The organism is Marinifilum breve (genome assembly GCF_003202155.1).
In the GTDB taxonomy this organism is placed as follows: Bacteria; Bacteroidota; Bacteroidia; order Bacteroidales; family Marinifilaceae; genus Marinifilum; species Marinifilum breve.
The window spans coordinates 518,795-576,465 of sequence record NZ_QFLI01000003.1 but is presented as its reverse complement, the minus strand read 5'-3'; the positions used below and the strand labels follow the sequence as shown (position 1 = coordinate 576,465).

50 protein-coding genes (2 of these 50 running past the window's edge) are annotated in these 57,671 nt (G+C 35.9%); 27 read left to right on the top strand and 23 right to left on the bottom strand.

Annotation, left to right across the window (positions count from 1 at the left end):
- On the bottom strand, positions 1-1,307 hold the 5' portion of the coding sequence (locus tag DF185_RS09965; protein WP_110360589.1) for a S9 family peptidase. Its footprint begins 1,273 nt before the window's first position; only the first 1,307 of its 2,580 coding nucleotides appear in the window; the start codon lies at positions 1,305-1,307; its stop codon lies off the left edge, out of view.
- A gap of 467 nt (positions 1,308-1,774) precedes the next feature.
- Between DF185_RS09965 and DF185_RS09960 the strand changes: the two genes are divergently transcribed.
- Positions 1,775-3,217 carry an MATE family efflux transporter gene (locus tag DF185_RS09960; protein ID WP_110360588.1) on the top strand — a complete coding sequence of 481 codons (1,443 nt, stop codon included), beginning with the start codon at positions 1,775-1,777 and terminating at the stop codon, positions 3,215-3,217.
- Positions 3,218-3,344: 127 nt separating this feature from the next.
- On the opposite strand, the gene DF185_RS09955 is transcribed toward DF185_RS09960, so the two are convergent.
- Positions 3,345-3,806, bottom strand: coding sequence for a pyridoxamine 5'-phosphate oxidase family protein (locus DF185_RS09955; RefSeq protein ID WP_110360587.1), 462 nt, complete (start codon positions 3,804-3,806; stop codon positions 3,345-3,347).
- A gap of 49 nt (positions 3,807-3,855) precedes the next feature.
- The gene (locus DF185_RS09950) at positions 3,856-5,826 is read right to left on the bottom strand and encodes an ATP-binding protein (protein ID WP_110360586.1); all 1,971 of its coding nucleotides are present in this window, start codon (positions 5,824-5,826) and stop codon (positions 3,856-3,858) included.
- A 379-nt stretch (positions 5,827-6,205) separates the two neighbouring features.
- Between DF185_RS09950 and DF185_RS09945 the strand changes: the two genes are divergently transcribed.
- On the top strand, positions 6,206-8,527 hold the full coding sequence (locus DF185_RS09945; protein WP_110360585.1) for a PAS domain S-box protein: 2,322 nt from the start codon (positions 6,206-6,208) through the stop codon (positions 8,525-8,527).
- Between the two features lie 59 nt (positions 8,528-8,586).
- Here DF185_RS09945 and rlmD read toward each other — a convergent pair whose 3' ends face one another.
- The gene (rlmD, locus tag DF185_RS09940) at positions 8,587-9,996 is read right to left on the bottom strand and encodes a 23S rRNA (uracil(1939)-C(5))-methyltransferase RlmD (protein WP_110360584.1); all 1,410 of its coding nucleotides are present in this window, start codon (positions 9,994-9,996) and stop codon (positions 8,587-8,589) included.
- A 196-nt stretch (positions 9,997-10,192) separates the two neighbouring features.
- Here rlmD and DF185_RS09935 point away from each other — a divergent pair, with 196 nt between their 5' ends.
- On the top strand, positions 10,193-11,311 hold the full coding sequence (locus DF185_RS09935; RefSeq protein ID WP_110360583.1) for a glycoside hydrolase family protein: 1,119 nt from the start codon (positions 10,193-10,195) through the stop codon (positions 11,309-11,311).
- A 396-nt stretch (positions 11,312-11,707) separates the two neighbouring features.
- On the opposite strand, the gene DF185_RS09930 is transcribed toward DF185_RS09935, so the two are convergent.
- Positions 11,708-12,154: an STAS/SEC14 domain-containing protein gene (locus DF185_RS09930; RefSeq protein WP_110360582.1), complete on the bottom strand. Its 447-nt coding sequence runs from the start codon at positions 12,152-12,154 to the stop codon at positions 11,708-11,710.
- A gap of 179 nt (positions 12,155-12,333) precedes the next feature.
- Between DF185_RS09930 and DF185_RS09925 the strand changes: the two genes are divergently transcribed.
- The 5 genes from DF185_RS09925 to DF185_RS09905 all read left to right on the top strand — a co-directional run bounded on the left by DF185_RS09925 (position 12,334) and on the right by DF185_RS09905 (position 18,517).
- Positions 12,334-13,083, top strand: a complete 750-nt coding sequence (locus DF185_RS09925; protein ID WP_110360581.1) for an AAA family ATPase — start codon at positions 12,334-12,336, stop codon at positions 13,081-13,083.
- 87 nt (positions 13,084-13,170) lie between these two features.
- Positions 13,171-15,111 (top strand): ABC-F family ATP-binding cassette domain-containing protein, encoded by a 1,941-nt coding sequence (locus DF185_RS09920; RefSeq protein WP_110360580.1) that lies wholly within the window; start codon positions 13,171-13,173, stop codon positions 15,109-15,111.
- Between the two features lie 182 nt (positions 15,112-15,293).
- On the top strand, positions 15,294-16,538 hold the full coding sequence (locus tag DF185_RS09915; RefSeq protein WP_110360579.1) for a DUF418 domain-containing protein: 1,245 nt from the start codon (positions 15,294-15,296) through the stop codon (positions 16,536-16,538).
- 4 nt (positions 16,539-16,542) lie between these two features.
- On the top strand, positions 16,543-17,283 hold the full coding sequence (gene rlmB, locus DF185_RS09910; protein WP_110360578.1) for a 23S rRNA (guanosine(2251)-2'-O)-methyltransferase RlmB: 741 nt from the start codon (positions 16,543-16,545) through the stop codon (positions 17,281-17,283).
- Between the two features lie 373 nt (positions 17,284-17,656).
- Positions 17,657-18,517, top strand: coding sequence for a tetratricopeptide repeat protein (locus DF185_RS09905; protein ID WP_110360577.1), 861 nt, complete (start codon positions 17,657-17,659; stop codon positions 18,515-18,517).
- 45 nt (positions 18,518-18,562) lie between these two features.
- On the opposite strand, the gene DF185_RS09900 is transcribed toward DF185_RS09905, so the two are convergent.
- From DF185_RS09900 to DF185_RS09875, 5 genes are all read right to left on the bottom strand, one after another.
- Positions 18,563-19,936: a 4Fe-4S dicluster domain-containing protein gene (locus DF185_RS09900; RefSeq protein WP_110360576.1), complete on the bottom strand. Its 1,374-nt coding sequence runs from the start codon at positions 19,934-19,936 to the stop codon at positions 18,563-18,565.
- A gap of 375 nt (positions 19,937-20,311) precedes the next feature.
- The gene (locus tag DF185_RS09895) at positions 20,312-21,397 is read right to left on the bottom strand and encodes a 3-oxoacyl-ACP synthase III family protein (protein ID WP_110360575.1); all 1,086 of its coding nucleotides are present in this window, start codon (positions 21,395-21,397) and stop codon (positions 20,312-20,314) included.
- Positions 21,398-21,652: 255 nt separating this feature from the next.
- Entirely contained in the window at positions 21,653-22,207 is a 555-nt protein-coding gene (locus DF185_RS09885) for a chalcone isomerase family protein (protein WP_110360573.1), read from the bottom strand.
- A 13-nt stretch (positions 22,208-22,220) separates the two neighbouring features.
- A complete protein-coding gene (locus DF185_RS09880; RefSeq protein WP_110360572.1) occupies positions 22,221-22,514 on the bottom strand; it encodes a PQ-loop repeat-containing protein in 294 nt (97 codons plus the stop codon).
- Positions 22,515-22,520: 6 nt separating this feature from the next.
- Positions 22,521-23,759 (bottom strand): mechanosensitive ion channel family protein, encoded by a 1,239-nt coding sequence (locus tag DF185_RS09875; RefSeq protein ID WP_110360571.1) that lies wholly within the window; start codon positions 23,757-23,759, stop codon positions 22,521-22,523.
- Between the two features lie 160 nt (positions 23,760-23,919).
- Between DF185_RS09875 and DF185_RS09870 the strand changes: the two genes are divergently transcribed.
- Complete coding sequence (locus tag DF185_RS09870; RefSeq protein WP_207784613.1) at positions 23,920-25,203, top strand: M64 family metallopeptidase; 1,284 nt, start codon at positions 23,920-23,922, stop codon at positions 25,201-25,203.
- Positions 25,204-25,276: 73 nt separating this feature from the next.
- Here DF185_RS09870 and DF185_RS09865 read toward each other — a convergent pair whose 3' ends face one another.
- Positions 25,277-25,612 carry a DUF6249 domain-containing protein gene (locus DF185_RS09865; RefSeq protein ID WP_110360570.1) on the bottom strand — a complete coding sequence of 112 codons (336 nt, stop codon included), beginning with the start codon at positions 25,610-25,612 and terminating at the stop codon, positions 25,277-25,279.
- A gap of 364 nt (positions 25,613-25,976) precedes the next feature.
- Here DF185_RS09865 and DF185_RS09860 point away from each other — a divergent pair, with 364 nt between their 5' ends.
- Together DF185_RS09860 and DF185_RS09855 are read left to right on the top strand one after the other, a co-directional pair.
- Complete coding sequence (locus DF185_RS09860) at positions 25,977-26,552, top strand: RNA polymerase sigma factor (RefSeq protein ID WP_110360569.1); 576 nt, start codon at positions 25,977-25,979, stop codon at positions 26,550-26,552.
- Between the two features lie 20 nt (positions 26,553-26,572).
- Positions 26,573-26,998 (top strand): hypothetical protein, encoded by a 426-nt coding sequence (locus DF185_RS09855; protein ID WP_110360568.1) that lies wholly within the window; start codon positions 26,573-26,575, stop codon positions 26,996-26,998.
- A 149-nt stretch (positions 26,999-27,147) separates the two neighbouring features.
- Here the strand turns inward: DF185_RS09855 and DF185_RS09850 are convergent, their stop codons facing one another.
- From DF185_RS09850 to DF185_RS09825, 6 genes are all read right to left on the bottom strand, one after another.
- Positions 27,148-27,519, bottom strand: a complete 372-nt coding sequence (locus tag DF185_RS09850; RefSeq protein ID WP_110360567.1) for a DUF3127 domain-containing protein — start codon at positions 27,517-27,519, stop codon at positions 27,148-27,150.
- Positions 27,520-27,543: 24 nt separating this feature from the next.
- A complete protein-coding gene (locus tag DF185_RS09845) occupies positions 27,544-27,978 on the bottom strand; it encodes a peptidylprolyl isomerase (RefSeq protein ID WP_110360566.1) in 435 nt (144 codons plus the stop codon).
- A 276-nt stretch (positions 27,979-28,254) separates the two neighbouring features.
- On the bottom strand, positions 28,255-28,959 hold the full coding sequence (gene bamJ / locus DF185_RS09840) for a BamJ family beta-barrel-assembly machinery protein (protein ID WP_110360565.1): 705 nt from the start codon (positions 28,957-28,959) through the stop codon (positions 28,255-28,257).
- Between the two features lie 24 nt (positions 28,960-28,983).
- Positions 28,984-29,586: a BamJ family beta-barrel-assembly machinery protein gene (gene bamJ, locus DF185_RS09835; protein WP_110360564.1), complete on the bottom strand. Its 603-nt coding sequence runs from the start codon at positions 29,584-29,586 to the stop codon at positions 28,984-28,986.
- A gap of 116 nt (positions 29,587-29,702) precedes the next feature.
- Positions 29,703-30,407: a tRNA (5-methylaminomethyl-2-thiouridine)(34)-methyltransferase MnmC2 gene (mnmC2, locus tag DF185_RS09830; protein ID WP_110360563.1), complete on the bottom strand. Its 705-nt coding sequence runs from the start codon at positions 30,405-30,407 to the stop codon at positions 29,703-29,705.
- Complete coding sequence (locus DF185_RS09825; protein ID WP_110360562.1) at positions 30,382-31,899, bottom strand: MATE family efflux transporter; 1,518 nt, start codon at positions 31,897-31,899, stop codon at positions 30,382-30,384. The genes mnmC2 and DF185_RS09825 overlap by 26 nt, the downstream gene beginning before the upstream one ends.
- A 97-nt stretch (positions 31,900-31,996) precedes the next feature.
- Between DF185_RS09825 and dinB the strand changes: the two genes are divergently transcribed.
- The 4 genes from dinB (at position 31,997) to DF185_RS09805 (ending at position 36,190) form a co-directional block, all read left to right on the top strand.
- Positions 31,997-33,061: a DNA polymerase IV gene (dinB, locus tag DF185_RS09820; RefSeq protein WP_110360561.1), complete on the top strand. Its 1,065-nt coding sequence runs from the start codon at positions 31,997-31,999 to the stop codon at positions 33,059-33,061.
- A 369-nt stretch (positions 33,062-33,430) separates the two neighbouring features.
- Positions 33,431-34,213 (top strand): 5'-nucleotidase C-terminal domain-containing protein, encoded by a 783-nt coding sequence (locus DF185_RS09815; protein WP_110360560.1) that lies wholly within the window; start codon positions 33,431-33,433, stop codon positions 34,211-34,213.
- A complete protein-coding gene (locus tag DF185_RS09810; RefSeq protein ID WP_110360559.1) occupies positions 34,188-35,135 on the top strand; it encodes a bifunctional metallophosphatase/5'-nucleotidase in 948 nt (315 codons plus the stop codon). Before DF185_RS09815 ends, DF185_RS09810 begins: the two co-directional genes overlap by 26 nt.
- Positions 35,136-35,311: 176 nt before the next feature.
- Positions 35,312-36,190 carry a cation diffusion facilitator family transporter gene (locus DF185_RS09805; protein ID WP_110360558.1) on the top strand — a complete coding sequence of 293 codons (879 nt, stop codon included), beginning with the start codon at positions 35,312-35,314 and terminating at the stop codon, positions 36,188-36,190.
- A 182-nt stretch (positions 36,191-36,372) separates the two neighbouring features.
- Here the strand turns inward: DF185_RS09805 and DF185_RS09800 are convergent, their stop codons facing one another.
- Both DF185_RS09800 and DF185_RS09790 read right to left on the bottom strand, forming a co-directional pair.
- Positions 36,373-36,771, bottom strand: coding sequence for an endonuclease domain-containing protein (locus DF185_RS09800; protein WP_110360557.1), 399 nt, complete (start codon positions 36,769-36,771; stop codon positions 36,373-36,375).
- Between the two features lie 294 nt (positions 36,772-37,065).
- Positions 37,066-37,818: a DUF6261 family protein gene (locus DF185_RS09790; protein ID WP_110360555.1), complete on the bottom strand. Its 753-nt coding sequence runs from the start codon at positions 37,816-37,818 to the stop codon at positions 37,066-37,068.
- A gap of 991 nt (positions 37,819-38,809) precedes the next feature.
- Here DF185_RS09790 and DF185_RS09785 point away from each other — a divergent pair.
- Genes DF185_RS09785 through DF185_RS09775 form a run of 3 tightly spaced genes read left to right on the top strand, consistent with a single transcriptional unit; the run spans position 38,810 to position 40,678 of the window.
- Entirely contained in the window at positions 38,810-39,613 is an 804-nt protein-coding gene (locus tag DF185_RS09785; RefSeq protein ID WP_110360554.1) for a hypothetical protein, read from the top strand.
- A 2-nt stretch (positions 39,614-39,615) separates the two neighbouring features.
- Positions 39,616-40,047 carry a hypothetical protein gene (locus DF185_RS09780; protein ID WP_110360553.1) on the top strand — a complete coding sequence of 144 codons (432 nt, stop codon included), beginning with the start codon at positions 39,616-39,618 and terminating at the stop codon, positions 40,045-40,047.
- 4 nt (positions 40,048-40,051) lie between these two features.
- A complete protein-coding gene (locus DF185_RS09775; protein WP_110360552.1) occupies positions 40,052-40,678 on the top strand; it encodes a TIR domain-containing protein in 627 nt (208 codons plus the stop codon).
- A 509-nt stretch (positions 40,679-41,187) separates the two neighbouring features.
- On the opposite strand, the gene DF185_RS09770 is transcribed toward DF185_RS09775, so the two are convergent.
- Positions 41,188-42,144, bottom strand: coding sequence for a DMT family transporter (locus DF185_RS09770; protein ID WP_110360551.1), 957 nt, complete (start codon positions 42,142-42,144; stop codon positions 41,188-41,190).
- A 222-nt stretch (positions 42,145-42,366) separates the two neighbouring features.
- Positions 42,367-43,062, bottom strand: a complete 696-nt coding sequence (locus DF185_RS09765) for an XRE family transcriptional regulator (protein ID WP_110360550.1) — start codon at positions 43,060-43,062, stop codon at positions 42,367-42,369.
- Between the two features lie 515 nt (positions 43,063-43,577).
- Between DF185_RS09765 and DF185_RS09755 the strand changes: the two genes are divergently transcribed.
- A complete protein-coding gene (locus tag DF185_RS09755; RefSeq protein WP_110360614.1) occupies positions 43,578-44,969 on the top strand; it encodes an aldehyde dehydrogenase family protein in 1,392 nt (463 codons plus the stop codon).
- 393 nt (positions 44,970-45,362) lie between these two features.
- Positions 45,363-46,382, top strand: coding sequence for a LacI family DNA-binding transcriptional regulator (locus DF185_RS09750; protein ID WP_110360548.1), 1,020 nt, complete (start codon positions 45,363-45,365; stop codon positions 46,380-46,382).
- Between the two features lie 67 nt (positions 46,383-46,449).
- Here the strand turns inward: DF185_RS09750 and rlmN are convergent, their stop codons facing one another.
- The gene (rlmN, locus tag DF185_RS09745) at positions 46,450-47,493 is read right to left on the bottom strand and encodes a dual-specificity RNA methyltransferase RlmN (protein WP_110360547.1); all 1,044 of its coding nucleotides are present in this window, start codon (positions 47,491-47,493) and stop codon (positions 46,450-46,452) included.
- An 18-nt stretch (positions 47,494-47,511) separates the two neighbouring features.
- Positions 47,512-48,183, bottom strand: a complete 672-nt coding sequence (locus tag DF185_RS09740) for a ferredoxin--NADP reductase (protein ID WP_110360546.1) — start codon at positions 48,181-48,183, stop codon at positions 47,512-47,514.
- A gap of 162 nt (positions 48,184-48,345) precedes the next feature.
- Between DF185_RS09740 and DF185_RS09735 the strand changes: the two genes are divergently transcribed.
- From DF185_RS09735 to DF185_RS09705, 7 genes are all read left to right on the top strand, one after another.
- Positions 48,346-49,326 (top strand): DUF4097 family beta strand repeat-containing protein, encoded by a 981-nt coding sequence (locus tag DF185_RS09735; protein WP_110360545.1) that lies wholly within the window; start codon positions 48,346-48,348, stop codon positions 49,324-49,326.
- A gap of 435 nt (positions 49,327-49,761) precedes the next feature.
- The gene (locus DF185_RS09730) at positions 49,762-50,988 is read left to right on the top strand and encodes an ROK family protein (protein WP_110360544.1); all 1,227 of its coding nucleotides are present in this window, start codon (positions 49,762-49,764) and stop codon (positions 50,986-50,988) included.
- 223 nt (positions 50,989-51,211) lie between these two features.
- Positions 51,212-52,111, top strand: a complete 900-nt coding sequence (locus DF185_RS09725; protein WP_110360543.1) for a nucleotidyltransferase family protein — start codon at positions 51,212-51,214, stop codon at positions 52,109-52,111.
- Between the two features lie 103 nt (positions 52,112-52,214).
- Positions 52,215-53,438: a glucose/galactose MFS transporter gene (gene gluP, locus DF185_RS09720; protein ID WP_207784612.1), complete on the top strand. Its 1,224-nt coding sequence runs from the start codon at positions 52,215-52,217 to the stop codon at positions 53,436-53,438.
- A 46-nt stretch (positions 53,439-53,484) separates the two neighbouring features.
- On the top strand, positions 53,485-54,588 hold the full coding sequence (locus DF185_RS09715; RefSeq protein WP_110360542.1) for a phosphotransferase enzyme family protein: 1,104 nt from the start codon (positions 53,485-53,487) through the stop codon (positions 54,586-54,588).
- A gap of 90 nt (positions 54,589-54,678) precedes the next feature.
- Positions 54,679-57,006, top strand: a complete 2,328-nt coding sequence (locus DF185_RS09710; RefSeq protein WP_110360541.1) for a 6-phosphogluconolactonase — start codon at positions 54,679-54,681, stop codon at positions 57,004-57,006.
- Positions 57,007-57,328: 322 nt separating this feature from the next.
- On the top strand, positions 57,329-57,671 hold the beginning of the coding sequence (locus DF185_RS09705; RefSeq protein WP_110360540.1) for an ROK family protein. 614 nt of this gene lie beyond the right edge of the window; the window shows 343 of its 957 coding nt (coding positions 1-343); it begins with the start codon at positions 57,329-57,331; the stop codon falls past the right edge of the window.

Genomic DNA, 57,671 nt, shown 5'->3' with positions numbered 1-57,671 from the left:
TCAGGAGAGTATTGAGCTTGTCCTGATACCAATTTATCTTCCCAAATGCTTTCCACTTTAAAAGTTTCAACATTCATTTGGTAAAGATTCTGTTTGAAATAAGGGTAGCCACTGTAATCAGGGCGAGATGTTGTGAAAAGGATACTTTTTCCATCTGCACTAATATCAGCCAAATCAGTACTTAAAGTTCCATAAGTAAGGCGCTGTTTTACTCCACTTGCAACATCTAATTTGTATAGGAATGATCTGTATCTGTACCATGGCAAACGATCTTCCATTCCCTGGAATTTCTTCATTTTCCAATCTTCAGAATTGCTTTTACCTACACTGTAGATGATAAATTTTCCATTTGGAGACCAAGTGTATGATGAAAAATCAGCAATGTTTTCAGCAATTTGTTTCTCGGTATTTTTTTCAAAATCGAATACAAAAACTGATGTTTTGCCATTATAGCTTTTTGTATACGAAATTTGATTTCCAGTAGGCAACCAAGTGATGTTTGATAGTTGCGTTCCTCTGAACGTGTAAAGAATTTTGCCAGTTTCAATTTCTTGGATTTCTTTCCAGCTCTCACTCTTATCTGATGGAGGTAAGGTTCTGCTATAAGAAATCAAAGCATATTTTCCGTCGAATGATAAAGCAGTATTTTTTACTTTTGTACCATCTAATACTTTGTTGATATCCATAAATTGTTTTGGAGAAAGACTCAATTCAAAAGCATTTGCATCATTTTTGGATTTTAAAGCAAGTTGAAACTGATTGTTTTTAGAACCACTTAGCACTTTCACAACAATTTTGTGGTGTCCTTGTTCTAGTTTTAGACTTTTGCTCGATTCCTTGGCTTTATCTGCTTCGTGTTTGTATTGCGATAATTGCTTTTTGCCATCCACATAAACCTCAATCATAGGGAAGCTTTTTAATGATAGCTCAAATTCACCCCATTGGTCGGTGTTTAGATATGAAACCAGATAGTACAATTTGTTTTCCTTATTCGGAAGAGAAAGAAAACCTTTAGAGTTGACATTTTTCTTTTTCCAGGTCAATTGCTCATTGTTCCAGTTTAGTTTGTCTGATTCTTTAGGAGCAATTTTGCAAAGGTCCATTTGGTTTTCCTGCAAAAGATTTTTCAGTTTGAAAGTACTTCCGCCAAAATCTTCTGTTGTGTTGAATGCTGGAAGATGGAGTTCGATGGCATCAGTAATTAGCCAATTTTTAATTGTCTGTTGCTTGTTATCCTCGCCAGAGGTGGCAAAACAAAGGTTTACACTTAGTATTACAGCCAAGGCTGATACAACGATCTTGTTCATTTTTTATTAAGATTTATTTGGTTTGTTGCTAGACCTCAATACTACGGAAATTTCGGAGCATAAAAAAGAACATTTGTTAGCTTCAATTCAAATTTTTAGCTGGTATTCAGTTTGTAACAAGAAAATATTTTGTTGGGAATTAAATAAATTGATTTATATTTGTGATACTCACGCAAAAAACGGAGGAAAGCTATGAATAAAATTGTCACAAATACACCTTGTAATTATCTGAGCTAAACAGCTTAAGCTTTCCTTATTCTATAGACATTATTAATCAGAAGTAACGGAGGCGTAGGCCGCCCGATACAATTTTTATATACCTAAAATTTTAATGGAGGAAAAATTATGAACACACCTATGAATTATTGTGCCCCATTTGCGGAGCTCGTGAAAGTTGAAGCAAATAATTGTTTCAAGACAGAAGGAAAAATAAAGAGTTTAATTCATCATCAAAAGCGAAAACGAAAATGCACTATAATAGCAATTTAAAAGAGAAATTTTTACGAGTAAAGGCAATTGACCGAGGAAGGCAATTGTTTAATATGATTAAGGAATCCTTATCAGGAGAAGAAAAAGATTATACCAATGGAAGAATTGGGAAAGCCTTATTTATGCTGGCAATACCAATGGTATTGGAAATGATTTTTGAATCGGTTTTTGCTATAGCGGATATTTTATTTGTATCCCAACTCGGCGATGATGCAGTTGCAACTGTAGGGATTACTGAATCGATAACAACCATTGTATATGCCATAGGGTTTGGTTTATCGATGGCGACAACAGCTTTGGTAGCCCGAAGAGTTGGAGAAAAAAAGTTCGAGAAAGCTGCAAAAGTCTCAAGTCAGGCCATTCTAACAGGAGCGATAGCCTCATTTTTTATCGCAGTAGTTGGAATTTTCTTTTCGAAAGACTTGCTGCGACTAATGGGCGCAAATGCTACCATTGTGAATGAGATGTCGGGGTATGCAAGCATTATTTTGGGCAGTAACATGATTATCATGTTGCTGTTTATTAACAATGCGATATTTCGATCAGCTGGAGATGCTGCACTATCTATGCGAGTGTTGATTATTGCCAACTGTTTAAACATTATTCTGGATCCATTATTGATTTTTGGTCTAGGTCCAATTCCTGCTATGGGCGTTGAAGGTGCTGCAATTGCAACTAGTATTGGTAGAGGTTTGGCTGTGGTTTATCAGTTTGTTTTGTTGTTTAAAGGAAGTGGTAAGATACACATCAAGATAGAGCATTTCACCTTGAAATGGAAAACCATAAAGAAACTGATTAAATTGTCGTTAGGAGGAATAGGGCAGAACATTATTGCAACATCAAGCTGGATTGGTTTGATGAGGATTATGGCTGAGTTTGGTAGTGCTGCCATTGCAGGTTATACCATTGCAATCCGTATTTTGATATTCATTTTATTACCATCCTGGGGTTTGAGCAATGCCGCAGCTACTTTGGTTGGTCAAAACTTAGGTGCCAATCAGTCAGAACGTGCAGAAAAATCGGTGTGGGCTGCAGGAAGAATTAATGTAGTGTTTCTGGGATTGATAGGAGTTGTATTCTTTTTGTTCCCAGCATATTTTATTGAGTTGTTTACTGATGATCAAGGGATCTTAGTAAATGGAATTCAAGCACTAAAAATTATTAGTTGTGGATTTATTTTCTACGGAATGGGAATGGTTTTGCTAAACTCAATAAATGGGGCAGGCGACACGCAAACGCCAACCTTATTAAACTTGATTAGTTTTTGGATTGTTGAAATTCCTGTTGCTTACCTGTTGGCAATTCAATTTGGTTGGGATCAAAAAGGAGTATTTTATGCAATTATTATTGCGGAAGCTGTTTTAACTTTAACCGCCCTGTATTGGTTTAAAACAGGAAGGTGGAAGTTGAAAAAAGTTTAAAAAGGATAAAGGATAAAGGATAAAGGATAAAGGATAAAGGATAAAGGATAAAGGCCTGACAGCGTTCAAAGAACCTGTCAGCGTCTTTTTAAAACTTGGGATTTGGATCTTGTAAATTGTAGTTTCGTTACCACTCTCCGGCTTGCTTTCCAGATATGTCCATGATATTCACTTTTAGGATCAATACCTTTTCAACAGCTCTTGGGTGATAGGAATTGTCCGATTTTCCAGCATGCTTCATAATAACATCCAAACCTTGGCTTTTCTGTTCAAAATCCTCAATGATTTCAACTTCTCCAACTCCCATTAGTGACCTGTATTTTGTAGTCCACTGACAGGATTCTGAATGCTTTATTAATTCACTTCCAAAATTTATTTGAAAGCCAACCTTGTTGTTTTGTTTGAGAAGATCAATTTTCTTACCCTCTTTTGCACAGTGAATAAACAAAGCATTATTTACGTAGCCATAATTTAAGGCTACAATGTATGGATAAGGCGAGTCGTGTATTGCCAGTCGGCAAGTATTCGATTTTTTTAGAGTTTCAATAATGAGATCTCTATCATTTATTTCTCGTTCTTTTCGTCTCATAAATGGGTGTGGTTTATTTACTCTATAAACCTACAAAATATAAATCTGATCAATTGTTATGACTTAAATGTTTTTGTACAATTTCAGAGAAGGCCTGAAAGGTAATTGGTTTCGCCAAATAATCATTGCAACCAGCATTGAGAGCTTGTCTTTTATCTTCCAACATGGCATAAGCGGTTTGAGCAATAACAGGAACTTTTTTATTCGTTTTCCTAATTTCTCTAGTAGCTTGTAGCCCATTCATAACAGGCATTTTAATGTCCATCAGGATTAAATCAATGTCTATTTTAGTGTTAATGATATCAACAGCATCCTGGCCATTTTTAGCATGAATTACACTATAGTTGAATTCACTTAATAAATCACGGATATAGATAAAGTTAGACGGTTCATCTTCTACCACCAAAATGGTTTTTCCGTTGGTATGTAAAAATAATTCTTCTGTTTTGATTTTCTTATCCACTTGCGATGAGGCAGTAGGAAGGTAAGGAAGTTCAAAATAAAAACAAGCTCCTGTTCCTTCTTCCGATTCAACCCAAATGTCACCTCCAAATAACTCTACGATTCCTCTTGCAATGGAAAGTCCTAAACCTGTTCCCGTATGCAGTTTTGATTCTTGTGTATCGGTTTGACGGAACCTTTCGAATATTAAATGGTGGAATTCTTTTGGAATGCCAATGCCTGTGTCTCGGACATGGAATAGTAACTTGTTCTTGTTTACCTGATATCCAAATTCGATTGTTCCTTTATCGGTGAATTTTATAGAATTTTCTAATAGGTTTGAAATGACTTGTGAGAGCCTGGTAATATCTGTTGAAATAAAACTTGAGTAATCATCGAGGGATTTTACAGCTTTAAGTTCTATGCCTTTTTTATTAGTAATTATTGCAAATTGTCGTTCTAAATTATCCATGATTTCGTTAAGCATAGTGATTTCATAGCTAAGTGAGAATTGATTGGATTCAATTTTCGAAATGTCAACAATATCGGAGATGATGGTAAGCAGTCTTTGTCCTCCATTATCAATCATGTTCAGATACAACTCTTTCTTCTCTTTAGGCAGATTGTCTTTTTTTAGGAATTCCGAAAATCCCAGTATGGAATTTAATGGAGTTCTGATTTCGTGAGACATATTTGCCAGGAAAGCAGATTTTAATTGCTCACTTTCTTCTGCCATTTCCTTTGCGTCTTTTAACTCCGATGTACGCTGTTCAATCTTTTGATCGAGTTCTTTGTTAAAATCGTTTAGTTTTTGATATGCTGATCGCAGCTTTTTTGATGTAATTCCAAGAATTTCCTGTTCACTTTTGTTTTGAACGTTATCAATTAAATCATCTTGATTTGTGAATATTGTACTAATTTCTTCTATGAAATTATGAATAGGTCTGGAAATACTTTTTGATAGCCAAACAGCCGTAACCAAACTAATCAATAGAATTAAGGAGATACTCGTGATTAGAATAGCAATACTTTTTTCTCCTGACTCAATGGTGTTATGATAGAATTCATCCGCTTTATTTTGTGCGAAATCGGTAAGAATTTTGGTTTTCTCGAACAAAAGATTTACATGAAAAGCACCTCGACCTCTGGTAATATCAGCAGCTCGTTCGTCGTGACCGCCTTTTTTTAGCATGATTACCTCATTTCTGATTTTTTCCCAATCGCGATAGGCGGCATAAGCATCATTTACCACCTCCTTATCACCAAGGAAACGTTCTTTTACAAGTTTAAATGAGGTATAAACCTGGCGATCGTGTTTGTTGACTAATAAAATTGATTCATATAACTCTTCTATATTTTTTGCCAAAACAACATCTTTCATAGATCGGTGAATGGCGTTAATACTAATGTTAATGTCACGAACAGAATTACTTACCGTTAAAGGGTGGCGATAGATAGACTCTGTATTTTTACTGATGGTTTTAATTTCAATGAATGCAATAATGCCAATAATGAAACTAAATAAAAGTATGGTTGAAAAGCCTAGTATTAGTCGTGTTTGAAATTTCAATCCTTTCATGTGTGGGTGGTTGATTGGTTAATTTTCCTTATAGTAGTATAGAGTGATAAGTGCAGATTGTAACCTCAATATAATCAACAAAATATAGAAAAGCAAGCTGCCCCTTATTAATCAAATGGGATACGATATTTTGATAAACATGACATGTTTAATTAAATCCATATGAGTAAATGAAAATTGAGTGTTGATTTTATTTTTGATTACTGTTTGTGTTAGAAGTATTTTTATTTAATTTTATGTATCTGATGATATTCTTAAAATTAAGAATATCATCAGATTATAGGGGCTGTGTAATTTAATTAAAGTCTATGTTTAGTTATAGAATTTACTTTAATTATTATTTGACTATGTATTCTACACTTAAATTGAATTGAAAATTATGTCTGAAGTTGTAAATTATAAGATTTCAAGTAGCATTTTAAACAAATGGCAAGATGTATTGAATCTCATTTCAAAGACGTTTAATATTACGAATTTAATTATCGCTCAGATAAAAGAATCAAATATCGAACTTTTAATAGAAAGTGATTCATGCAATGAAGAGTTAATATTAGAGCTTAAAGAATATTTAATTCAAGAAAAAAAAGTAGCAACAGATAAAGAAATTTGTTCTGAAGAATTGGTACTTAAAAATCCAGGTAAAAAAAATTACTTTGGATATCCTATTAAGTTTTCAAATGGAGATTTGTTTGGAGTTTTATGTGCAGCAAATGAGGAGGAAATGAAATTCAATGCAGCTACAAGATGCTTGTTGGCAGAATTCCGAAAGATTATCGAGTCTGATTTGAGAGTATTGTATCAGGAAGAAATGAATAAGTTCTTTTTGGAGGAGTATAAAATAGAAAATCAGAAACTTGTAGAGCAATTGTTGAGAAGTGAAATGAAGTACAAAACACTTTTTTCGACTTCAACATCAGCTATAGCTATTTTTGAAACGATTAAGAATAAATCTGGCGAATTGGTGGATTTACTCTATAAGGATATGAATCCGGCAAACGAAAAATTTATAGAAATTACAAAAGATAAAGCGATTGGTAAGACTTTGTTGGAATTGTTTCCGAATACAGAACCTGAGTGGATTGATTATTTCAATTCGGTGACTAATGATTTTAAGAATACCAATTTTTACTCTTATCATTCGGATATTGGGAAATTCATTTATGTGGATTCATTTCCGTTAAGTGAAGAGGAATTTGCGGTTTCAGCGGTAGATTTAACCGATCAGGTAAAATTAAAGGAGAAGTTAAGTGAGGTGGAGAATAGATACAAGAATATTTTTTACGGTAGTTCTTCTGTAATGATGCTTGTGTCGCCAGAAAATGGGTTGATAAAAGATGTGAACGACAGCGCTTGTGAGTTTTATGGCTATACAAAAAGAGAACTCTTAACTCTTAATATTTGGGATTTAAATATTGCAGGAAAAGTCACAGTTTGGGATAATATTGAGAAAGCCAAAACGAACTCAAAAACGATTTTTAAAGCGAAACATCGAATTGCATCGGGAGAAATTAAAGATGTTGAAATTTCATCTGGAGTTGTAATGGTTGATGGAAAAGAACTGTTACACTCTGTAATACGGGATGTAACTGAGAGAAATAAGAACTTACTTAAATTAACCAAACTATCAAATGCGGTTGAGCAAAGTCCAGCATCAATAGTAATAACAAACATAGATGGTGAGATAGAATATGTGAATCCGATATTTTGCAAAGTGACTGGATATGATATTGATGAGCTGATAGGAAAAAATTCAAGGATTTTAAAATCTGGCAAACAATCAGCTATTGTTTACAAAGATTTGTGGCAAAAGATATCATCAGGTGAAAAGTGGGAAGGAGAATTTTATAACAAGCGGAAAGATTCCAGTTATTACTGGGAGTCAGCTTCCATTTCACCTGTGTTTAACGACGAAAATAGTATAATAGGATATTTAAAAGTTGCATTAGATATTACTGAAAAAAAACAAATTGAAGCTAAACTAACACATGCCTTGCTTAAGGCAGAAGAAAATGACAGACTTAAAACTGCTTTCCTTGCTAATCTTAGCCATGAAGTTAGAACCCCACTAAATGGCTTGCTTGGATTTACCGATTTTATTGGTGATGTTAATTTAACTGATGAAGAGCGAAAAGAATATGGTTCAATAATAAAAGATTGTGGAAATCAGCTAATGAGTATCATGGATGATATATTAGATGCTTCATTGCTGGAGGCAAAGAAATTACAGATAAATGTAGAAAGCATTTATCTTGATCCATTTTTATCTGGGCTAAAGAGTCTTCATACTGTTGAGGCTGAAAAAAAGAAGTTAAGTATAAAGTTGGATTACATGTTTAACCCAAATTTTGAAATACATACTGATAAAGGCAAATTGTTGCAGGTTTTAAATAATTTGATTCGTAATGCCATTAAATTTACAGAAGAAGGGGAGGTTTTAATTGGTTGTGAAAGTCTAAAAGATAGTGTTCTTTTTTATGTGCAAGATACAGGAATTGGAATATCTCCAGAGCATCAGAAGGTTATTTTTAACCGTTTTAGACAGATCGAAAATCATCTTATTAGACAACATGGAGGAATAGGATTGGGATTATCTATTTCGAAAGGTATTGTAGAGCTATTGGGAGGTGAATTGTGGGTTGAGTCGGATGTTGGGAGAGGTTCAAAATTTAGTTTTACAATTCCTAAAAGTATTGTTAAATAAGCATATAAAGCTCGCAAAGAATACCTCTGCGAGCTTTTTATATTTTAAGGATGAAAAACTTAACGTTTCTCCAACTGCACAATATTTTCCACATGATGAGTGTGTGGGAACATGTCTACAGCTTGTACTTTGGTTACTTTGTAAGCTTCGTCCATTAGTGCTAAATCGCGAGCTTGAGTTGCCGAGTTACAGCTTACGTATACAATGCGTTTTGGTGCTGCGTGCAGAATGGTTTCTACAACATCAGCATGCATTCCTGCACGTGGCGGATCAACAATCATGGTATCAGGTTGACCATGAAGTTCGATAAATTCTTTTGTTAGTACATTTTTCATGTCGCCAGCAAAGAATTTTGTATTGTCTATTCCGTTAATTTCAGAGTTTACCTTAGCATCTTCGATGGCTTCTGGTACATATTCGATACCAATTACCTGCTTGGCTTGTTTGGCTACGAAATTAGCAATGGTTCCCGTTCCTGTGTACAAGTCGTAAACCACTTCGTCGCCTGTAAGTTCAGCAAATTCGCGTGTTTTGCAATACAATTCGTAAGCTTGATCGGAATTGGTTTGGTAGAATGATTTTGGACCAATTTTAAACTTCAAATCTTCCATTTGCTCGAAGATATGATCGCGTCCTTTAAACAATACTACTTCCTGATCGGTAATGGTATCATTCGCTTTTTCGTTGATCACATACATTAAAGATGTGATTTCAGGGAATTTTTCAACCAAATGATTCAATAGTGCTTCTCTCTTTTCCACATCTTCGTGGTAGAAAGTAACAATTACCATATTCTCACCTGTAGATGCAGTTCTGATAATTAATGTTCTTAAAAACCCTTCATGGTTACGAATGTCGAAAAAGCTAAGATCGTTGGCAAAAGCGAAATCTTTAATCGCCAAGCGAATGGCATTCGATGGTTCGGGTTGTAGGTGACATTTGTTGATGTCAACAATTTTATCGAATAATCGAGGAACGTGGAAACCTACAGCTGGTGTACGATTTAAATCTTCGCCACTGGCAATTTCTTCGTTGGTTAAATATCTCTTGCTAGAGAAGGTATACTCCAATTTGTTACGATAGAATTCAGTTTTAGCTGATGCTAAAATGTCATTCACTTCAGGTAATTCAACTTTACCAATTCTTTCCAAATTGTCGATTACCTCTTGTTGCTTGAACTTTAATTGTTCTTCGTATGGCAGGTTTTGCCACTTACATCCACCACAAACACCAAAGTGCTCACAAAAGGCATCTTTTTTTAATGGAGAATGTTCGTGAAAGAAAACAGGATTACCTTCCATATAACTTTTGCGTTTTTTGGTAACCTGTACATCCACTACATCGCCAGGAATTACGTTTGTTACAAACAATACTTTTTCATCCACTTTTGCGATGGCCTTTCCTTCGGCGGCTAACTTCTCAATTTTAATGTTTTGCAGAAGGGGTTTTCTGTTTCTTCTTCTTCCCACTTGTCGTATATTTTTAATTTGGGCACAAAGATATAAAAAGTCGAATAGTCGAAAAGCCGAATAGTCAAAAAGTCAAAAAGTTGAATGGTCAAAAAGTCGTATTACATTTCCTGATACTCTATCTAAATACTTCTTACTTTAATTTGTTATCTTTAGCAAGTATTCCAAAGCCACAAATCTTATTTATAATTTAACTATGAACAAGCTACTTGCTGTTATCAGTTTGTTGTTGTTGGTGTCGTGCGGTACGCAACAGTCAACTAAAGTGCCATGTTTTGCATGGCTTGGTGGTCCGGGCGAAGCAAGCGATGCCCAAATTTTACAAAAATTTACTGATTTAAAGGAAAAAGGTATTGATGGTTTGATGTATAACGGAGGTCATGATCCTGCGGTATATCAACGTGTGGGGAAGATTGCCAAAGAGGTGGGGCTGGAATTTCATACTTGGATACCAACAATGGTTCAAGGCAGAGATAAAAATATTCCCAAAGAATTGTATGCCGTAAATGGAAACGGAGAATCAGCCTACGATAAACCGGCCTATGTCGATCATTATACTTTCTTGTGTCCGAATAAGGAGGAGGTATATAAATATCTTTCAAACTTATATGTAACTATTGCTCGATTGCCAGAGGTTGATGGTGTGCATTTGGATTATATTCGTTTCCCTGATGTAATTCTTGCAAAAGGATTGTGGGATAAGTACGGATTGGTAATGGATAAGGAATATCCTGATTTTGATTATTGCTATTGCGATAAGTGTAAGGCTGATTTTAAGGAAAAAACAGGTGTCGAAATAACCGATCAGGCTAAGGCAAGAGAATTGCAAGAGTGGAAAAAGTTTCGTCAGGATTTGATAACAAAAATCGTTAATCGATTGGTTGAAGATGTTCATGCTCAAGGTAAAGATATTACAGCGGCAGTATTTCCTGGACCATATTCACATGCAGTAAAAATGGTTCGTCAGGAATGGAATCAATGGAATTTGGATGCTTTTTTGCCAATGAATTATAATGATTTCTATTTGGAGGGAACTGAGTGGATTGGTAAAATGTGTAAGGAGTCTGTTGAAAGTTTAAATGGAGAACGTTCTGTTTATAGTGGTTTGTTTATTTGTCCAAATCCAGGTTCAAAAACAAAAGAAGCAGATCCTGAGAATCATGGATTACTGCCAGATGAGATTGGAGAAGCCATTCGTGAATCGATGGTGAATGGTGCAACAGGAATTTGTTTGTTTACATCTGATAGGATGACTAACGAACATTGGATAGAATTCGAAAAGGCGATTTTTAAAGATTATTCGAAAGAGAAATAAAAAGGTTCTATTTGGAAGATAGTGGGTTACTAAATCAATTATTAATTGAAAACATTATCCTATGATTCTTTAACTTTACTTTGCTCAAGCCGCATGGCTCTTACTTTTTGCATTGATCAAAAAGTAAGCAAAAAATCTAGGGCGCGTAAGCACAAACTACCTTCTACTTGAAAATATTAAGTTCGGCGGGGTGATCATCGAACAAGTTCTCAGCTTCCCCGTCTCTCTAAATATTTTCTGCGGATAAGAAGCTTGTCCTTCCAATGCCCATCAATTCAGCTCGAACAAAGTAGAAATGATTCTTTAATTTATAAGCTAGATAATTTTATAAACTACCATTATAAATTATACAGAGCCAATAAAAAGTAAAGGAGAACAATTTAAAGTTCTCCTTTTTTATGATGCTTTTTTGTGTGTTAGCTTTGATAAAACTTGATGGATTTGTAATTTCCTCTTGTGTTGACATTTTGAATTGATCCAATCTAAAGCAGTCTTTTCAGAATTAAAAACTTTAATGGCAATACCTAAATGTTTTACTCCTTCGAAAAGTAGCATGGTTTGTACTACCTGAGAAGGAGTATCAGCTAAAACGGCAATTTTTTTGGCATTAACATGTATCTTCTCTTTCAGAAAAAAGTTAGTATAAAGCTTATTGTCTTCAATAGATGCTATTAGGTTAAGATCTTTAATATCTATAAGAATATCAACAGGCGAATCAAGTTTCAAGTTTTCGAACATGGATTTAAATTCGGAAACTAAGATTTCTGGATCTACTTTCTTAGCATTACAAGCAATAACCAATTGCTTTTCTTTTTTCAAATATGAATATCTAATATTGCTCATTACCTTCCCCCTCTAGTAACACATTTACCCTCTTATAGAGTTCATTGATGAAAAATAGTTCGCAAATGTAATTCTTTTGCAAAACTCTCAAAATGACCTTGCTTATGATTAAGGATAAAATACTAAGTTTGCAACATTAAATAAACAACAACAAAATACAGCAAACACAATATTTAAGCATGAATCACCTGTTTATACCCAACAACGGAAAAGTTGACATGAATGACGTTGTTTTTGACGAACAACTTTTTTCGCAGATTTCTCAGTTTTTAAGAGAATATGAACATGTTGAAATTCTTACAAAGTATGGATTGCCGGTTGTCAATAAGATATTGCTATACGGAAAATCGGGATGTGGTAAAACCATGACAGCAAAGGCAATTGCCAATAAATTGAATAAGAAAATCAAAACAATAAACCTGGGGAATATTATTTCTTCAAAATTAGGAGAGACCTCGAGAAATATTGCATCGGCTTTTAAAATGATTGAAACGCAAGAGGCGGTTTTGTTTTTCGATGAGTTTGATTCTTTGGGAAAGGAACGAAACTATGACAACACGGATAGTAGCGAGATGAAACGTGTTGTGAATGGTATGATTCAAATGATGGATCACTTGCCAAAGAATTCTGTAATGATTGCAGCAACCAATCAAATTGATATGATTGATGAGGCTTTGATTCGCAGATTCGAATTGAAAATGGAGTTTCAAAATCCTAAAAGACAAGATCTTGATCGATTGTATGACAAACTATTGGCTCGTTTCCCTGAAGAGTATGCTAAAGTAATTCGTGTTTATGATATTTCTTTTGCTGAAGCTGAAAATATCGTAATGACTGAAGTAAAGGAGAATATCATTCAGTCTGAAATGTTGAAAAAAGCAGTGATCAGTGAAAAGATATCTGTGAACAGTGAGCAGTTATCGAATTAGAATTTCTGAAGAGCAATTAATAATTATTCATTACTAATTGCTCATTCTTCATTATTTTTGTCGCCACATCTTAAAAAAGGAATTAATATGATCTCTATAAATAATCTTACAGTTGAATTTGGTGGTTTTACTCTTTTCAAAGAGGTAAGTTTTCTTGTGAATTCGCGAGACAGAATTGGTCTTGTTGGAAAAAATGGAGCGGGAAAATCAACTTTGCTTAAGATTTTTGCGGGATTACAGGGAGCTACAAAGGGGAATGTTTCTATTCCTTCTGAGATTAAGATTGGTTACCTGCCACAGCAAATGAACCATTTTGATGGCAGAACAGTAATGGAGGAAGCACTTACTGCTTTCGAAGAGGTATTGGGTCTTGAAAAAGAGATCGCAAAAATTAATGCTGAAATCGCAGAGCGTACCGATTATGAATCGGAAGATTATATGAAGCTGATTAATCGATTAAGCGATAAAAACGACCGTTACCACATGATGGGTGGTGAAAATGTTGATGCTGAAGCTGAGAAAACCCTATTGGGACTTGGTTTCTTGCGTAGCGATTTCACTCGTCAGACCAACGAATTTAGTGGTGGTTGGAGAATGCGTATCGAATTGGCTAAAATTCTTTTGCGCCGTCCGGATGTTTTTCTTTTGGATGAGCCTACAAACCACTTGGATATTGAGTCAATTCAGTGGTTAGAGGATTTCTTAAAAGTGTATCCTGGTGCCGTTGTATTGGTATCGCACGACCGTGCATTTTTGGATAATATCACCAACAGAACTGTTGAGATTTCGGTTGGGAAAATATACGATTACAAAGTTCCATATTCGGAGTATGTTGTTTTGCATGCCGAGCGCAGAGAACAGCAGATGAAAGCCTATATCAATCAGCAAAAAATGATTAAGGATACCGAGGATTTTATTGAAAGATTCAGGTATAAGGCTACAAAGGCAGTTCAGGTTCAGTCTAGAATTAAGCAACTCGAAAAGCTTGATAGAATTGAGGTGGATGAGGAAGATATGTCTAAACTAAATCTGAAATTCCCACCAGCTCCACGTTCTGGTGATTTGGTTTGCGAAGCCAAAAACTTGAGTAAAGCCTATGGCGATCATTTGGTGCTTAGCGAACTGGAGTTTGTAATTGAAAGAGGAGAGAAGCTTGCTTTTGTAGGAAAGAATGGGGAAGGAAAATCAACTCTTGTAAAAGTCTTAATGGGCGAGTTAGAATACTCTGGTATTTGTAAGCTTGGGCATAATGTTAAAATTGGATATTTTGCTCAGAACCAAGCTCAACTTTTAGATGAAAATAAAACGGTTTTTGATACCATTGATGATGTTGCCGTTGGCGATGTGAGAACCAAAATCAGAGATATTCTTGGTGCGTTTATGTTTCGAGGTGAGGAGGTTGATAAGAAAGTAAAGGTACTGTCAGGAGGAGAAAGATCTCGATTGGCGATGATTCGCTTGCTTTTGGAACCTGTGAATTTATTGGTGCTCGATGAGCCTACCAACCATTTGGATATGAAATCGAAGGATGTGCTAAAAGAGGCATTGTCACAGTTCGAAGGAACGGTAATTGTTGTTTCTCACGACCGTGAATTTTTGGATGGTTTGGCTTCGAAAGTTTATGAGTTTGGCAATAAAAAAATTAAAGAACACTTGGGAGGTATTTATGACTTCTTAAGGGCTAAACGCATGGAAACTCTTCAAGAGTTGGAAGTGAAAAAAGCAATTGTTCAAGAGAAAGTTGAAGAAGCTCCATCTGAGAATAAGCTGAATTACCTTGAGCGAAAAGAGCTAAGCAAGAAGATCACCAAAATGGAACGAAATGTGGCTAAGGCTGAGGAAAACATAGCCAAGTTTGAGGAACAAATTGCTGAAATGGAAGACTTGCTTTCTAATCCTGAGAAAATGCAAGATCAATCTCTTTTTACCAAATATGAGGATGCCAAGAAAGATCTTGAAAATGAGATGATGTCCTGGGAAGAATTCAATGAGCAATTAGAGGAATTGATTGCTGAGAGAGGGGAGTAGTTTAAGTATAAAGTATAAAGTATAAAGTATAAAGTTGCGAGAGTTGTTCATTAAAATAGTTTGACTACAGGAGGTCATAAAAGATATTCTTGTATTTCGTGGACCTTTGTGAAAAACCTTTGTGTGTCTTTGTGGTTAATTTTTTTGTGTGAAACTCATTCTTCTTATCTTAGAAAGAAAAAATGCAAACCACACATGCTGCCCCAACTGCGCTAAAAGAAAGAATTCATTCGCTCGATATTTTGCGAGGCTTCGCACTATTAGGAATTCTATTTATTAATATTCAGCTTTTTGCATTGCCAAACGCATCATTTGCCAACCCTTTGGTGTTGGGAGAAATGAGTGAATTGGAAAGTTTTTCTTATTGGCTGGTTCATGTTTTTGCCGAGTTAAAATTCATGAGTATTTTCTCCATTCTGTTTGGAGCTGGAATCCTATTGTTTGTGAATCGATTGGCCGAAAAGGGTATTGATGGATCAAAAATTCATATCAGAAGAATGATGTGGCTTCTTCTTTTTGGAATGATTCACGCTTATTTAATTTGGTTTGGCGATATTCTGGTTGCCTATTCAATTATTGGTTTAATTGTAGTGCTGCTCCGTAAAATGAAGGATGTATGGAAGTTAGTTCTTGCTGTATTTCTTTACATGGTTCCTATGCTTTTCTTTTATGCTATTGGAAGTATGTTTGATACCATGCCTGAAAAAATGATGGAAGAGTCAATGGCTGAATTTTTACCTTCGGCAGAGTTATTATCATCAGAAATTGATCTGTATCAACATGGCTCATGGTTTGATATCTTTGTGAAAAGGGTTCAGTTAAACATGAATTATCAGGTAGGTGGATTCTTTATGCTTTCGGTATGGCGGACAACAGGCATGATGTTGCTCGGGATGGTACTTCTAAATCAAGGAATCTTATCGGCAAAAAAATCCAAACTGTTTTATGCAGTAATGGCTGTTTTAGGGATAGGAATAGGTGGATTTATTTCCAATTATGGAGTTCAGGAAATGGCTCAAAACAGATGGGAAGTAGTACATTATTTCAAATATGGATATCAGTACAATTATTTTTCCAGCATTTTTACTTCTCTAGGCTACATTGGCTTAATCATTTTGGTATATCAATTAAATCTGTTGAAATTTTTAACGAAAGCTTTCGAAGCAGTTGGTCGATTGGCTTTTACAAACTACCTTTGCCAATCCGTAATTTGTTCCATCATTTTTTACAGTTACGGATTTGGATTGTTCGGTGAGTTCAGCAGGTTTGAGTTGCTATTTTGGATGCTTGGCATCTGGATTTTTCAAATGACTTCATCTTATATATGGTTGAAGTATTACAGGATGGGACCATTGGAATGGTTGTGGCGCTACCTAACCTATAAGGAAAAACCGCAACTGACATTAAATGTAAAATCAAGCAATTAGATAAATGGCTAAACAGAAACAGGAAATGTTGTTCGGTATTAGAGCAACAATGGAAGCGATTAGAAGTGGTAAAGAAATTGAAAAAGTATTAATTCGTAAAGGATTAACTGGTCGTTTGTATCAGGATTTATTTGATTTAATTCGTGATGAATCAATCGAGTATCAGTTTGTTCCTGCTGAGAAGATTAATTCACTAAACCAGAAAAACAACCAAGGTGTTGTTACCTTAATTGCACCTATTGCTTACCAGGAAGTTGAAGATGTTGTGCCACAAATTATGGCTGAAGGTAGAACTCCTTTAATCTTGATTTTGGATCAGATTACCGATGTTAGAAACTTTGGTGCAATTGCTCGTTCTGCAGAGTGTGCTGGGGTTGATGCGATTATTATCCCATTTAAGAATTCGGCTAAAATTACTCCTGATTCAATTAAAACTTCAGCTGGAGCATTGTATCAAATTCCGGTTTGTCGTGTACAGAACCTAAAAACTCTTGTACGTAACTTGAAAAAGGAAGGAATCCGTATCGTAGCTTCGACCGAGAAGGCTGAGAAGTTTTATACAGAAGCTGATTTAACTTTGGCAACAGCAATTATCATGGGGTCGGAAGATACAGGTATCGATGAGGCATTACTTCGCCTGGCTGATGAAAAGGTAAAAGTGCCAATTCTTGGGCAGATTGAATCACTGAATGTATCGGTTGCGGCATCATTAATGGTTTACGAGGCTGTAAGACAAAGAAAATAGAACTAAATATTCGATAATATATTAAGGTGTAAGAACATTGTTTTTACACCTTTTTTTTGAATTTGTAAGTTGTTGATAATTAGATGGTATTTTTGTCTCTCCAAAATGTCTAAAGGTTTTGGCATAAACGTATAGACGATTCTTTAAAAACCTTTAGACGTTTTAAATAGAACGTATAGACGTTTTCCTCAGAAGATATTTATAATATATAGAACTCACGATGTTTATATTAATGGAAAAGAGAATTATCAGATTATATATTTTAAGCAGAAATAAACTTTCTGCTTTTTTTTATGTCTAAATTTGAATAATCATTCACCCTAAAGACCTATTTGGACGTCAAACTAATAGGAGACAATAAAAGAAATTGATTATGAAAGTAATATTTACAAGCATTTTGGCTTTATTTTCTGTTTTGCTGTATGCACAAGATTTTGACAGCGAATTAAATAAAGCAAATAGTAAGTTTTTCGAAAAGAACTATCAAGAGGCTTTAGCCGATTATCAGAAATTGGTGGATAGTGGTATTGGTGACGAAATGCAAAGATCATGGGCCTTTGGGTATATTGGGGTTTGTCAGGAAGAATTAGGAAATATAGAGGAGGCAAAAAAGAATTACCGTAAAGCCATGGAAATGGGAACGCCAGGACCAAGTTTTTACTCAAAATGTTTAGCCATTTATAAATCAGAGAAAGATGTAGGTGGGCAGGAATTTGTTCTGTTGGCTAAAAAGAAAAACATGCCTCATGAGTACAGAAAGGCCGTTAAAAGCTTGGCTTATCTGTATATGAATTCTAAACAGTTTGAGAAACTTCTGCCTGTTTGTGATGAATTGATTGAGTGGTATCCAACCAATCACAAGTATCATTACTTTAAAGCGGTTTCGTATCAGAAACTAAAAGATATAGAAAGTGCTAAAGCTGAATATCGCAAAGCAATTGAATTAAAACCAGATGATGCCAACTCAAATATGAACTTGGGTATGATTCTATTTTTAAAGGTGAATGCAGAATTTGATAAGGCAATAAAATCATATGAATCAATAGCAAAACCTACTGATGATGATTACCAAAAATGCAAACAGAAGCTGATTAAATACAGAAAAAAAATGCGCGAGGTAGAACCAATGCTTCTTGTTGCATACAAGGCGAAACCAAGCAAGAACGTGAAGAATGCTCTTTACAATTTGTACAAAAAATGCCAGGAATATAATACTGCTAAGCAGTATCAATAAATAAAGATTTTTAACTCAACGATCATTTGTTAAGGCGTAGGAATTTTATTTCTGCGCCTTTTCGTTTTTTGGAATCCAACCAGGAAGATCTGCAGATTTTGGTTTCCTTCCATAAAAGAAATCATCCAAGTGAACGGCCAGAATTCTGAATAGAGCAGATTTTTTAATTCCCAAGCGAATGAAATTGTGCAGTAAATTATTGGGATGAGAGTAAGGACAACAAGCCATGCAACGGCCGCAATCGGTGCCAGCTTTGCACCAATAGGTAAAGCAGGATTCCGAATTAATTTGCCACCTTTTAATTCCATTTACAAGTTTTGGATCATCAAATGATATGGATTTACTCGGACAAACCTCTGCACATTTCTTACATTGCAAACAGAAATCAAGCATCGCATTGTCCTTTGTTCTCTTATCAGTATCCAGTTTAAATTCTGTGGTAACCACTCCCAATCTTACTCGTGGACCTTCTTTAGGAGTCATTAGTAAACCCATTCTGCCTATTTCACCCAGACCTGCATCTCGAGCAACCAAAGGGCAAACAATTTGGTAATTCCCATCGATATGAGCTCTGGCAGAAAATCCCAGGCTTCTTACGAATTGTGCCAATTGAACTGCAATTCGTCCAGCTTCTAAATATTGTTGTGCCGATTCCATTACAATGGAGGATTGTGGAGCAGCAGCAACCATCTCCTGGTTCATTTCAACAGTAAAGGCAATGGCATGTGAATGATTACTCTTAATAGGATCTCCATATTCATTGCCTCTTCCTTTATGAGAATAAAAATGATAATCTTTCAATTCAGTAATTCCTACTTTTAAAGCCCCTAGTTTTCGGCTCCAATCCTTTATAAACTTACTTAATTCGCTTTTTGATATACTGGATTTTGTGGGATTGATATCACCATCTACAGCTTGATGAAATTGATCAACCGTATAAAAGCTGGCATTGGCAGCCTTGTATGCCAGTTCATTAAAGAAAATGGATTTCTCTGCAGTTAATCCGGGTTCTTTTCTAAACTCATTATCCAGTTTTAATTTGTCTGGATTTTTAGAATAATATTCATCGTATCTTTCAGTGTTTTCTTTCAGTTCATTGCGTGAAAACATGATATCTCTTTCATCAATTTGTGTTTGAGGAAAATCATCGGTGATGTTTTTCTTATTGCCAAAAGGAATAAAAAACAGAATTCCAGTAATCAAAAGATCGGCTGTAAGGATGAGAGCTACAACTTCCCAGTTGTAATGCCATGTAATCAGGTAAATAGGTGGGAGTAGTAAAGCAAGTAAGAGAGCTCTGAATCCAGCTCTTCTCTCCTTTTCCTGATAAAAAACAATGCATGCGTAAAGTAAACCTGCAAACAGAATAATTGAAAAAATCAGACAGGTAAGAAGTGATATTTGGTAAATTGGGTTCATTTGATTAGGCTTAGAGCAGAAAGATAAAGGATTTTTTTAGGGAATCCATTTAGCTGATCTAATTTGGATTCTTTCTCTGCACTTGAATCTTAAAATGATCAATTGTACACTTATGCATTTTAAATCACAATTTAAAATGGAGCAAAAAATTACCCGAACCAACAAGTGTTAATTCGGGTAATATTGTATAGTAATTTTAGGGTTAGAATGCAATTCCAAAATCAAATCTGATAATATCTTATTCTCCTCAATCCCTTTAATTTTCTAGCCTCTATCAGATTCAGCCCTGCTAATTTAGAAAAATTATTTTTGAATCCAACACATTTAGATAAATCTTTATTAAAAAGATTAAAATTTTAACATTTAAAGTTCCATTTACACTTTATATACAAAAGAGTTAATGTTCATTCCCGCACCAACAGAAGCAAACACAACATAGTCACCTGGATTTAAAGTGTGACCATTTAAAGTCCCTTTTGCAATTTGATCGTAAAGAACAGGAACGGTGGCCACAGAATTGTTACCCATTTTTTGAAGAATAATTGGCATGATATCTTCCGGCACCTCTCTTTCTTTGTACAACCTGAACAAACGTTTACCAATGGCTTCGTCCATTTTCTCATTTGCCTGGTGTATCAGAATTTTCTTAATGTCTTTGATATCCAAACCTGCTTTATCGATACTTTCCTTTACAACTCCAGGTACGTTGGTAATTGCGTATTCGTAAATTTTACGACCATACATTTTAATGAAATGGCTGTTGCTGTTTCCTTCAAAATCAGCATTGTCCGAAATGTCTGTTCTTAAAAAATATGCCTGATCTTTGGTGTCGGTTCTCATTGCATGAGATAGAATTCCAGTTTCTTCTTCCGATTCACTAGCTTCCAAAATAGTGGCGCCGGCTCCATCGGAATAAATCATACTATCTCTGTCATGTGGATCACAAACACGTGATAGTGTTTCTGCACCAATTACCAACACTCTGTTGGCATCTCCCGATTTGATGTAATAGTTGGCTTGAATCATTAACTGAACCCAACCAGGACATCCAAATAGAATATCGTAAGCAATACATCTTGGGTTTTCAATTTGCAGTAGGTTTTTCACTTTCGCAGCCAAACATGGAAGTTGACTTGTTAAAGTTGAATTTGGTTTTATATCACCATAGTTGTGCGCAACCAGAATATAATCAATACTTTCTTTATCGATGTTCGACGAGTCTAATGCATCTTTTGCAGCCAAATAAGCCAAATCCGATGCTTGCTGCTCATCCGTAGCATATTTTCTTTCCTCAATTCCGGTAATTTCACGGAATTTTTCAATTATTTCCTCGTTTGGAGTTTCAATTTTTTGTCCGTTGGGTTCAAAAAAATCATGGTTCAAAAAGTGTGAGTTTTTAACTTCTATACTCGGTAGATAACTACCTGAACCTACAATTTTAGAAAATCTCTTGGTACTCATTGTCATTGTTTTTGTTTCACAAAATGCACGCAAATTTAGGGTGCAAAATATCTTCTCAAGAAACAGATTTCTAAAGTCCGAAAGATTTGTAATAAAAGTGTTTATCCCTAGGGATAATAAGTTTGGTGTGGGCGCTAAGATAAAGTTTTTTTTTGAACTGCATCTTCTAAATTTTTATTTAGAAAGCAATTTCAATTTTTATGCAATAAAAAAAGAGTGATCTAAAAATCACTCCTTTACTATTCTTTTTTGATTCTATTTAAGCAGATCTTCTTTTAAGTTTTTATCAGCAGGTTTATTACAAAGCCAAATGCCAAAAAGAGCTTTTTTAAAATCCAATCCTTCAATCTCCTTTTTAAGTTCACCATTTTTATAAATCAAACTTCCTTCTGAAGGATTGTAAACAAACTCAAACACATCTTTTTTTTCTACACCGCTTAAAAATACTGATAGGAAATCATTTATTCTGGAATCAATTGGTTTGGTGTTGTTTTTGGTTGAATTTTTAAATCCATCTCTTGTGGCTTTCTCCATTTTTTCGGCCGTAATTAAGCCCGAAATAATTTCAAGACGAATGCCCATGCTTTTGTCAGCATTAATGATTTGTGATGCATCATTGGTTTTACTTTCCAAATACAATCCCATTGCATACATATCCATCCAAAGTTTAACTCTGGTACCAGCTCCTTGCAATTGTAACTTGGTCTCTTTCACCATTATTTCAGATGGCAATTCAACTCCGCCAACCTTAGTTTGTGCAAATGAGTTAAAACAGCAAAGTATAAGTAAAAGGGTAAATAACTTCTTCATATCAATATTAACTTTAAGAATAAATCAGTTTGGCATAACAGAGATAAAAAGTTGCCACAATGTTCACCATATAGTTTAACCAAAGTGGATATTGTCTTTTATCTGTTTTTAAATCACCGTTCACAATATAGATAAAAGTAAACAGCACACCAAAAGCCCACATTAGCAGAAAGGGCCAGTTAAAACTATCAACATCATGTGTTTTCCACGTTTGAACAACTTGCGGAATCACTCCAATGCTGAGGATGATATTACCAAACCAGCCCAAGGACTCGAAAAAATCGAGCTTTTTTAAGATACTCTTCATTTATAATTAGTTCATTAATTTTTGAAAATCATCACCAGTAGGATTCTGGAAGACTTTTAAATTGAATTCAGGTACAATCGCAAAAATGTGATCGAAAATATCGGCCTGAATGGCTTCATAGTTCGCCCAAGCCTGATCGTTAGAAAATACATATATCTCAATTGGTAAACCCTTTTCAGATGGTTGTAATTGACGCACAAGAAAAGTCATATTCTTATGAATTTTAGGATGATTCTGAAGATATGATTCAATGTATTTTCTGAATGTTCCAACATTTGTGAGTCTTCTTTGATTTACAGGAATCTCACCTTCGGGATTAGAAGCTTGAATTTCTTCTTTCTTTTCTTTCATATAATCTTGAATCAAATTGATTTGTTCAAACTTATTGATGTCTTCTTCAGAAAGAAAATGAATGGATTTAACATCGATATTTAAGTGTCTTTTAATTCTTCTACCTCCCGATTCTTCCATTCCTTTCCAATTGTTGAATGATTCGGAAACCAAGGCATATGTTGGAATTGTACTGATTGTTTTATCCCAGTTTTGAACTTTTACAGTATTTAAACTGATATCAATTACAGTTCCATCTGCTCCTTTCGATGGCATGGTAATCCAATCTCCAATATTCACCATTTTATTGGCCGATAGCTGAATGGAAGCTACAAAACCTAAGATCGTATCCTTGAAAATTAACAGGATAACAGCCGCGAATGCACCCATTCCGGCAATAATTGTTAATGGATTCTTATCGAACAAAACAGCGATTATCGCAATAATTCCCAAAGCATAAAAGAATATTTTTACAATTTGTATATATCCTTTAATCGGTCGTGTTTTGCTAACCGGCATTGTGTTGTAAATATCGTTACTAGCACTTAAGAAAGTATCAAGAAGCATAATTGCAAGGACAACCATGTAGACATATGCTCCATTTTCAATAAGATTACTCCAGCTTTCATGATCAATTAAACTTGCACTTGAATAGATAATTATTGCTGGTGCAAAATGTGAGATCTTATTAAAAACTTTGCGTTCTAACAGGATATCATCCCAGTGGGTTTTGGTTTTTCGAACAACCCTGGTGATAAACGCGATTAAGATCTTTTTGGCAATATAATCAGATAACCAAGCGATAAGAATTACAACAACTGCTGCAATGACTGATTGTAGTAAAACAGCCCAATATTCTGAAATGCCTTCGTTGATTAGCCAGTTCTTTAATTGAATGCCTAATAGTTCTTTCATGGTCGAATTAAATTTGTGTGTGAATTAAAAATCTAAGATATCTATTTCGATTAGGAAAAGAAAAATGTGAATCTTTTATTATCAAAAATCTTGTAATTAATGGTTAATTCTCATCCTTAATTATTCGTACTTTTATCACTTCAACTTAAACAATCGTAAAATGAACCTAAAACCATTACTAATTTTGATGTTTATTGCACTAAGTACTTTTTGCAATGCACAAAATAAATTTGAAAAATACTTCGAAAATAAAACCCTTCGAATTGACTATTTGATGGGAGGTGATGCAAAATCTCAAACCGTATTTTTAAAGGAGTTAAAAGAGGAACCTCACTGGGGAGGAAGTACAGTAAATCTTGTGGATAAATTTGGATATGGAACTTTTGCATTCAAATTGTATGATGTTGAATCGGGAGAATTGATTTATTCTAAAGGTTTTAATTCTCTGTTTCAGGAGTGGCAAACAACTGCTGAGGCTAAGGAATTGAAGAAAGCATTCTATCAGGTAAATGTGATGCCGTATCCCAAAAATAAAGCTCGATTTGTGTTAGAATCAAGAAAATGGGATGGAAGCATGGAGCAAATTTGGGAATATACAATTGATCCTACGAATTATTTCATTGGCAGAGAAAAGCCAATGGCAGTTCCTTATACCAAACTTATGGGTAAAGGGAGTTCTGATAAAAGTGTGGATATCGCTTTTATTGCAGAAGGGTATACACCTGAAGAAATGGAAAAATTTAGAGCAGATGTAAAAAGAGTTACAGGTTATCTGTTGGATGTTCCTCCCTTTGATAAGTATGCAGAAAACTTCAATATTTATGCCTTGGAATCTGCATCGGAAGAATCAGGAACTGATGTTCCAGGAGAGAATATTTATAAGAATACGGCCGTAAATACTACATTTTACACCTTCGATGTACCTCGATACTTAACGACGTTTGATATTAAAGCATTGCACGATATTAGTGCAAATGTACCTTACGATCAGATTTTTGTGTTGATTAATACCGATCGTTATGGAGGAGGTGGTTTTTACAACTATTATTCAAGTTGTTCGGCTGATCACCAGCTAAGCTATGAAGTGTCAAGTCATGAATTTGGACATGGATTTGTTGGCCTTGGAGATGAGTATTACAATTCAACAGTGGCTTACGATGGCTTTTACAATCTGGAGGTTGAGCCATGGGAACCAAACATTACAACTATGGTTGATTTTGACTCGAAATGGAAAGACATGTTGGATGAGTCAACTCCAGTACCAACACCACGAACATCTGAATATGAAAAAACATTAGGAGTGTTTGAAGGAGGAGGCTATATGGCAAAAGGGATTTACTCTCCAGTTCAGGATTGTAAAATGAAATCGAACAATGAGAAACACTTTTGCCCTGTTTGTGAAAGAGCAGCCGAAAAGGTGATTCTATTTCATATAGGTAAATAGTAGGTAATGTTTTGATATAAAAAAATGCGCTTCAATTCGAAGCGCATTTTTTGTTTGGGGTAAATTATTCAAACTATTCAGTTTCTTGTTGCTTTTTGGCAATGCTGTAAAAAATTAACAGAGCCAATCCACCAAATAAGAAGATCATTGAAAAGTAAGCAACTTCTTCGTTTAATCTTGTGTAGGCATCCAGAATGTTACCAATTAGGATTCCTGCTGCCAATCCAATTAATAAAATGCCATACTTTAAACTTTCAAGTGTGCTACACTTTTTTTCTCCTTGTAATAAACTAATATCCATACCTTTTTCGATTAATGCTTTTCTTTCTTTATGTCTGTGTACCAAGAAAATAATTATTGGGATAAATGAAAAGAAAGAAATAATTGCTACAATACCTGTCCATTCCATATTATGTGATTTTAAGGTTAAACTTCAATTTTATTTATTATTTCAAAACTAAAATCGCTTATTGATTTTTGCTTTCAACTTTATGACGCAACCTTTTTTAAATCGGTTACAAAAAATTTTAAGAAAGTTTTAACGTGATAAATTATTTATATGGAAATCATTGCCTTAAATTGCATGTATTGAGTTAAAAAAAAGAAATGTTGAACTTATTTTCTATAGCCTGTAACCGAACCGAATACTTGTGCGTCTAAGTTACAGATGATTCAATAAAAGTTTAAATTTTGATTTTGAAGCAACATTTTTCAATAAAGAATTGTCTTTTTAATTGATGAGATTTTGTTGAGAGTTGAAAGTTTGATTTTATATGGCATTAAAAAGAGATAGCTATTATATTGCGAAAATAAAGGAAGGAGATCCTGGTGCATATGCTGTTCTTGTTGATAAATACAAGAAAATGGCTTTTAATGTAGCTTTGCAGTTAATGGGAAATCGTGAAGATGCCGAAGAGGTTGCTCAAGATGCTTTCTTGAAGGCTTATCAAGCATTGGATACCTATAAAGGAGATGCTAAATTTTCAACTTGGGTGTATAGAATCATCTACAATACAGCAATATCTCGATTGAGAAAAAAAAAGCTTGATGTAAGCTCTATTGATGAAGATTATTCGGCATCTGTAAATATAAAATCGACTCAATCGACATTGCAAGAGCTTCGTTCGGATGAAAGAAAAAATTACTTAACGAAGGCATTGCAACAGATGAATGCTGAAGACAGGACGTTATTAACTCTATTTTATCTGGAAGAAAATTCGGTAGACGAAGTTTGTGAAGTTACCGGATTAAGCCAGTCAAATGTGAAAGTAAAGCTGCATCGTGCACGAAAAAAATTGTATTCCCAACTGGAAACAATTTTACACGGAGAGCTAAAAACAATATTATAGATTTCTAAAAATAGAAAACCATGAACAAGCAAGAAGATATCTATAAAGACGAATTCATTAAAGATTTGATGAAAGATGTGGAGTTGGAAGAACCATCAGATAGGTTTACCAACAAGGTAATGGATGATGTGATGCAAGATTGGTTGGCAAAACCAATTGAAGTAAAACAAACAAGGTCAAGAAAGCAATGGCTAGGAATTATTGGCTTAATAGTAGTACTAGCAATAATATTGCTTGGAACCGATGTAAGAACCTTGGTTAGCGGTTTAGAGCATCCATTTTTTGCGCAACTGGATAAATTATTCTTAACACCTATTAATCAATTATTAAATGGCGTTTTTGTTAGCTTGTCGAAGATTCCTGTAATTGTTTATATTGTTGTAGTAGCCATGGCTTCTTTGGCAGCCTTCGATAGAATTGTGAATAAGTTTATTCAATATAGGTAAGTTCAAACACAGCCGGTGCCAACCGGTATTTCAATAATTTTTTTGACGATAAGCTGCTCTTCATTCGAAGGGCAGTTTTTTTATACAACTGCAGATGCAATGACAATAAAAAAACCCACTCCGCTTGGAATGGGTTTGTATATTTTCAATTAAAAAGGAAGATCGTCCTCTTCTGGAGCAGGTGGTACATCATCTGCAGTAAATTCTGGCATTTCAGGAATTGCTGCTTCAGCTTGTACTTTTTCAATTCTCCAAGCTTCCAAATTAGAGAAGTAGTTTACTCTTCCATCTTTTTCCCATTTGCGACCGCGAATGTTAAAAGAAACTTTAATTTCTTCATTCAATGAAATTGGTTCCAAAAGGTCACATCTGTCTTGAGTCAATTGGAATTTAATGAAATCATTCCATTCTGAATTTCTTTCATTCTCTACTTCAATTACAAACTCTCTTTTTTTAAAGCGATCGCTAATTTGCTGAGTATCATCTTTAACGATTACTTTTCCGTTGATTTCAAAATTCATCTGTATCTAATTATCTTTTAGGAATTACTCTTTAATGATTACAACTTTTTCGATTTTGTCGCCAGCACGGATGTCATCAATTACATCAAGACCTTCAACAACTTTACCGAAACAAGTATGGTTTCTGTCCAGGTGAGAAGTGTTATCGCGGTTGTGGCAAATGAAAAATTGTGATCCACCTGTGTTTCTACCAGCATGTGCCATAGAAAGAACTCCTCTGTCGTGATATTGGTTCTCTCCATCCAACTCACAGTCTATTGAATAACCTGGTCCGCCAGCACCAGTTCCATCTGGGCAACCACCTTGAATAACAAAGCTAGGAATTACACGGTGGAAATTTAGTCCGTCGTAAAATCCGGATTCCGATAGGTTTACAAAATTTTCAACAGTTTTTGGAGCGTCTTTTTCGTAGAATTCTACTTTCATCACTCCTTTTTCGGTATGAATTTCAGCGTACATGACTATTTATTTTATTGGTTATTATACAGTTTTATTAGTTTTCAAAAGGTGAAAACAAGATTTTAAATTTACAACATCGTCTTGGTAGTTGCAAAAGTATGCAAATCTAAAAAAAAGATATGGGCTTAAAAAATTGTCAACCTGAGATATGAATTCACTAGTGGAAATGTAACTCAAGTTTTTCTAGAAATAGTTGATAGGGCAAAAAACCCCTTTCGATTTTCATCAAAAGGGGCTCTGTTTTTAATATATCGTCCTGAAACTTTTACAGGTCAATTATTTTTTAGGTTCTGTTGGCTTTACAATTTCCAAAAGCTCCACTTCGAAAATCAAAGTTTCGTTTGGACCTATATCACCACCTGCACCACGAGGACCATAAGCCAATTTAGCAGGAATGAACAATTCGTATTTAGAGCCAACAGGCATTAACTGAAGTGCTTCAGTCCAACCTTTAATCACACGGTTAGCAGCAAAAGTTGCAGGTTCATTTCTTTTGAAAGAAGAATCAAACTCTTTACCATCGATAGTTGTTCCACGGTAGTGAACTTTTACCTGATCAGTAGCTGCTGGTTTTTCACCAGTACCTTCAGTAATTACTCTGTATTGTAGACCACTTGCAGTAGTAACAACACCTTCTTTTTTCGCATTCTCAGATAAGAATTTTTCGCCTTTAGCAATATTTTCTTCACCGATTTTTGCTTGAAGATTTCTCATGTAATTATTGATTACAGATCCACTTTCACGCAATTCAATTTTCAAAGAATCTTCATCAATCACGTCATAAATACCAGCAAGAATAGCTGCTTCGTTAAATTCAGTGATGTTACTTTTCTTTAGGTTTGTTCCGAAGTTAACACCTATAGCGTAACTAACAGAATCAATTTGATTATTTAAGGCAACATCCTTATTTCCGTTTTGGTTACAAGAAACAAGGGTCATAGCACCTAATCCAAGTGCAAGAGACAATGCTTTTAGTTTCATTTTGCGTTGTATTTTGGTTAATTATTATACGATTTCTAATAACTCAACTTCAAAAATAAGAGTTGTGTGAGGACCGATTAGGTTACCAGCACCTTGAGCACCGTAAGCCAAATCAGAAGGAACATATAATTTCCATTTCGATCCAACAGGCATTAATTGAAGAGCTTCAACCCATCCAGCAATTACACCATTCACAGGGAATGTAGCAGGCTCACCTCTGTTAACAGAGCTATCGAAAACTGTTCCGTCAATTAAAGTACCGTGGTAGTGACACTTTACGCTATCAGTACCTTTTGGTAATTCACCATTACCTTCTGTAATGATTTCATACTGAAGACCGCTTTCTAGAGAAACAACACCTTCTTTTTTAGCGTTTTCTTCCAAGAATTTTTTTCCAGCTTCGATTGCTGCACCAGCTTGCTCTTCCTGAACTTTGGTGAAGAATTCCTGTAAGATTTTATTTGCTTCATCTGGAGAAAGTTCTGGCATTTTACCATTGAATGCAGCATCAAGAGCTTCCATGAATGGCTCAGTGCTAATGGTTTTTACTCCTGATGTAATTAAGTTACTAGCGATGCTTAATCCAAGGCAATAAGATACCTTATCTTGTTCTTCTGTGTACTTCATTTTATCTAATTATTTGTTATTTTCTTTTTGATTTATGATTAGTATGATCATAAAGATCGACTAAGGTAAGGCTTTTCCTTCACATATGCGAAACTGCACAAGAATTTAAGTTTTTTTTACAGTTGTATGTTGGTTTTTGTCGAATCAAAATCATCTATGCGAGTGGCACGTAACATTTGTCTTTTACCTGGAGGTCCAGGAAGTCTTTTTACCTGAAAACCGGCAGCACGTAAGGCTCTCTTTACAATACCCTTGGTACAATAGGTCGTCAATATGGCCTCTGAATTGGATGCATGATAGATTTTTTCAAAAATGTCCTGACTCCATAAATCCGGTTGAACATCAGGAGCAAAGGCATCGAAATAAATCAGGTCATATTTTGATGAGAACTTGTATTCAATTAAATCTCCTTGCAGTTTGCGCAATGTAAAATTTTCATTGATTTTCACATCGGTATTCCAATTACAGGAATGCAGTTTTTGAAACATTTCACAAGATGCTTCATCAGATGGATCAGCATAATTCAAATCCTTCACCAATTCTTTTTCCAAGGGATAAAGTTCAATGGAGTGGTAAATCACCTTTCTGTTAAGCTTTTCTGCTTCCTTAACCGTTAGAAAACAATTTAATCCTGTTCCAAAACCAATTTCCAGAATGTGCAATGGATCTTGCTGAGAGAAATGAAAACCTGCATTCAGAAAAATATGCATCGATTCCTGCATAGCCCCATGAGTAGAGTGATAATGCTCATCTAAATCGGGCATATAGAATGTATGAGAACCATCCTCAGTTACCTTAAGCTCTCTTTTTAATTTTTTCATCTTTCAATGGGTTAATTACAATTGATGTTTGACGTAATCTGCTTGGTAAAAGTCGAATCCAAAACTTTTGAAATGGCAATGGATAATCATTTTCAGGATGCTTGTGAAGCAGAATTAAAAACCAAACGAAAAGTACACAGCCTTTTAAAATACTTGAAAAAGTAACGCCCCACCATACTCCGGTTACCTGTACATATTCAGAGGATATCCAGCCCTGAAATAATGGCAATAAATCTAACAAGGTATAACTGAACAGAAATGCAAAAGGAATGCGTAAAACATTACCAATAATACCTACAATTGCAGGAGGAATGGCACGACCAACTCCATTGAATGCACCAGTAACTGTAATTTCTATGCTCATGAATACCTGAGAAAAACTTAGAATGATAAGGTAAACAATTCCCAATTGAACAACTCCTTGCTCACTGTTTTTCATGAACAATCCAAATATAGATTCTCCAACAAACAGGAATAGTACAGTGCTGATTAAACCAATAAAACCAGCAATTCCCAGGGTAATAAAAAAACCTTTTTGAATTCTATCCCATTTTTTCGCACCGAAATTTTGTCCGGTAAAAGTTCCCAAGGCAGTAGAAAAACCTGAGGCTGTCATCCAAGATAGAGCCTCAATTTGGGCACCAATGGATTGAACTGCAAAAGGAATTTCGTTCCCTTCGGCAATGCCATTTAAAACACGAGCGAGCAACATTGCAAGGAATGCAAAACATACCGATTGCAAGGCAACAGGACCACCTACCTTAAGAATTGGTTGCAAGAACTTCTTTTGAATCTTGCCCAGATAATGCTTAATATTTAGCGGGTTTTGCCTAATGTGCAGGTTGTAGATGAAGATCACAAATACCAGGAATTGCGAACTTACCGTAGCAATTGCAGCACCTTTTGCTCCCATTGCGGGAATATCACCCCAACCAAATATCAATATCGGATCGAGAATGATGTTCATGATCAGTCCAATTGTATTCACTACAAAAGGAATTCGGGTATTACCAGTTCCGTTGTAAATTCCCGACATGCTGATGTTGGTAAAGGTAAATGGCATACCAAATGCAACAAACCTTAAATAATCAACTGCGGTTTGATTTACAAATTCACTTTCAATATTAAATGTGCTGATAATTGGATGTGCAAAAAGCCAAACCAATATTGCAAATACAGATGAAATCAGTAAGGATAAACTGAATGCATTTTTAGCAAAAGATTGAGCATCGGCAATGCTGTTTCGACCGATGGATTGTGAAATGCCCACTTCCACTCCAATTTTTGGAATGAACATTAGTGATGATCCAAACCAAACCAGATAAAGAGCCATTCCAACTGCACTAACCGTTTCCTTTCCAACATGCCCCAGCCAGGCCATATCTGTCATGTTATAGGCCATTTGCACAAACGAAGTGGCGATAATTGGAATTGCCAGCTTTACAATTTGTGAAAAAATATTTCCTGAGGTAAGATCTTTGATTTTATTCACTTTCTCGAATTGCTTTTAAATAGGGCGTAAAATTACAAAAATGACTGCGATTATTTTTTGATTGCCTCATGATTATTCAAATATTTGCAGAGGAAATATGGACGAGATTCGAAAGATAATTCACATTGATATGGATGCCTTTTTTGCTTCGGTAGAGCAAAGGGATAATCCTGAATTGCGCAATAAACCCATAGCTGTTGGAGGTGATGGAGATAGGGGAGTTGTAGCTGCTGCAAGTTACGAAGCACGTAAGTTTGGAGTTCGCTCTGCAATGCCTTCAAAAATAGCCAAAAAGCGCTGTCCACACTTGATTTTTGTTCGCGGCCGTCACGATCGTTACAAGGAGGTTTCCAATCAAATTATGAGCATATTTTACGAATATACCGATTTGGTAGAGCCACTTTCCATTGATGAGGCGTTTTTGGATGTTACCCACAACAAGAAGAACCTGCCTTCGGCTACATTGATAGCTCAGGAGATAAAGGCTCGCATTAAAGAGGAGACCAATCTGACCGCTTCTGCTGGGATATCGGTAAATAAATTCCTGGCTAAAATTGCTTCTGATGTAAACAAGCCCGATGGATTGTTTGTGATTCCTCCCAAGAATATCGAGAGCTTTATCAACGATTTGCAAATCGACAAATTTTATGGAGTAGGTAAAGTTACTGCAGATAAAATGCACAAGCTTGGCATTTTTAGAGGGAAAGATTTAAAAGAGAGAAGCCTTTTGGATTTGAGCAGATTGTTTGGAAAGAATGGAGCCTATTATTACAATATTGCCAGGGGCATTGACGACAGAGCTGTAAACCCAAATCGAATCAGGAAATCGGTTGGAACCGAACATACTTACAGGAATGATTTAATCGATACGCAAGAGATTAAAAAAGACCTGAAGAAAACGACTGAATCCTTGGTTCGCAGGTTGGAAAAAAGTGGATTTAGAGGCAGAACCTTAACTTTAAAGCTAAAATATAGTAACTTCGAGCAGGAAACGAGAAGCAGAACGCTTTTGCAGGTGCTTGAAGGCGAAGAAATGATTCAAAAACTTGCAGAAGAGCTCTTGGATCAGGAACAGCTGAAAACAAGCATTCGTTTAATTGGATTATCTGTCTCGAACAGAATAGATGAATCGGAACCCATGCAGCTTACCATTGATTTTTAATCGAATCAACTCGATTGATTTTATTGAAAATCATACCACAATAAACCATTTTATACCATTTAAATTTCAGAGTGAGCCTTGGCGAAACTGTGAAATATTAAATTGAAATGCCGATATATAATTAGTTAGTCATCTGGAGTAAAACGAACAAATGGCGCATATTAATTAATAATCGGTATTATAAATTGTATCAGAGGATATTATTCTGATTGATGTTTAGTGCCATTCTTGCATGATATCATGTAAAGGGAGTATTATATCAATTGTAGTATTAAATGTGAAATGATATTGTCGATTATTTGCAGATGATAATCGAATATTTATAATTTTACCGGTCAATAAAAGACTAAAGTGTATTTTATTTTTAACATGAGAAGAAATTTAATCAAATCACTCTTTATTGTTTTGATTGCTGCAGGCTTAAGTTCCTGTGTAGGCAGTTCGAAGCAAACTACCGAAAAGGTAGAATCACATTACACCATTAATGCTGATCTGGATCAGATATCCGCAAAGGATACCAGCTTAATCAACCTGATCAATCTGTATAAACATCAGTTGGATGGGGAGATGAATACCATTATTTCGGTGGCCGAAATGGATATGGTAACAGGCAAGCCAGAAGGTTTACTGTCCAACTACCTTGCCGATGCCATGTTCGAAATTGGCAACGACTTTTGCAAAGAGAAGCAATTAAAGCATGGGGTTGATGTGGCTTTGATGAACATGGGAGGAATTAGAACCTCATTATCGAAGGGTGAAATATCTACCGGAAGGGTGTACGAAATGTTGCCTTTTAAGAACAAGTTGGTAATTGTTGGAATGGAAGGAAAACAGCTGATCGAATTGTTTCAGCGCGTTGCTTACTTTGGTGGCGAAGGCATAAGTGGAGCGAAAATGGGCATTAAAGACAGAAAAGCAGTAAACATTCTTGTGAATGGAAAGCCTGTTGAGCCTACAAAAATATATCATGTAATGAGCGTTGACTACCTGGTAAATGGTGGCGGTGGATTTACCGCCTTCGAAAAACGCAAAACTTTCCGACACATGCACCGATTATTGCGTTCGGAAATCATTAAATACATGAGCGAGAAGCACAAAAAAGGAGAAAAAGTATCGGCTAAACTAGATGGGAGGATTTACAATGTGGAATAGAAGAGAATTTATTACAAAGTTGGGTTTAACCGGGGCATTTATAAGCAGTGGATTGTTTACCAAGTCACTTTTTGCAGCTTCGAACAGCAAGCATAAAATTACCTTATTGCACACCAACGATTTGCATTCGCGCATTGAACCATTCCCGAAAAAAGATCCAAAATATGGTGGATTGGGAGGTTTTGCCCGACTAAATGCATTGGTAAAAAAGGTGAGAAGAGAAGAGGAGCATGTCTTGCTATTGGATTGTGGCGATGTTTATCAGGGAACACCATATTTTAACTTCTTTAAAGGGGAAGCAGAATACAAACTGATGTCGAAAATTGGTTACGATGCCGGTAATATTGGAAACCACGAGTTCGACAATGGTATTAAGGGGATCACCTCGCAGATAAAGAATCGTAATTTTCCTTTGCTAAATGCCAATTACGATTTTAGTGGAACCGATTTGGAAGGCAAAATTCCTCCGTACCAAATCTTCGAAAAGGGAGAGCTTAAGATTGGTGTTTTTGGTCTGGGTATCGATCTTACAGGCTATGTAGAACCTCACAACCGTGAAAGCATTACTTATATCGATCCGGTGGATGTGGCCAATGATATGGTAAAAATCCTGAAAGAAGAGAACAATTGCGATTTGGTGGTGTGTCTTTCGCACATGGGACACACGAGTAATATTGGTGAAGATTGCGATATGGAATTTGCCAAGCAAACCCGTGGAGTTGATGTAATTTTAGGTGGGCACTCACATACCTTATTGGAGAAACCAGAACGAGTGAAAAACCTGGATGGCGAAGAGGTAATCATCAACCAGGTTGGATGGGCCGGAATTGCTTTGGGAAGAATTGATTTTTATATCGATAAGAAAAAGAAAAGCAAATTGGCAGATTCACAATTGATGAAAGTAGAAGGGAATATAGTCTAATCCCGATTGGTGTTTAATGTTGAAAATCATCGGGCGATTAATTATTTCACTTCCCTGAAAATACAGTATAAAAAGTAATAGGGGAGATCTATTTAGGAGTTCTTCCCTTAAAAGGGAAAAAATCAACTTGAAATGATATAAAATCATTATTTTAGATGCTTTGACTATCGGATTGTATGAAAAAATTTGAGTTAAATAAATCGAATTGGGCCGAAACCGAAGGTTGGCTATCCATTGCAGGAAATATTATACTCTTTATTTTAAAGTATTGGGCCGGATTGGTAACCGGATCCATTGCCATTATTGCCGATGCCTGGCATACCTTGTCTGATAGTTTAAGCTCTGTGATTGTATTAATAGGGGCGAAAATTTCTAAAAAACCTGCCGACGAAGATCATCCTTTCGGACACGGCAGGGCCGATTTAATTAGCGCCTTTATCATTGGGATTCTGTTGCTGCTGGTTGCTTTCGACTTTGTAATAGAATCCTATCATACCCTTAAAGATGGTGAATCGTCGCAGTTTGGAACCATTGCCATTGTGGTAATGATTATTTCCATTGTGGTGAAGGAAGCCCTTGCGCAGTTTGCCTTTTATGGCGCTCGCAAAACCAATTCGAAAGTGCTTAAGGCCGATGGATGGCACCATCGTAGCGATGCCATATCTTCATTTGTGATTTTGGCCGGTATTTTTGTTGGGAAATATTTCTGGTGGGTCGATGGCGCACTGGGGATGATTGTTGCCTTCATGATTGGATATGCAGCCTACGAAATCATTCGAGATTCCATTCACTCCATATTGGGCGAAAGTCCCGATCAGAAATTATTGGACGACCTGAAGAAAACTTGCGAGGAGATTTATCCACATGCCATCGATCCGCATCATTTCCATGTTCACAACTATGGCGATCATACCGAGATTACCTTCCATATCAAATTACCACACGATATGTCCATTAAAACCGGGCACGACATCTCTACCGAAATCGAGAAGGAAATCAAAAGAAAATATGGATTTGTGGCTACCATTCATATTGAGCCTAGGGATCATGTGTAGGTAGGATTCAATTGTGTTCCTCATCCCCCTGTCGGGACCTTCTCCTCGAGGAGAAGGAAAATTACAAACAGACCATATGCCAAGAATTCAGAAGTGGCTATCTCCCTCTCCTTGAGGAGAGGGGTGGGGTGAGGTGCGATTAGGGTAGAAAAATGAATTGAACTTGGATAAATTTAATAGACTTAATGAACATCATATGGTTCTCTTCCCTTTACGGTTTCATTTATTCTTTTAAGGACTTGTTCAATAGAATTTAAAACCTCTTCATTTGTAAACCGGATTACCTCTATACCCATATCGTTCATTTCAGCATTTCTTCCAATATCGTATTCTCTATGTTCGGGCAATTGATGAATACCTCCATCGATCTCAATTACCAGTTTTAGTTCATGACAATAGAAGTCGGCTATAAAAATATCGATAGGATGTTGTCTTCTAAATTTAAGTTTGCCAAGTTTTCTATTGCGAATATGTTTCCATAAAACCTTTTCTGCGGGGGTCATATTTTTTCGTAAATCTTTAGCCCTTTGGTGAATTTCTGGATTTGTATTATAGAATAGACATTCTTTATAACCAATCATGCTTTGACGATTTTAGATGAATTAAATTATTGATTTTAAATTTCAATATCAAATGTATTTCACCTCATCCCCCTATCGGGACCTTCTCCTTGAGGAGAAGGAAAATAAAAAACAGATCATATGCCAAGAATTCAGCAGCAACCAGCTCCCTCTCCTTGAGGAGAGGGTTGGGGTGAGGTGTTTGGTAAAAGGTTGAGGTGTTGAATAAAAGTTTGGGGTGAGTTAAGTCTACAAAAAAAAGCAACCCCAAAGGGCTGCTTCTACTCATGACAATAAATAATACAAACCTAAAACCTATGCAATATCTTCTTCCGGCTCTTTTTCCTTTTGACTTTCTTTTAATGTTTGGCGAGCGCGGGCTTTTTCGTTATTGATTTCGATGCTTTCGCAGATGGCCTTGTAAGTAGCCTCATATTTTTCAGGGAGTGCATCAACAGCGCCTTCCAGGTATGGCATTAGCCTTTCGTTAATCATAGTGCGAAGCTTGTCTTTTTGTGCCGATGGAGCAGGCAAATCCAACTCTTCCGATTTTATGGTGGCCAACTCCTTATAAGCCGATTGCAAGGAAGCCGTTGATGTGGTAAATTTTTCCACTCTTTCTGGCACACCGGTTAGCAAATCAACCAGGGGTTTAAAAGTTGGGCTTTTTAGGTTGGCAAGCAATGAATTACTCAACTCAATCTGTCGGGCATAATTTTGCCTGTCCAACTTTGGGTTGTGATTTACAATGAGTTTCCAAATCTCTTTAGCAGCCTCTTCCGTTTCCGCTTCGGGTGCATAAAGATTTGCTTTTATAAAATTCTTCAAGCAGATGTAATCTTTCCCCGCCTTTTCATCCTCGGCTCTCACATTGGCTTTTAAAGTGTTCCCGCGAACTGCTTCAATTGCTTGTTCAAGAATTGGATGCTCCACTGCAATATCTGCTAGAATTTTACTGAGAATTAAATCTGCCGTCCAATCTTCTTCGGCAAATTTTGATCGAATTGCGCCAGTGGTATTACTAACCTCCGCGCTGTCGCATGAATAATGGACTCTTACTTTTTCCATTTGACTAGTAATTTTAATTAGAAATATAATTTCCCCTGATAATACTCGAAAGCTGTGTGTTTGATTAGTTTGACTGAGTATCCGATTGGGAATAACAGTATCTAATTTAAAAAATATTAATCAAACAATAAAAAATAAATGCATGAAATTATGATTTAATATTTGATTTCGTTTCAAATATTGGTCATACCTTTTTAAGGTGATAAATGCCTCATGAAGGATGAGTTTTTGGTTGTAAATTAAGTTATATTCGATGTTTTGTTGGGATGGGGGATTTGTTGTAATGAATTGACGAAGTAGAGCTCCCTAAAAATTTTTTAGGGCCATTGTTCGAGTGGTAATGCAGTTTTGGAAGATAAAATATGATAAAACCCAATTGGTAATGCCAATTTGGAAATTTTTAGGGCCATTGATCGAGTGGAAAAAGCCCTTTTGAATTTCAAAACGCACTTTTTTCGACTGGCAATGTCGATTTTTAATTTAAAATGGCATTTTAAATGAGTGGAATAGCTGTTTTTAAGTTCGAAATGGGCTTTACTCAACTGGCAAGCTCCCTTTTTAATTTCAAAACCCCATTTTCTCACAGACAATGCGCCTAGAAATTTAAAAAGGCCTTTTGCTACTCGGTCAGCCTATCTTTTTAAGTTCAAAATAACATTGCCAATCGAACAATGAGCCTGGGGGAATTTCTACAGGCATTTTTCACGTCAATATTAATTCATTCCATTTTTGTTGGTTTTACTATTAAAAATAATTCAGACTTTAAGGTGTGGTTTTTTTGTTTTTGTTGTGAATTCGGAGGTTTTGAGTATTTCGACTAAGTTGAATGGGAAAGTGAATGGGTGCTGGGTGGTTTTGTTGATTATAATTTTGTAGATTTGGGTTTGGTTAATTCGCTTTGTTGGAAATTTTGAGAAATTAATTAAAGCTTGTGAGTTTGATGTAATCAATTTGGCGCTATAAATGCGATTGAATGAAATAATATAAGTAAATGTTTAAAGGGTATAAGTTAAGTCGTATTGATTTTAAAGATAATTTAGATCATTATTACGCTGTAGGGAATAAATTATTTAAAGGACAAAGTAATACTGTAAAAAGTAAACTTGATGAGTTTTTTTTATCTGATAAATCTTTAGATGGGGTTAAAATCATTGATTCTTGGTTTCCTGAAATAAAGGCAAATGTCTTTTTATCTCATGCTCATAGGGATTCAAAAGAAGTTGTTGCATTATCAGGTTGGTTGTACGAGAATTTTGGTATTATAGCATTCATTGATTCTTGTGTTTGGGGATATGGAAATGATTTAATTCAAATTCTCGATAACCAATACAGTCGGATTGATGAAAAGCAAAATCTGTATAATTACAAAAAAGTTTTGCTGTCAGCAAGTCATGTTCATATGATGTTATCGACTGCATTAAATTCGATGATTGATAAAACAGAATGTTTGATCTTCTACGATACTCCAAATTCGATTAAATCATTTGAAAGTAAAGATAAAACAGAATCACCGTGGATATACTCAGAAATTGCATTTTCTGAGATCGCTAGAATGAGGCACCCTATTAGATTAACTTCGCAGAAACCAGAAATACGAGCATTTAAAGAAGGTGGAAAACTTGGAGGAATCGAAAAAGGATTAAAAGTTAAATATGATGCAAGAACAAAACACCTAAAAGATATTACAGTAGATCATTTAAATGAATGGTTCAATAGTGGTACCTTTACTAGTGTGGAAGAAGCTTTAGATAAGTTTTATGAAATAACATTTCCTTTACCAATATTAATTCAATAGATATGAACAATGAGCAAATTAAACATTTAGAGTTTATTCAAAGCGTAATAACTCGAATGAATACCAATTCCTTCCAATTAAAAGGCTGGATGATAACATTAGTTTCTGCTTTGTTGGCTTTATACGCTAACAGTAAAAATGTATACTTTGTATATATTGCGATTGTCCCAGTAATGATATTTTGGTTTTTAGATTCTTATTACTTACAGCAAGAAAGGAAATTTAGGGGTATTTATAATGACGTAACAGGACTAACTCCAGATGAAGAGAAACAAGAAGTGCGTTTGTTTGAAATGCCTTTGCAAAATTATAAAAAAAGAAAATATCATTATTGTAGTTCCTTCTTTTCAGCAACTATTTTTCCTTTATATGGTATTACTGCAATATTACTTTGGCTGGGAGGTTTAATTCTTGAAGGTTGCATAAAATTTTAGTAATATGGCACATAAAACTTTTATTTCTTACAAGTATAGCGAGGCTCAAGGTCTTAGGGATGAAATTCTGGAAGCTCTCGGTGATGATGCAACCTACTACATGGGAGAAACAAGCGATTCTCCTGATCTTACTGATACTTCAACGGAAAATATAAAGAAGAACCTTACGGATATGATGTATGGAACTTCAGTTACAATTGTTATTATTTCTCCGAATATGACTGATAGCAAATGGATTGATTGGGAGATTAAATACTGTCTTAAAAAGATTAGTAGAAAGGATAGAATCTCTCAAACAAATGGAGTTGTTGGAGTAATTATGGAGCAAAATGGAACGTGTGATTGGATAAAAAATCATCTAATTAATTGTCATGGAACACCTGTTATAAAGTTTAAAGATGAGCTTTTATTCCCAGTGATTTATAAAAATCGATACAATTCGAATCCTCCTTTAAAACATTGTGACTCTTGTAATACTTGGGACCTAATGAATGGCTCATATATAACTTTGGTTGATGAAGATGAATTTAAACGCTATCCAACTAAATTTATTGATAATGCTTTTGATAAAAGTGAAAATGAGAGTAACTACGTAATTTCAATTAATGTAGAAGAAGGCACTAGTGTCTAGTTTTTTTTATTTTTATCCGCTAACCCTGATTTGCAATCAGGGCTCATGGAGTAAAAGGATTTTCAATCCAAAAAGAAACAATGAGAGAGCTATGGTATAATATGTCTAGCATCTTTGAGATTCTTGACATGTGATTCGCATATCAGGCTGAAAGCCTAAATGAATTCAGCCCGCAGGCATCGCCTCGGGCAAATAATGAGAATTATGAATGCGTCCTGAAAGAACAGTTTATATTAAGCTGCCCTTTCAGGGCGTTTTTATATTGCACTGTGCGAACCCAAGGCCTTGCCATTGGGCTCAAATCAATTGCCACTTCGTGGCGTAATTATCATCCTCGCTAGCCCTAATTTGCAATCAGGGCTCATGGAGTAAAAAGATTTTTAATTCGATTTTTAAGGATTGAAAATCCCAATCTCAATACCTGTGAATTACAAAATCACAGGAGCTGCCAGTGTCAATGGTGTCCTTAGTGAAACACCTTCTTGTCCTTCGTGGTTTAACTTTTACTCTTACTTCGAAACCTCTTTCTGCACGGCAAGCGCTTTTTCCTTCTTCGCTTTCGAGAAAAACACCGCCGTTACCGCACCTCCAATTACCAATACTGCACCAATTAGCGAATAAAGTGTCATGCTTTCGGGTTGTATCCAACTTACTTGCAAATAGGTAAGAATCGACATGGTGATGAGGGTAATAATTGGGTTAAGGGTTACAATAATGCTCACCTTATAGGCCTCGGTATACTTAAATGCAAGGGCGATAGATCCGTAAGCAACCAAGGTGTTTACACCAAGAAATATCACAATGGCCCAGGTTTTAAAATCCAATCCCTGGAAAGCAGAAAAATCGGCCATAGGTGTATAAATCAAAGCCGGAATTCCATACAATACCATATTCAGCACCTGCGCAGGATGTTGCTGTACCAGTTTCTTCTGCAAAACGGCATACAGTACCCATGTTACGGCAGCCAGCTCCACCCAGAAAAAGCCAAGGTTAAAAGCATCGGTATCGTGAATGAAAGTTTGCAGTTGAGTGCGATAGAACAGGAACAAACCAATGCCGGCAATTCCGAAGCCGACCATCTGTTTTAGGTTCAGCTTTTCTTTAAAGAAAAGAACTCCTGCCAAGGCCAGCATTATGGGACCACTTTGTATAATAATTTGTGCATTGCTCGGGCTGGTATAATTCAATCCTTTTAAGAAACCAATGTAGTTTACCCCCAAACCGATTGCTGCAATAATGAGCAAAAGCGGCGGACGTTTGATAATGTTCAACTGCTTTCGGTCCGTTATCAGGTAGTAGATGAACAGCACCAAAAAGGCAAAAGAGAATCGGAACCACACAATGCTGATGGGATCGATATCCTTAAGGGCCACTTTAAGGAAAATGGGAAGAAAACCCCATAAAAATGCAGTGACCATAGCGTAAAGCACGCCCTTGTAATTACTTGCAGAAGCAATTGAGTTCATTGTTATTCTTATTTAGAATGAATAAATCCGAACAAATGTAGGTAAAAAAACGATTTGAACCACCAAGGACACAAAGGTGTTTCACAAAGGTCACAAAGTTTTAATGTTCTATTGATGTAGGCCAATGGAAAACATTGATTTTGTGATGTTTTTTTGAATTTCTTCGTGTTCTTTGTGAAACACCTTTGTGTATACTTTGTGGTTAAATATATTTTCGTGAAACTACGGCAATTGAAAGCTCACATACCCCAACGCCTTCCAAACCTCTACTACTTGATTCAGGCTTACCTCGAAGGATAGGTATTCTTTGTTGTCGGAGTTCAAAAGCAATTGGTTGTTGTCGAAATCCTTCACCACGCGTTTATACACAATGCCATCGTCGGTAGTCACCACAATGTGGCTGGTGTTGTCTTTAATCAATTCCCAATCTTGCAAATACTCGCAAATGATGTACGATCCTGCAGGTACTGGCAGCATACTTTCTCCCTCAATTTGGAATGCACGGTAGGTTTTGTTTTCCGATAGTTCGGCAAAGGGCATTCTAAAGTTTGGCAGCTCGCTAATGAACTCAGCATCCGAGTGGCCATTTAAATATCCGGCTGCAGCTTTAACAGGAACCAGGGAAATCATTTCGTCGTTCTTCTCATCCACCAAAATCGGCAGAATTCTTAGGTTTTCTCCTTTGGTGTCTTGCTTCTTTTCTCTCTCTGCTTGCTCAATATCCGATTTCACCAACTCATCAAGGTTGCGGTTAAAGTAATCGGAATATTTTAAAAGTGTAGATATTTTGGGGGTACTTCTTCTTTGTTCGTAAGAGCTGATTGATGAGGCTCCAATTCCTATGCGAGCAGAAAGTCTGCTTTGCGATAGTCTTTTTCTAATTCGTAAATGTTTAAGGTTCTTATTTAGATTTTTCATGAAATTTCTGTGTGTAATTTTTGAGAACAACAAAAGTAGTGCTTTGAAGCTTTCTTTCAGCGATTTTATGTCATTAAAGCATTTAAAAATTGATATGATGAGCTTTAATCAGGACAAAAACTTGTATTTTGTGTTGGCAAAAATTGGCTCTGTATGTTTTATGGTAGGTAGTCTTTTAAATTACCTAGTTTATAAGGTATCTCATAGGTGATCTGCTTTTTCCAGCTGGCTTTATGGGCATTGGAAGGTCAATGCTGCTTATACGCAGAAAAATTTTTAGAAAGATGGGGAAGCTGAGAACTTGTTCGAAGATCACCCCGCCGCACTTAAATTTTTCAAGTAGAAGAAGTTTGAGCTTACACGCCCTAGATTTTTTGCTGACTTTTTGATCAATGCAAAAAGTCAGAGCCATGCGGCTTGAGCAAGGTAACACTAATAGAATAATTTATTTGGTATTTGATTTAATTATCTATTGTATTCAAGATATAGAACCCAAAAAAATAAACACACACACTATGAACACAATAAAAGTAAATTCACCATTTGATGGCAGTTTGATCAAAGAGATTCCTTTGCTCAACAGTCAACAAGTGGAAGAGAAAATAGCAAATGCATACGCCCTTTTTCAGGATAAATCGAGATGGCTAAAACCTTATGAGCGTATCGCGATTTTGGAGAAAACCAAAGCGATAATGCAAACACGCGTAGAGGAATTGACCAAAATAGCCGCTGCCGAGGGAGGTAAGCCCTATCAGGATAGTAAGGTTGAAGTACTTCGTGCCATAAATGGAGTGCAGTTGGCCATTGAGCACATCGGTCAAATGAAAGGCGAGCAGATCCCTATGGGAACTACTGCCGCATCCATAAATCGTTGGGGATTTACCATGCGCGAACCCATTGGTGTGGTTTTGAGTATTAGTGCATTTAATCATCCTTTGAATCTTGCGGTTCACCAAATAATTCCGGCTTTTGCAGTAGGTTGTCCTGTTCTGATTAAACCTGCTACAAGTACACCAATGTCGGCAATAGAATTGGTAAATATGATGAAGGAAGCAGGTTTGCCAGCCGATTGGGCCGAGGTCGTGGTATGCGACAGAACCAATGCAGAAAATTTGGTGAAGGATGAGCGAGTGAATTATTTATCCTTTATTGGTTCTGCTGAGGTGGGTTGGAGCTTGCGTTCGAAATTGGCTGCTGGAACCCGATGTGCCTTGGAGCATGGAGGATCGGCACCAGTTATTGTAGAATCGGATGCCAATATGGAAGAGACCATTCCTGCTTTGGCCAAAGGTGGATTTTACCATGCTGGCCAGGTTTGTGTTTCGGTACAGCGTGTTTTTGTTCAGGAAAAAGTTGTAGATCAGTTCTGCGATCAATTGGTTCAGATTGCCAAAAAATTGAAAGTAGGAGATCCATTAGATCCACAAACAGAAGTGGGGCCACTAATCGAAACCTATGAGGTGGATCGTGTTGACCAATGGGTAAAAGAAGCTGTAGCTGATGGTGCCAAGTTGTTATGCGGTGGAAAGAAGATATCCGATACCTGCTATGAACCAACCGTGTTGTTGAATGCTTGTCAAACTTCTAAGGTATCACAACTGGAGGTGTTCGGCCCTGTAATTTGTGTTTACAGCTATCAAGACATGCAAGAGGCAATTGATTTGTCGAATTCATTGCCATTGGCATTTCAATCGGCGGTGTTTACTTCTGATATCGATAAAGCATTGAATGCAGTAAATCAATTCAATGCTGCTACGGTAACCGTTAATGATCATACTGCATTCCGTGTAGATTGGATGCCATTTGGAGGAAGAGATGCCTCTGGAATTGGTGTAGGTGGAATACCTTATTCAATGCACGAAATGACAAGAGAAAAATTGATGGTGATCAAATCAAGTAAGATTTAGGAGCATTGGTTAAATCGCATTTTGAGATCATTAAAGATTTAATGCGTTAATCTATCTTCCTACCAGTTCGTAATAGTTCGCAGGAAGTATTATGATGATAGCTTTCATCATAATATGCGCTATTGCGAGTAGGATGATTTGAAAGTAATCTCTGAGAACCAATATTAATAAGAGGTCTGGGGGAATGCATTTAAAGGTTAAATCAGTGTTAATCCATCATTATATGTTGGGTAATGAGTGAAAACACCTAAGTAAATTGGGTGAAAAAGTGCGCAAGCAAATACATCTCCTAATTAATTTATACTATCTTTGTGTGTTGTTGGATAAACTGATAAAAGTCATTATATTAATGACACCTATCTGATTTATTGAAATAAGATAAAAATTTGTACTATGGCAAATAAACCTGTAACCATTAAGGACATTGCAGAAAAATTAAACATTTCTGTTTCAACTGTATCCCGAGCTTTAAAAAACAATCCTGAAATCAGTTTACAAACAAGAGAGGCTGTTCAGAAATTGGCTAAAGAGTTGAAGTACCAACCAAATCCGTTGGCTGTTGCTTTAAAAACTCAAAAGTCGAATACCATTGGGGTTGTTGTGCCACAGATTGTAAGTTCTTTTTACGCATCGGTTGTAAAAGGGATTGAGCAGGTTGCTGACGAATTTGGATACCAGGTATTCGTGAGTTCTTCGAATGAAAAAATGGAAAAAGAAGAGAAGAACGTAAACGGATTTCTAAATATGAGAATGGATGGAATTATCCTTTCTTTATCGCGTGCGACAAGTACTTACGATCATATTCATAAAATTCAGGATATGGGCGTGCCGATGGTACTTTTCGATAGAACATCAAAAGAACTTGAGGTTTCAAAAGTTGTGGCAGATGATGCAGCAGCAGCTCATGCAGCAGTAACTCACCTTATTGAAGGAGGAGCCAAGCGAATTGCATTCTTAACAGGTCCTGAGTACATGCTTTTTGGTAGAAACCGTATGAGAGGTTACAAAAAGGCATTGAAAGAGAAGGGCATGGAAATCGATGAAACATTAATTTCAAGATGTGATTTTACAGTTGAAGATGCTAAGAATGCTTCATTGGAACTTTTAAAGCGTTCGAACCGACCAGATGCTTTCTTTGCAATTAATGATGAATTGGCAATTGGAGCAATGACTGCGGCAAAAGAATTGGGTCTTAAGATTCCTGATGAAGTTGCTGTAGTAGGATTTTCAAATAGCCGTCGTTCACGTTACATGGAGCCATCGATGTCGACCATGGATCAAAATCCTAAGCAAGTTGGGCGAGAAGCTGCTAAGCTTTTATTTGATCAAATGGAAGATAAGCCAGGAGCTAAGGATGTTAAAGAAGTTGTTGTTCATGCTGACTTGTTGGTAAGAACATCTAGTGAGAGATAAAACACAATAACAGATATAAAAAAATCCTGCCAAGCGGCAGGATTTTTTGTTTTATATAATCTGAGGTTTAAAAATCTTTCTCTTGTTGCTTTACCAACTCTTTGGTGGATAACAATCCGCAAGCTGCGAAAATGTCCAATCCTCTTGATCTACGAATTGTAGTGGTAATTCCCTTTTTATTCAATTGATCTTTGAAGAATTCAATGGTTTGATCGTCGGATCCATCCAAAGGAGTGTTTGGGATAGGATGGAAACGAATCAAGTTGATTCGACATTTGATGCCATCCAAAATTCTACAAAGTTCCTTTACGTGTTGCGCAGTATCATTAATCCCCTTGAACATGATGTACTCGAAGGAAACTCTTCTTTGTCTTCCAAAATCGAAATCCTTAATGATTTTCAATACATCCTTAATTGGATATACATTTTGTACCGGCATTAATTTCTTTCTCTCTTCGTCGAACGGAGAGTGTAAGCTAACTGCAAGGTGACATTCGCTATTATCTAAGAACTCAACCATACCAGGAATGATTCCAATGGTGGACACGGTAATTCTTCTTGGGCTCATGGCCATTCCGTAATCCGATGTCAATATTTCAAGAGACTTTAGAACTTCAGGAACATTATCAAGAGGTTCGCCCATACCCATGTATACGATATTGGTAAGCTTCTCTCTTTCCGGTAGGCTTCGAATTTGATTGATGATTTCACCACTCGTCAATTGTCCTTGGAAACCTTGTTTTCCAGTCATGCAAAACAAACATCCCATTTTACATCCAACCTGCGATGATACACACAAAGTGTTTCTATCGTTATCTGGAATATAGGCTGTTTCAATAAATTTATTCTCGTGGTTGGTTGGGTAAAGGTATTTCTTTGTGCCATCAACCGACTCTTGTACTTTGGTTGATGCAGTTGTTCCAAAGTCGTACTTTTCCTTTAAGGCAGTTCTTGCCTTTAAAGACAAATTGGTCATCTGATCGATTTCCGTTACATCTTTTTTGTACAACCAATCGGCAATTTGTTTGGCAGTAAACTTTGGTAGTCCCAAATCTTTAACTACTTGAGTTAATTCATTCAAACTTTTTCCTAATAGAATCTCTTTCCCCATTCTTCAGTATTAATCAGATTAAAAGTAGATCTCAGCCACAATTTTATTGTATTCAACTCCTCGATTGATTAGCAAATCGCGAACTTCAACTACCATTTCAGGGCTACCACACAAAAAGAATCTACAATTTTTTGGGAGCTCTGGAATATCCTGCAAATATCGGGTTAATCTTCCACTATACAAACCATCGCCAGATTCTTGTGAGCAACAGCGAATATAATTTTCACCCAATTCTGGTAGGAATTCACTTTCAAAGTAGAATGAATGAGTATATCTGCCACCATGAATAAGTGTTTTGTTTTCTTTTAATCCTGATCGGAACATGGATGAAAAAGGGGCAATTCCTGTTCCTGATGCAATCCACCATGCCGGAGAAGAGTCATCAATAAAATCACCGTCGGGATCAGTAACAAATAGTTCTGTTCCAGGTTTAATCTCACTTAGTCTTGGCGTAAGCCATCCATCATCCTTTAGGTTATATAGGATGTATACTTCATCATCCTGAATGCCACTTGCAATCGTGTATAACCTTGGAGTAACGCTTAAATCGGTTGTTAAACCAACGTATTGTCCTGCTTTAAAATCTTTAATTTTCTTGAATTTCAACACATAAACGCCTGGCGATATTTCATTGTTTTCAAGAATACTTGTAGTGTGAAGTTTGTTTTTTTGATCTGTATTTGAATTCATATGTTACATTTTGAGAGGGCAAATATAGTAATTAATTTATAAAGATTCTAAATAGTAAAATTGATTTTACAAGTCATAGCTATTGACTGTAACTAAGTTTGCTTCATAAGCGTCATAATATAGTATTTGAATTTACGCATTCATCCTAAAAATATATAAGAAATGAAAACAAAAATGAGATTTATACAATTGGTGGTATTGGGTTTAGCCCTGCTTTCTTCGGTGAATTTATTCTCACAAACCATATATGCAGAAGAACACAAGCTGTTTGATGGTATTGATAAACTTAAGGTAAAAGGTTCTTTTTGTGATGTCGAAATTATAGGTAGTGATAGGAGAGATGTAAAGTTCGATGGTGAAATTAAAGGATCATCATTAAGAAATAAGAAGTTTGAGATAAAATATGATGTATCTGGTGATAAACTGATGGTTTGGATTGATTCACCATTTTCTTTTAGTGGAAGAATTGAATCTAAATTGCAATTTAAGGTTCCATCTGATATTGAAGTACAGGTAAAAAATTCCTCTGGAGATGTTTATTGTGAAGGCCTTGTTTCTAAATATACTTCTATACGTGCAAGTTCGGGAGATATTGGCATGCAAAATATAAAAGGCGATTTAGAATTGGAGACTTCTTCTGGTGAAATTTCAGTAAAAAATCACATTGGTAATTTAAACATGGAGTCTACTTCGGGTGATCAGGAAATTAAGGAGATTGTCGGGAATATCACAACGCAGGCATCGTCTGGAGATTTGGAATTTAAATACATTGAAGGAGATATTTCTTCAAGAACTACTTCGGGAGATATAGAAATTGATAATCTTGTTGGAAGATTAAAGAATGTATCGAGCTCAGGTAGTATGGAGATTGATAACTCAAAAGTGTACCTGCATTTAACTGCTAGTTCTGGCGATATTGAAGGGAATAATTTGTTATTGGTTGGAGAAGCATTCTTTTATACTACTTCAGGTAATATTGATTTGAAGTTGAGAAATGATCCTGATCAATTGAGTTTCGATTTGGTGGCATCATCAGGAAATTTAAGAGCTGGAAATAGAAAAGCAGACAAGAAGCTTTATTTGCGAAATGGGGAGATTTGGATACATGGAAAGAGTAGTTCGGGAGATCAATCTTATTATTAAAGTATTCAAAGAGGACAATTAGTCCTCTTTTTTTTGTTCGTTTACGAACATCAGATGTGATGCTATCGGACACTTTTGCTGTGAAGAATTTAATGGATTTTTCTTTAAGTATCACATATACAGAGCAAAGGGTTTTTTGGCCCGCAGCTTGTAATTAACTATGCGAAATCATTTATAATGGTTTCCCAAAAATTGGGAGTGGTGTCCCGGGATTTTGGTTTTAATAGCATAATTAATTGGTTTTCTTTGATTAAGGGTCCTTTTTAAGGCCCTTTTTCTTTTTTATATCCCTAATCGTTTATTTCCCTGGTTTTTTAAGAGTAATTAGAATCAAAAATGAATACTTTTAAAAAAAATTATAAAAGAATTGTTTTTTTGCAAAAATAAATTGTAATTTTACCCTCAGATTAAAAACCAATAATAGAAGGAAAACGTTTGAGACCACAATTTCTATATGAAAAGAACCTACAAGGGGTAGCTAATTCTGTAAAAAGAAAGCAAGAACAGTATCGTAAAATTGTTCGACACCTTTATTATAATGGTGCCGCATCAATTGCCGAAATTGTTAAAGCTGTTAAAATAAGTCAACCATTGGTAGCATCACTGGTAGATGATTTAATGAGCTACGGAATGTTATTGGATAAAGGTGTTGGAGAATCAATAGGAGGTCGTCGTCCAAATTTGTTTTGTCTTAATTCCGAATACCAATATGTAATTGGTGTAGATATCAACTTGCATACTTTGAATTTGGCTGTGTTTGATTTATCGAACAAACAAATATTTAGGGAAGAGATAAAGTATTTTGATCTGGAGAATAGTGAAGACTACTTAATTTCTTTGATAGATAAGATTGAGTCAATGATTTCTCACTTGGGAATACCGAGAGAAAAATTTCTTGCTGTGGGAATTTCAATTCCGGGTTTGGTTGATGCCAAGCAAGGATTAAGCCATACTCACCTTTCGGTAGCTGAAAATGGTTTGGCTCACTTTATGGGTGAAAGACTAGGGATGAATGTGTTGCTGGACAATGATGCCAGAACTATGGCCTTGGGAGAGAAAGCGTTTGGTAAAGCAATTGACAAAGAAAATGTACTATGCTTAAACTTGAGTAATGGTATTGGTCTAGGAATGATTTTGAATGGTGAACTTCACTCTGGAAAAAATGGTTTTGCTGGTGAATTTGGTCACATTTTAATTGATCCGGAAGGCAAGCTTTGTTATTGTGGTAAAATTGGATGTTTGGAGACCTTAACTTCAGGAAAGATATTGGTAAAGAATATCAGGGAAGCTGTTGATAAGGGACAGCCTACACTTTTAGCAAATTATAAAAAAGAAAATAGAAAGATTGATCTAAGAGCAGTGGTGGAAGCCATTTTGCAGGGAGATCAGTTTGCAATAGATCAGTTGAACCAAATGTGTGAGTATTTGGGAAAAGGACTGGTTACTCTGATTCACTTGTTGAATCCGGAAATGGTAATTATTGGAGGAAAAATTGCACATGCTGGGAAGTTTGTGATTGATCCGGTTACCATGTCGATGAATAAATATGCCATGAGTAGAATTAGTTCTGAAACAGAATTGGTTTGTTCCGATTTGCTGGATGATTCAGCATTAATGGGAACAATGGCAAATGTGATGAGAAGTGTTTTAAGTTTAGATTAATAGAGAAATTATTGATTCCCGCATGGTTAAACTTTGGTTTAATATTCAATTGTAGTAGTAGTGTTCTGCGGGAATCAATTTCTTTTATCAATGACTTAAGAATAAATATAAAAAATACAGATGGAACGAACTTGTAGATTTTAATAGTAGCTATACAGACAGCATACTATTATAAACTACTTGAGAAGTTTTGTGTGATAATAGATACAAAAGAAAAAAACTCATGAAACCAACATTATTAGTATTAGCAGCAGGAATGGGAAGTCGATATGGCGGATTGAAACAGATGGATCCGATTGGACCATCAAATGAGACCATTATTGATTATTCTATTCACGATGCAATAAAGGCAGGATTTGGAAAAATTGTATTCGTAATTCGCGAAAGTTTTGAAAAAGAATTTAAGGAATTATTCAATGCAAAGCTAGCTGGTAAGATTGATGTGGATTACGTGAATCAGGAATTATTCAAAGTTCCGGAAGGAGCAAGCTATAATCCTGAAAGAGAAAAACCATGGGGAACCGGGCATGCTATTTTAATGGCAAAGGATTGTATTAAAGAGCCTTTTGCTGTAATTAATGCCGATGATTATTACGGAGTTGAAGCTTTTCAAACCATTGCCGATTACTTGAGAAATTCAATTAGTGATCAGGAAAACTGCATGGTAGGTTATCAATTGGCGAACACAATTTCTGAGAATGGTTCGGTATCAAGAGGAGTTTGTGCTACCAATGAAAACGATCATTTGGAAACTGTAGTAGAAAGAACACATATCGAGAAACTACCGGAAAATATTGCTTATCTGGAAGATGAGAAATGGTATCCACTTCCTGCAGATGCAATTGTATCTATGAATTTCTGGGGATTTACTCCTAAACTATTTGATCATTTGGATAGTCAGTTTAAAACTTTCCTTCAAGAGAAAGGTGATCAGTTGAAGTCTGAATTCTTTATTCCTTCGGTAGTAGCTGAAATTATTGAAGAAGGAGATACTCAGATTAAAGTATTGAAATCGAATGCTCAATGGTTTGGAGTAACTTATAAAGAAGACAAGGAAAAGGCACAGAATGCAATTAATAAATTGATTGAGAAAGGTGTTTATCCTTCAAAACTTTGGGAATAGTATTGTAAGTACATGGTTTCTGCGATGTGAGATATAACTAGTTGGAGAGAAACCATAAGCGCTAAATTATAGAAAATCATTAATTGAAAATAAATTTATTGTTATGGTGAGTACACAAACAACAGACTCTGGAACAAAGAAATTCATGATCCCACTGATTGTGGTTGGGGTGATGTTTTTTGCAATTGGTTTTGCCTTAGGAATTAATAGTTATATCGTTCCTTTATTGAATAAAACATTAGGAATCTCATCTGCAGAATCATATTTGGTTATTGCAGCAACCTTTTCTGCATTCTTAATTTTTGGTTACCCTGCATCATTGGTAATTGGGAAAATCGGATATAAGAAAACAATGGCATTGTCGTTTTTGATGTTTGCACTTGGTTTCTATCTGTTTATTCCATCTGCACAAATGGAAAGTCTTCCATTGTTTTTGGTAGCATCATTTATTAGTGGAATGGGAAATACTTTCTTACAGGCATCTGTAAATCCGTACATCACCATTTTAGGTCCAATGGAAAGTGCTGCAAAGAGAATGAGTTATATGGGAGTTGCCAACAAATTGGCTTGGCCTATTGCTCCTTTATTCTTGGCATTGGTCATTGGTAAAGAAGTAAAGGATGTTGCACTTACTGATATTAATGTTCCTTTCTATATCATTATTGCGATTTTCATTTTATTAGGTGTTTTGGCAATGGTTGCTAAACTTCCTGAAGTGAAAGCTGCCGGAGAAGACGAAGATTCTGCTGAGGAATGTCCATATGCTGCGAATAAAACATCAGTATGGCAGTTTCCACACTTGCTTTTAGGTGTATTTGCTTTGTTCCTGTATGTAGGAGTTGAAACAGTATCTCTTGGAACCTTGGTGGATTATGCAGAGAGTTTAGGTTTAGCAAATCCTGAATATTATGCATGGATTGCTCCGGTTGGAATGGTGATTGGATATATCTGTGGTATCATTTTTATCCCTAAATATATTAGTCAGGCTGCAGCACTTAAAATTTGTGCAATTGCTGCGTTGTTTGGATCTCTAATGGTTGTTTTAGTACCTGCAGAATGGTCTATTTTCTTCATTGTATTTATGGCTTTGGGATGTTCGTTGATGTGGCCTGCACTTTGGCCTTTAGCAATGACCGACTTGGGTAAGTTTACCAAGGCAGGATCATCTTTAATGGTAATTGCAATTGTTGGTGGAGCTATTATTCCTACTCTTTATGGATTCGTGAAAGATGCTGTAGGAGGACAAAATGCATATTGGATTTGTGTACCATGTTTCCTATACATTTTATACTACGGAATAAAAGGACATAAGGTAAGAACGAAATAAATTGAAAATAGGTGTTGCATTTGGATACACCATTTAAAGATAAATTATGAAGGATAAGTTGTTTGATGTTGCTTCGAGATTCGTATTGGAAGGAAAGATCGAGGATATTAAGCCATTAGGTGAAGGATTTATTAATGATACTTTTCTGATCACTACAGAGGGAGAAGAATCACCAAATTATATACTACAAAGAAAGAATACCAACATTTTTAAGGATGTTCCCGGAATGATGGGAAATATTCAAAAAGTAACGGCTCACTTGAAAGCAAAAATTAAAGCTGCAGGTGGAGATACTAGTCGCGAAGCAATGACTATTAATGTTACTGAAGAAGGGCTTCCTTATTTTGCAGATGAGAATAATGATTATTGGACGATATGCATGTTCATTAAGGACAATATTACTTATGAAGCAGCTGATAGTCCAGAATTGGCATTCGCAGGAGGAAAGGGAATTGGAAAATTCCAGGCGATGTTGGCGGATATGAAAGAGCCTTTGGTTGATATTCTTCCAGGATTTCACAATATCAGATTCCGTTTTAAGCAATGGGATGAAGTATTGGCGAATGATCCTGTAGGTAGAAAAAAAGATTTACAGAAAGAAATAGAATGGGTTGAGTCTCGTCGTGAGGAGATGTTGAAGTTTTGGGAGCTGGTTGAAAATGGAACCATTCCAACTCGTGTAACTCACAACGATACTAAAATCAATAACATTCTTTTCGATCAGGATGGAAGTGATTTATGTGTTATCGATTTAGATACTGTTTTGAATAGTACAGTATTGAATGATTATGGTGATGCAATGAGATCATATACAAACACTGGTTTGGAGGATGATGAAAACCTTGATAACGTAAGCATGGATATGGAGATTTTCACAGCTTATACAAAAGGTTATTTGGGAGAAACAATTTCGTTCCTAACTGAAAAGGAACTGGAGTATCTAGCTTTCTCTGCCAAGTATATCACTTACGAACAAGTGCTAAGATTCCTTATGGATTATATAGATGGAGACAATTATTACAAAGTGAAATCACCAGAACACAATTTGGTTCGAACTCATGCACAGTATAAATTGCTTACAAGCATGGAAGAGCAGTTCGAAGAAATGAATAAGGTGGTGAATCAGTATAGTAAGGAGTTGTCTGCCTAAAAATAGTGTAATAATATCTAACTCATAGATAACAAACCGTTTTCTCCTTGTGTGGTGGAGATTAAGCCGAAAAAGAATTATTAGAGAGAAATGGAAAAAAGATTTGAATCAAAAGTAGAGCAAGCATTCTATGAATTATCAGGAATGCAGGAAATGACAGCCCAAATTCCATATGTTACGGTTGATAATTTCCCGAAATTAGGATTAATGACCTCGCTACGCTTTTTGGAATGGGCGGAGCAAAACCCTAATGGAGTAATTAGTTTGCCAACTGGTAAGACTCCTGAGTACTTTATCAAATACACGCAGTTTTTATTAGAAAACTGGGAAAATGAGAAAGGAATCGAGATTCGTTCACAGTACGGTTTAGGCGATATGGCTAAGCCTGATTTGAGTGGATTACAATTTGTTCAAATCGATGAGTTTTATCCAATTGATCCTCGTCAGCACAATAGTTTTTACAACTATGTGATGAAATATTATATCGAAGGATTTGGATTGAAGAAAGAAAATGCGTTGTTGATTAACTCTGAGGAAATTCCTTTGGTAGATAATAAATCATTCCTTGAGGTATTCCCAGATTATAATATCGATTTGTCGCTTCGTTATCGTGAGGCAACAAGTGAAGTGGAGAAAATGCAACAAGATTCAATCTTTATGATTGACAATTGGTGTACACAATATGAGCAAAAGATTCGTGAAAAAGGCGGAATTGGTTTCTTCTTAGGCGGAATAGGTCCTGATGGTCACATTGCATTTAATACGCGTGGTTCGGATCACTATTCAACTACAAGATTAACCAAAACCAACTTCGAAACACAAGCAGTTGCTGCTGGTGATTTGGGAGGAATCGAAGTATCGAGAAATCGATTGGTGATTACCATTGGTTTGGATACAATTACTCACGATAAAGATGCTGTTTCAATCATTTTTGCAGCTGGTGAAGCTAAAGCAGATATCGTAAAAGGTTCATTGGAAAGTAAGCCTGATGCAGTTTATCCTGCTTCAGTACTTCAACGTCAGAAAAACAGCCGTTTTTACTTGACAACTGGTGCAGCATGTAAGCTTACCGATTCTGTAAATCAGTATTACAAAGAGGGTGAGTGGACACAAACAAAAACTGAGAAAGCAGTAATCGATTTGTGTCAGAAGCTTAATAAATACGGTCATCACCTAACGCTTGAAGATTTAAAAGCTGATCCATATACCAGTCAGATTCCTAATTTAAGTGAGGATACGGTACAGTTGGTTATCGATGCTATCCAAAATAAGCTTGAAAAAGGAATGAAAGCTGACAATGATGAGGTGATCTATCATACAGGACCACATCATGATGATATCATGTTGGGAATTATGCCTTACACCAATCGTCAGATGCGTTCAGCAAGTAACGAAATTCACTTCTCGGTATTGACTTCTGGTTTTACTGCGGTTACCAATGGATTTATCATTGGCGTTTTAAAAGAGTGTCAGGAGTTTATTGCAAAAGGTCAGGTTCAGATGTTGGAATATCCTGATTTCTTTGAAGCAGGATATGATAAAAAATGGGACAAAGACGTTTCTCACTTCTTGAACTCAGTTGCTGAGCGTAACGAGAATGGTAAGCGTAGAGGTTTGTGTCACCGTGTTATCAGATCGATAGTAGGAATTTGGAAAGTACAGGACAAGTTCCATTTAAATAAAGTAATTGCAAGTGTAATTGGTGAGCTGGAAAGTTCTTACGATGGTGGAAAGAATTCACCAGAGGTTCAGAAAATGAAGGGTATGGTTCGTGAGTTCGAAGAAGAATTGGTATGGGGCCACTTCGGTGTTCCTGTGAACAATGTTCACCACTTGCGTCTTGGATTCTATAAGGGAGATATTTTTACTGAGCTTCCTGAAAAGAACAGAGATATGCTTCCGGTTTTGGAAGAATTTAGAAAATACAAGCCAACTACCATTAGTTTGGCTATGGATCCGGAAGGAAGTGGTCCTGATACTCACTACAAAGTTTTGCAAGCAATTGCAGGAGCTGTTAAGGAGTGGGGAGAAGAAGAGGATCTTTCTAAATTAAGAATTATTGGATACAGAAATGTTTGGTTCAAATATCATCCGGCAGATGCTGATTATATTGTACCGGTATCCTTAAACTCTCTTGATGTATTGGAGAATTCATTTACCGAATGTTATATGAGTCAGGTAAATGCATCATTCCCAAGTTATGAGTACGATGGCAAGTTTAATGAGCTGACTCAAAAAGTTTGGGTACAGCAATTAAAGCAAATTCAACTCTTGTTGGGTAAAAATTTCTTCTACGAAAATAATCACCCATTGGTAAGAGCAACTCACGGATTGGTTTACATGAAAGAAATGACCGCCGATGAGTTTGTTACAATGGCTAAAGATTTGGAAAAAGCTGTAGAAGAAAATCCGTTTTAGTACCACACACAAATACCATAGGATCGGAGGGTTTAGGCCCTTCGGTCCATTTTTTTTTATTAGGAACCAGTCTCTAATTGGAGTAATAGGTTCTTAATCATTGAAAGATTTGATTGTGTTAAAAGAAAATTGAATTGAAACTGGATTGTATCGTGGATTTTGCACAAATTTACCAGACGAAAATATTGAATCAGGTCTTAAGTGGATTTCTCGGGTGAAGCTAATTCAGAGCAACCAGACTTACACATTTCTTCATCTTTTGGAGCTCTTTGCCTGGAATAATTAATAGGCCCATTGGCCGAAAGAAAATTTAAATAATAGGATGACAGAAATAGCAATTGGAATCGACATTGGTGGAACAAATACAGTATTTGGATGTATTGACTCTAAAGGGAATACTATAGCTGAGGGACATATTCCTACCCAAACAAAGGAGCATTTTGAAGATTATATTGATGATTTGATTGCAGAGATAAAATCTTCGCTTGAGAATGTTGAAGTACGTATTGTTGGTGTTGGAATAGGGGCTCCTAATGGCAGTTATAGAACCGGAACAATAGAGAATGCTGCTAACCTAAGATGGAAAGGTACGCTGCCAATTGCTAAAATGGTAAATGAGAAATTAAATGTTCCGGTAAAAGTTACCAATGATGCCAATGCTGCTG

Bases quoted from the DNA above. Each gene is read 5' to 3' on its own strand.
- DF185_RS09765 (WP_110360550.1), bottom strand. From the start codon at position 43,062: ATGAAAAATCTAAATAAGAACCTTAAACATTTACGAATTAGAAAAAGA.
- bamJ (WP_110360564.1), bottom strand. From the start codon at position 29,586: ATGAAGTACACAGAAGAACAAGATAAGGTATCTTATTGCCTTGGATTA.
- DF185_RS09955 (WP_110360587.1), bottom strand. From the start codon at position 3,806: ATGAGACGAAAAGAACGAGAAATAAATGATAGAGATCTCATTATTGAA.
- DF185_RS09855 (WP_110360568.1), top strand. From the start codon at position 26,573: ATGAACAAGCAAGAAGATATCTATAAAGACGAATTCATTAAAGATTTG.
- DF185_RS09725 (WP_110360543.1), top strand. From the start codon at position 51,212: ATGAAACCAACATTATTAGTATTAGCAGCAGGAATGGGAAGTCGATAT.
- DF185_RS09935 (WP_110360583.1), top strand. From the start codon at position 10,193: ATGAACAAGCTACTTGCTGTTATCAGTTTGTTGTTGTTGGTGTCGTGC.
- DF185_RS09960 (WP_110360588.1), top strand. From the start codon at position 1,775: ATGCACTATAATAGCAATTTAAAAGAGAAATTTTTACGAGTAAAGGCA.
- DF185_RS09815 (WP_110360560.1), top strand. From the start codon at position 33,431: ATGAGAAGAAATTTAATCAAATCACTCTTTATTGTTTTGATTGCTGCA.
- DF185_RS09930 (WP_110360582.1), bottom strand. From the start codon at position 12,154: ATGAGCAATATTAGATATTCATATTTGAAAAAAGAAAAGCAATTGGTT.
- DF185_RS09945 (WP_110360585.1), top strand. From the start codon at position 6,206: ATGTCTGAAGTTGTAAATTATAAGATTTCAAGTAGCATTTTAAACAAA.
- DF185_RS09755 (WP_110360614.1), top strand. From the start codon at position 43,578: ATGAACACAATAAAAGTAAATTCACCATTTGATGGCAGTTTGATCAAA.
- DF185_RS09740 (WP_110360546.1), bottom strand. From the start codon at position 48,183: ATGAATTCAAATACAGATCAAAAAAACAAACTTCACACTACAAGTATT.
- DF185_RS09905 (WP_110360577.1), top strand. From the start codon at position 17,657: ATGAAAGTAATATTTACAAGCATTTTGGCTTTATTTTCTGTTTTGCTG.
- gluP (WP_207784612.1), top strand. From the start codon at position 52,215: ATGGTGAGTACACAAACAACAGACTCTGGAACAAAGAAATTCATGATC.
- DF185_RS09715 (WP_110360542.1), top strand. From the start codon at position 53,485: ATGAAGGATAAGTTGTTTGATGTTGCTTCGAGATTCGTATTGGAAGGA.
- rlmN (WP_110360547.1), bottom strand. From the start codon at position 47,493: ATGGGGAAAGAGATTCTATTAGGAAAAAGTTTGAATGAATTAACTCAA.
- DF185_RS09900 (WP_110360576.1), bottom strand. From the start codon at position 19,936: ATGAACCCAATTTACCAAATATCACTTCTTACCTGTCTGATTTTTTCA.
- DF185_RS09885 (WP_110360573.1), bottom strand. From the start codon at position 22,207: ATGAAGAAGTTATTTACCCTTTTACTTATACTTTGCTGTTTTAACTCA.
- mnmC2 (WP_110360563.1), bottom strand. From the start codon at position 30,407: ATGAAAAAATTAAAAAGAGAGCTTAAGGTAACTGAGGATGGTTCTCAT.
- DF185_RS09780 (WP_110360553.1), top strand. From the start codon at position 39,616: ATGAACAATGAGCAAATTAAACATTTAGAGTTTATTCAAAGCGTAATA.
- DF185_RS09950 (WP_110360586.1), bottom strand. From the start codon at position 5,826: ATGAAAGGATTGAAATTTCAAACACGACTAATACTAGGCTTTTCAACC.
- rlmB (WP_110360578.1), top strand. From the start codon at position 16,543: ATGGCTAAACAGAAACAGGAAATGTTGTTCGGTATTAGAGCAACAATG.
- DF185_RS09895 (WP_110360575.1), bottom strand. From the start codon at position 21,397: ATGAGTACCAAGAGATTTTCTAAAATTGTAGGTTCAGGTAGTTATCTA.
- DF185_RS09875 (WP_110360571.1), bottom strand. From the start codon at position 23,759: ATGAAAGAACTATTAGGCATTCAATTAAAGAACTGGCTAATCAACGAA.
- DF185_RS09775 (WP_110360552.1), top strand. From the start codon at position 40,052: ATGGCACATAAAACTTTTATTTCTTACAAGTATAGCGAGGCTCAAGGT.
- DF185_RS09750 (WP_110360548.1), top strand. From the start codon at position 45,363: ATGGCAAATAAACCTGTAACCATTAAGGACATTGCAGAAAAATTAAAC.
- DF185_RS09800 (WP_110360557.1), bottom strand. From the start codon at position 36,771: ATGATTGGTTATAAAGAATGTCTATTCTATAATACAAATCCAGAAATT.
- DF185_RS09770 (WP_110360551.1), bottom strand. From the start codon at position 42,144: ATGAACTCAATTGCTTCTGCAAGTAATTACAAGGGCGTGCTTTACGCT.
- DF185_RS09845 (WP_110360566.1), bottom strand. From the start codon at position 27,978: ATGTACGCTGAAATTCATACCGAAAAAGGAGTGATGAAAGTAGAATTC.
- DF185_RS09790 (WP_110360555.1), bottom strand. From the start codon at position 37,818: ATGGAAAAAGTAAGAGTCCATTATTCATGCGACAGCGCGGAGGTTAGT.
- DF185_RS09880 (WP_110360572.1), bottom strand. From the start codon at position 22,514: ATGAAGAGTATCTTAAAAAAGCTCGATTTTTTCGAGTCCTTGGGCTGG.
- dinB (WP_110360561.1), top strand. From the start codon at position 31,997: ATGGACGAGATTCGAAAGATAATTCACATTGATATGGATGCCTTTTTT.
- DF185_RS09915 (WP_110360579.1), top strand. From the start codon at position 15,294: ATGCAAACCACACATGCTGCCCCAACTGCGCTAAAAGAAAGAATTCAT.
- DF185_RS09810 (WP_110360559.1), top strand. From the start codon at position 34,188: ATGGGAGGATTTACAATGTGGAATAGAAGAGAATTTATTACAAAGTTG.
- DF185_RS09865 (WP_110360570.1), bottom strand. From the start codon at position 25,612: ATGGAATGGACAGGTATTGTAGCAATTATTTCTTTCTTTTCATTTATC.
- DF185_RS09785 (WP_110360554.1), top strand. From the start codon at position 38,810: ATGTTTAAAGGGTATAAGTTAAGTCGTATTGATTTTAAAGATAATTTA.
- DF185_RS09735 (WP_110360545.1), top strand. From the start codon at position 48,346: ATGAAAACAAAAATGAGATTTATACAATTGGTGGTATTGGGTTTAGCC.
- DF185_RS09710 (WP_110360541.1), top strand. From the start codon at position 54,679: ATGGAAAAAAGATTTGAATCAAAAGTAGAGCAAGCATTCTATGAATTA.
- DF185_RS09870 (WP_207784613.1), top strand. From the start codon at position 23,920: ATGAACCTAAAACCATTACTAATTTTGATGTTTATTGCACTAAGTACT.
- DF185_RS09860 (WP_110360569.1), top strand. From the start codon at position 25,977: ATGGCATTAAAAAGAGATAGCTATTATATTGCGAAAATAAAGGAAGGA.
- bamJ (WP_110360565.1), bottom strand. From the start codon at position 28,959: ATGAAACTAAAAGCATTGTCTCTTGCACTTGGATTAGGTGCTATGACC.
- DF185_RS09920 (WP_110360580.1), top strand. From the start codon at position 13,171: ATGATCTCTATAAATAATCTTACAGTTGAATTTGGTGGTTTTACTCTT.
- DF185_RS09925 (WP_110360581.1), top strand. From the start codon at position 12,334: ATGAATCACCTGTTTATACCCAACAACGGAAAAGTTGACATGAATGAC.
- DF185_RS09805 (WP_110360558.1), top strand. From the start codon at position 35,312: ATGAAAAAATTTGAGTTAAATAAATCGAATTGGGCCGAAACCGAAGGT.
- DF185_RS09850 (WP_110360567.1), bottom strand. From the start codon at position 27,519: ATGAATTTTGAAATCAACGGAAAAGTAATCGTTAAAGATGATACTCAG.